40 protein-coding genes and 2 pseudogenes (1 of these 42 running past the window's edge) are annotated in these 57,671 nt (G+C 42.2%); 8 read left to right on the forward strand and 34 right to left on the reverse strand.

The features are described 5' to 3' along the window. Nucleotides 1–136: 136 nt before the first annotated feature. The 8 genes and pseudogenes from B4Z47_RS14840 to hxlB all read right to left on the reverse strand — a co-directional run bounded on the left by B4Z47_RS14840 (nt 137) and on the right by hxlB (nt 9,191). Nucleotides 137–1,288 carry an iron-containing alcohol dehydrogenase gene (locus B4Z47_RS14840; RefSeq protein ID WP_070564616.1) on the reverse strand — a complete coding sequence of 384 codons (1,152 nt, stop codon included), beginning with the start codon at nt 1,286–1,288 and terminating at the stop codon, nt 137–139. Nucleotides 1,289–1,578: 290 nt separating this feature from the next. Continuing rightward, nucleotides 1,579–3,224 (reverse strand): annotated as a pseudogene (gene pgi / locus B4Z47_RS14845) (glucose-6-phosphate isomerase). 63 nt (nt 3,225–3,287) lie between these two features. Continuing rightward, nucleotides 3,288–4,163 (reverse strand): AraC family transcriptional regulator, encoded by an 876-nt coding sequence (locus B4Z47_RS14850; protein ID WP_034722848.1) that lies wholly within the window; start codon nt 4,161–4,163, stop codon nt 3,288–3,290. 14 nt (nt 4,164–4,177) lie between these two features. Then, nucleotides 4,178–4,906 (reverse strand): 6-phosphogluconolactonase, encoded by a 729-nt coding sequence (pgl, locus tag B4Z47_RS14855; RefSeq protein WP_286709538.1) that lies wholly within the window; start codon nt 4,904–4,906, stop codon nt 4,178–4,180. Beyond that, nucleotides 4,899–6,419 carry a glucose-6-phosphate dehydrogenase gene (gene zwf / locus B4Z47_RS14860; protein ID WP_286709537.1) on the reverse strand — a complete coding sequence of 507 codons (1,521 nt, stop codon included), beginning with the start codon at nt 6,417–6,419 and terminating at the stop codon, nt 4,899–4,901. The genes pgl and zwf overlap by 8 nt, the downstream gene beginning before the upstream one ends. A gap of 11 nt (nt 6,420–6,430) precedes the next feature. Beyond that, nucleotides 6,431–7,828 (reverse strand): NADP-dependent phosphogluconate dehydrogenase, encoded by a 1,398-nt coding sequence (gene gndA, locus B4Z47_RS14865; RefSeq protein ID WP_286709536.1) that lies wholly within the window; start codon nt 7,826–7,828, stop codon nt 6,431–6,433. Between the two features lie 131 nt (nt 7,829–7,959). Then, entirely contained in the window at nt 7,960–8,589 is a 630-nt protein-coding gene (gene hxlA, locus B4Z47_RS14870) for a 3-hexulose-6-phosphate synthase (RefSeq protein ID WP_027374807.1), read from the reverse strand. Between the two features lie 38 nt (nt 8,590–8,627). Next, nucleotides 8,628–9,191, reverse strand: a complete 564-nt coding sequence (hxlB, locus tag B4Z47_RS14875) for a 6-phospho-3-hexuloisomerase (RefSeq protein WP_070564632.1) — start codon at nt 9,189–9,191, stop codon at nt 8,628–8,630. 426 nt (nt 9,192–9,617) lie between these two features. Here hxlB and B4Z47_RS14880 point away from each other — a divergent pair. Beyond that, nucleotides 9,618–10,031 (forward strand): annotated as a pseudogene (locus B4Z47_RS14880) (DEAD/DEAH box helicase family protein); the annotation flags it as partial. Nucleotides 10,032–10,237: 206 nt separating this feature from the next. After that, nucleotides 10,238–10,726 carry a tetratricopeptide repeat protein gene (locus tag B4Z47_RS14885; RefSeq protein WP_070564638.1) on the forward strand — a complete coding sequence of 163 codons (489 nt, stop codon included), beginning with the start codon at nt 10,238–10,240 and terminating at the stop codon, nt 10,724–10,726. A gap of 252 nt (nt 10,727–10,978) precedes the next feature. Here B4Z47_RS14885 and B4Z47_RS14890 read toward each other — a convergent pair whose 3' ends face one another. From B4Z47_RS14890 to B4Z47_RS14900, 3 genes are all read right to left on the reverse strand, one after another. Beyond that, complete coding sequence (locus B4Z47_RS14890; protein ID WP_070564641.1) at nt 10,979–11,644, reverse strand: response regulator; 666 nt, start codon at nt 11,642–11,644, stop codon at nt 10,979–10,981. Between the two features lie 14 nt (nt 11,645–11,658). After that, nucleotides 11,659–13,341, reverse strand: coding sequence for a tetratricopeptide repeat-containing sensor histidine kinase (locus B4Z47_RS14895; protein WP_083295881.1), 1,683 nt, complete (start codon nt 13,339–13,341; stop codon nt 11,659–11,661). A gap of 101 nt (nt 13,342–13,442) precedes the next feature. Further along, nucleotides 13,443–13,610 carry a hypothetical protein gene (locus B4Z47_RS14900; protein ID WP_175441972.1) on the reverse strand — a complete coding sequence of 56 codons (168 nt, stop codon included), beginning with the start codon at nt 13,608–13,610 and terminating at the stop codon, nt 13,443–13,445. 28 nt (nt 13,611–13,638) lie between these two features. Here B4Z47_RS14900 and B4Z47_RS14905 point away from each other — a divergent pair, with 28 nt between their 5' ends. Both B4Z47_RS14905 and B4Z47_RS14910 read left to right on the forward strand, forming a co-directional pair. Beyond that, a complete protein-coding gene (locus B4Z47_RS14905) occupies nt 13,639–13,788 on the forward strand; it encodes a hypothetical protein (RefSeq protein ID WP_159332799.1) in 150 nt (49 codons plus the stop codon). 215 nt (nt 13,789–14,003) lie between these two features. Next, nucleotides 14,004–15,068, forward strand: a complete 1,065-nt coding sequence (locus B4Z47_RS14910) for a hypothetical protein (RefSeq protein ID WP_070564644.1) — start codon at nt 14,004–14,006, stop codon at nt 15,066–15,068. Between the two features lie 134 nt (nt 15,069–15,202). Here B4Z47_RS14910 and B4Z47_RS14915 read toward each other — a convergent pair whose 3' ends face one another. Further along, on the reverse strand, nt 15,203–15,649 hold the full coding sequence (locus B4Z47_RS14915) for a nuclear transport factor 2 family protein (RefSeq protein ID WP_201639618.1): 447 nt from the start codon (nt 15,647–15,649) through the stop codon (nt 15,203–15,205). Between the two features lie 217 nt (nt 15,650–15,866). On the opposite strand from B4Z47_RS14915, the gene B4Z47_RS14920 reads away from it, so the two are divergent. Next, nucleotides 15,867–16,202, forward strand: coding sequence for a hypothetical protein (locus tag B4Z47_RS14920; RefSeq protein WP_070564650.1), 336 nt, complete (start codon nt 15,867–15,869; stop codon nt 16,200–16,202). Nucleotides 16,203–16,331: 129 nt separating this feature from the next. Here B4Z47_RS14920 and B4Z47_RS14925 read toward each other — a convergent pair whose 3' ends face one another. Next, nucleotides 16,332–16,778 (reverse strand): nuclear transport factor 2 family protein, encoded by a 447-nt coding sequence (locus tag B4Z47_RS14925; protein WP_201639619.1) that lies wholly within the window; start codon nt 16,776–16,778, stop codon nt 16,332–16,334. 359 nt (nt 16,779–17,137) lie between these two features. On the opposite strand from B4Z47_RS14925, the gene B4Z47_RS14930 reads away from it, so the two are divergent. Continuing rightward, nucleotides 17,138–17,596, forward strand: a complete 459-nt coding sequence (locus B4Z47_RS14930; protein WP_070566342.1) for a hypothetical protein — start codon at nt 17,138–17,140, stop codon at nt 17,594–17,596. Nucleotides 17,597–18,610: 1,014 nt separating this feature from the next. On the opposite strand, the gene B4Z47_RS14935 is transcribed toward B4Z47_RS14930, so the two are convergent. Continuing rightward, nucleotides 18,611–19,057, reverse strand: a complete 447-nt coding sequence (locus tag B4Z47_RS14935) for a nuclear transport factor 2 family protein (protein ID WP_286709360.1) — start codon at nt 19,055–19,057, stop codon at nt 18,611–18,613. 218 nt (nt 19,058–19,275) lie between these two features. On the opposite strand from B4Z47_RS14935, the gene B4Z47_RS14940 reads away from it, so the two are divergent. Then, nucleotides 19,276–20,034 carry a type 1 glutamine amidotransferase domain-containing protein gene (locus B4Z47_RS14940; RefSeq protein ID WP_286709359.1) on the forward strand — a complete coding sequence of 253 codons (759 nt, stop codon included), beginning with the start codon at nt 19,276–19,278 and terminating at the stop codon, nt 20,032–20,034. Between the two features lie 232 nt (nt 20,035–20,266). On the opposite strand, the gene B4Z47_RS14945 is transcribed toward B4Z47_RS14940, so the two are convergent. The 9 genes from B4Z47_RS14945 to B4Z47_RS14985 form a co-directional block, all read right to left on the reverse strand. Further along, nucleotides 20,267–21,346: an SGNH/GDSL hydrolase family protein gene (locus tag B4Z47_RS14945; RefSeq protein WP_070566347.1), complete on the reverse strand. Its 1,080-nt coding sequence runs from the start codon at nt 21,344–21,346 to the stop codon at nt 20,267–20,269. Nucleotides 21,347–21,442: 96 nt separating this feature from the next. Then, nucleotides 21,443–22,315, reverse strand: a complete 873-nt coding sequence (locus B4Z47_RS14950; protein ID WP_070566350.1) for a phosphodiester glycosidase family protein — start codon at nt 22,313–22,315, stop codon at nt 21,443–21,445. 5 nt (nt 22,316–22,320) lie between these two features. Further along, complete coding sequence (locus B4Z47_RS14955) at nt 22,321–23,469, reverse strand: YdcF family protein (RefSeq protein WP_070566352.1); 1,149 nt, start codon at nt 23,467–23,469, stop codon at nt 22,321–22,323. A 1-nt stretch (nt 23,470) separates the two neighbouring features. Beyond that, nucleotides 23,471–25,168: a right-handed parallel beta-helix repeat-containing protein gene (locus tag B4Z47_RS14960; RefSeq protein WP_070566355.1), complete on the reverse strand. Its 1,698-nt coding sequence runs from the start codon at nt 25,166–25,168 to the stop codon at nt 23,471–23,473. Nucleotides 25,169–25,193: 25 nt separating this feature from the next. Beyond that, complete coding sequence (locus B4Z47_RS14965; RefSeq protein ID WP_070566357.1) at nt 25,194–26,120, reverse strand: sugar phosphate isomerase/epimerase family protein; 927 nt, start codon at nt 26,118–26,120, stop codon at nt 25,194–25,196. Nucleotide 26,121: 1 nt separating this feature from the next. Continuing rightward, entirely contained in the window at nt 26,122–27,903 is a 1,782-nt protein-coding gene (locus B4Z47_RS14970) for a RagB/SusD family nutrient uptake outer membrane protein (protein WP_070566359.1), read from the reverse strand. A 20-nt stretch (nt 27,904–27,923) separates the two neighbouring features. After that, nucleotides 27,924–31,466, reverse strand: a complete 3,543-nt coding sequence (locus B4Z47_RS14975) for a TonB-dependent receptor (protein WP_139144995.1) — start codon at nt 31,464–31,466, stop codon at nt 27,924–27,926. A 190-nt stretch (nt 31,467–31,656) separates the two neighbouring features. Next, complete coding sequence (locus tag B4Z47_RS14980; protein WP_070566361.1) at nt 31,657–32,868, reverse strand: FecR family protein; 1,212 nt, start codon at nt 32,866–32,868, stop codon at nt 31,657–31,659. Nucleotides 32,869–33,021: 153 nt separating this feature from the next. Continuing rightward, on the reverse strand, nt 33,022–33,564 hold the full coding sequence (locus B4Z47_RS14985; RefSeq protein ID WP_159332797.1) for an RNA polymerase sigma factor: 543 nt from the start codon (nt 33,562–33,564) through the stop codon (nt 33,022–33,024). Between the two features lie 382 nt (nt 33,565–33,946). Between B4Z47_RS14985 and B4Z47_RS14990 the strand changes: the two genes are divergently transcribed. Continuing rightward, nucleotides 33,947–34,288 (forward strand): hypothetical protein, encoded by a 342-nt coding sequence (locus tag B4Z47_RS14990; protein ID WP_070566365.1) that lies wholly within the window; start codon nt 33,947–33,949, stop codon nt 34,286–34,288. A gap of 227 nt (nt 34,289–34,515) precedes the next feature. Here B4Z47_RS14990 and B4Z47_RS14995 read toward each other — a convergent pair whose 3' ends face one another. The 11 genes from B4Z47_RS14995 to B4Z47_RS15045 form a co-directional block, all read right to left on the reverse strand. Continuing rightward, complete coding sequence (locus tag B4Z47_RS14995) at nt 34,516–36,078, reverse strand: DUF4832 domain-containing protein (RefSeq protein WP_254667712.1); 1,563 nt, start codon at nt 36,076–36,078, stop codon at nt 34,516–34,518. A 44-nt stretch (nt 36,079–36,122) separates the two neighbouring features. Beyond that, the gene (locus tag B4Z47_RS15000) at nt 36,123–37,337 is read right to left on the reverse strand and encodes a SusE domain-containing protein (protein ID WP_070566367.1); all 1,215 of its coding nucleotides are present in this window, start codon (nt 37,335–37,337) and stop codon (nt 36,123–36,125) included. A gap of 122 nt (nt 37,338–37,459) precedes the next feature. Next, nucleotides 37,460–39,100, reverse strand: a complete 1,641-nt coding sequence (locus B4Z47_RS15005) for a RagB/SusD family nutrient uptake outer membrane protein (protein ID WP_070566410.1) — start codon at nt 39,098–39,100, stop codon at nt 37,460–37,462. 17 nt (nt 39,101–39,117) lie between these two features. Beyond that, nucleotides 39,118–42,114 (reverse strand): SusC/RagA family TonB-linked outer membrane protein, encoded by a 2,997-nt coding sequence (locus B4Z47_RS15010; RefSeq protein WP_070566370.1) that lies wholly within the window; start codon nt 42,112–42,114, stop codon nt 39,118–39,120. A 283-nt stretch (nt 42,115–42,397) separates the two neighbouring features. Then, nucleotides 42,398–43,564 carry a glycosyl hydrolase family 28 protein gene (locus B4Z47_RS15015; protein ID WP_070566372.1) on the reverse strand — a complete coding sequence of 389 codons (1,167 nt, stop codon included), beginning with the start codon at nt 43,562–43,564 and terminating at the stop codon, nt 42,398–42,400. A gap of 141 nt (nt 43,565–43,705) precedes the next feature. Next, a complete protein-coding gene (locus tag B4Z47_RS15020) occupies nt 43,706–47,770 on the reverse strand; it encodes a hybrid sensor histidine kinase/response regulator transcription factor (RefSeq protein ID WP_286709357.1) in 4,065 nt (1,354 codons plus the stop codon). Nucleotides 47,771–47,969: 199 nt separating this feature from the next. Then, entirely contained in the window at nt 47,970–48,740 is a 771-nt protein-coding gene (locus tag B4Z47_RS15025) for a hypothetical protein (RefSeq protein ID WP_115049816.1), read from the reverse strand. Between the two features lie 13 nt (nt 48,741–48,753). Continuing rightward, nucleotides 48,754–51,489: a sugar-binding domain-containing protein gene (locus tag B4Z47_RS15030; protein WP_159332794.1), complete on the reverse strand. Its 2,736-nt coding sequence runs from the start codon at nt 51,487–51,489 to the stop codon at nt 48,754–48,756. A gap of 128 nt (nt 51,490–51,617) precedes the next feature. Beyond that, nucleotides 51,618–53,405, reverse strand: a complete 1,788-nt coding sequence (locus B4Z47_RS15035; RefSeq protein WP_286727466.1) for a glycoside hydrolase family 2 protein — start codon at nt 53,403–53,405, stop codon at nt 51,618–51,620. A 28-nt stretch (nt 53,406–53,433) separates the two neighbouring features. Then, complete coding sequence (locus B4Z47_RS15040; protein WP_201639625.1) at nt 53,434–54,822, reverse strand: DUF4832 domain-containing protein; 1,389 nt, start codon at nt 54,820–54,822, stop codon at nt 53,434–53,436. 644 nt (nt 54,823–55,466) lie between these two features. Then, a protein-coding gene (locus B4Z47_RS15045) for a tetratricopeptide repeat protein (RefSeq protein WP_115049812.1) crosses the window boundary here: on the reverse strand, nt 55,467–57,671 show its 3' portion. Its footprint extends 348 nt past the window's final position; the window shows 2,205 of its 2,553 coding nt (coding positions 349–2,553); its start codon lies beyond the right edge, outside the window — the gene reads right to left on this strand; it ends in the stop codon at nt 55,467–55,469.

Below are 57,671 nucleotides of genomic sequence, written 5' to 3' on the forward strand. Positions count from 1 at the left end.
AATTTATTTAGGACACATATGAATTCAAAATAAGAATTTCCGATTCCAATTTAATAAATATAGTTCCAAAATACCAAACGGAGGAAAGTGATCCACCCTAAATTAAAGGGTAAACCACTTTCTTCATCAAACTGGTCTAATTCTGATAGATATTGCCTTCAAAAGAAGCATTGTAAAGATCTTTTAGGTCCTGTAAAGTCGGTTTACGCGGATTGAAACCTGTACATGGATCTTCTAAAGCATTTTTGCTGATGAAATCCAGATTTTTCTCCCAGTCTTCACGGGAAATACCGAATGCTTTAAGTGAACCTATGTTGTTGACGGACGCTCTAAGTTTCTCAATTTCCTGAGCCAGCTCCTCTGCTGATGTCCTGCCAACAATTTTGGCCAGATCAGGGTATCTGTTTGTTGCTGTCTGATTGTAACGGATCACATTTGGAAGGAATATCGCGTTGGCTGCACCATGGGGAATACCATAAAGGGCACCAACTTGATGCGATAATGAGTGTACAATACCCAACCATGCATTATTAAAAGCTAAACCTCCCATAAATGAAGCATCGTGCATGTTTTGACGAGCCTTGATATTGCCCGGATTATTCACCGCTTCTTCCAGATTCTGAAAAACAATTTCCAGACCTCCTTTTGCCAGTACATCTGCATAGTTGTCTTCAATATTCGACACATAGGCTTCCACACAATGTGTCAAAGCATCCAGCCCCGTATTTGATGTGATGTGAGCCGGCATTGAAGCACATATTTCTCCATCTACAATTGCAATATCCGGAGTTAGCTCGTAAGAAACGATCGGATACTTCACCCCTTTTTCTCTATCAGTGATAACCGCCAGACCTGTTGTTTCTGTTCCGGTACCACTTGTAGAAGGGATCGCTACAAATTTAGCCTTCTGGCGTAATGTCGGAACAGTGAAAGGTTTTGTCATTGCCTCAAAATCGGCATCGGGATATTCATAGAAGACCCACATCATTTTTGCCGCATCGATTGCAGAACAGCCCCCAAGACCAACAATCCAGTCCGGTTCAAAATCACGCATCACTGCAGCTCCCTTAAGACTTGTTTCCGAAGACGGATCTTCTTCAACACCGTCAAAAACAGCAGTTTCAAGTCCTGCTTCGTTTAAATAGGAAAGTGCTCTATCTAAGGTCCCACTTCTTTTCATTGATTGTCCACCAGTTACAATGATCGCTTTCTTTCCTGAAAGGTTCTTTAATTCTGATAAACTTCCAGCTCCGTGAAATACTTCGCTGGCAACAAATAATTTGCTCATATTTTATTTTAAATTTCTTATACAAAAGTACTGCAATGACAGACGCTGATGTTATACATTGAATATTATATGATATACATTTGCTCCCTTATGAATAAACAACTGAAATTAAAACAAAAAGGCAGAAAACAACCGTTATTCTATTCAAAATCAAATACTTTACACTGAGCACAACATTCATTTTTATACATTTAATCACTGACATACAGCATATAGCGTACTGTATCAAGTATAAAAAGCAGAAGTTTATTACTTCTGCTTTTTATACTCGGAGTAAAACCTATCCTGAATCAGCGCCAGGACTTATATTGATTGATCAACCCATTGGTAGATGAGTCGTGGCCCTGAACCTGGTGATCCTCCTGAAGTTCAGGTAAGATAGCATTAGCTAATTGTTTACCAAGTTCAACACCCCATTGATCAAAGCTGAAAATGTTCCAGATGACCCCTTGCACAAAAATTTTATGTTCATAAAGAGCGATCAGTTTACCCAATGATTTTGGCGTTATCTTTTTCAGCAAAAATGAATTTGTCGGACGGTTTCCCTGAAATACTTGTATTTACGCTGCTGCTCGATTTCATCAGCCGATTTTCCTGATCCCTGCAATTCGGTTATCACTTCCTCCGCTGACTTTCCGTTCATCAGTGCTTCGGTCTGCGCAAAAAAATTGGACAATAGTATTTTATGATGTTCTCCCAGCGGATTTAAACTCTGAGCAGGCGCGATGAAATCCGAAGGTATCAGCTTAGTCCCCTGATGAAGTAACTGATAAAACGCATGTTGTCCATTGGTACCAGGTTCGCCCCAGACTATAGGTCCTGTCTGATAATCAACTACATGACCGTTACGGTCGATATATTTACCATTGCTCTCCATATCCCCCTGTTGAAAATAGGCCGCAAAACGGTGCAGGTATTGATCATACGCAAAAATACCCAAGGTCTCAGCACCATAAAAATTGATATACCAGATCCCCAAAAGAGCCATGATTACCGGAATGTTCTTTTCAAAGGGAACATGCTGAAAATGCTCGTCGGCCTCATGGGCACCCTCCAATAACGCCTGGAAATTATCATATCCTATTCCAAGACTGATGGATAGTCCTATTGAGGACCATAATGAATATCTGCCCCCTACCCAGTCCCAGAACACAAACATATTACGCGTATTGATTCCGAACTTTTCCACCTCAGCTTCATTCGTACTCAGCGCAACAAAATGTTTTTCGATATCTTTTATTTCAGCCCCCGCCTCAAGCAGCCAAGAACGCGCACTATGGGCATTGGCCATCGTTTCCTGGGTGGTAAATGTTTTGGAAGCAATAAGAAAAAGTGTAGTTTCAGGATTAACATGCTTAAAGACCTCAGAAATGTGCGTACCATCGACATTCGATACAAAATGCAGATTCAGAGGCGTTTTATATGCTTTTAAAGCCTCCGTTACCATGACGGGGCCGAGATCTGACCCACCGATCCCGATATTGACAACATCAGTTATCGCCTTTCCCGTATATCCGGTCCAGCTTCCCGAAAGTACATCCTGTGTGAAATTTTTCATCTGGTCCAGTACTTCATGAACCTGGGGTATGATATTCACTCCATCAACAGTAATTACCGCATTTTTTGGCTGGCGCAGTGCTGTATGCAGAACAGGCCTGCCCTCCGTTGCATTGATCTTGTCTCCAGCGAACATTTTATCAATCGCCTGGTCTAGTTTCACCTCTTTTGCCAGCTCCAGCAAAAGGTTCAGCGTCTCTCCAGTAATTCTGTTTTTTGAATAATCAAACAGTACATCGCCCCATTGCACTGAAAACGTGGAGAAGCGATGGGGATCTTCTATAAACAAATTGCGGATCTGCACATCTTTTATCATCTGGAAATGTGCCGTAAGCTTCTGAAAAGCCGCTGTATCTTTTAAATTAACCGTTGGTAACATATGTTTAAGATTTATGTTACAAACCTCGTTCAATTCTCCGGCGGTCACGCAACCAACTTATACCTATGTCTTATACATTTGCGCCAATTGCTGCTGCAGGTCCGTGGGTGTTTCATCAAGCTTAGCCTTAACAAACTTATTAAGTGCAGCGGGTGAGTTGAAGCCAAGTTCGAAAGCAATTTCTTTATGGGAATAGCTGGAGAGCAGCAACAGCTGCTTGATCTCATTCATGATCCTTGCGTGGATGGTTTCGATCGAGGTCAGCCCCGCGGTTTTCTTGGTGATCTCATTTAATTTTTTGGGTGAAATCAGCAATTTTTCCGCATACCAGCTTACTGTACGTTCTGTCTTGTAATACCGCTCCAGTAATTCTAAAAATTTCCCATAGAGTTTTGTATTTTCATTGGTCAGTTTATTCTTGTCCCACTTCGTGTGGACAAACTCGACCAGCTTAAGTAACGTTATCTTGATGTAAAACCGTGCCTGTTCTTTCTTTACCGATGTTAGGTCATGGTATAGTTTTTCTATCTGATCCAACAGCAACTCTACTTCCTTGGTCTCCGCTACGGGCAGTTCAATATGATTGAGTTTGACAGAAATGTTGTGATTGTAAATACTCAGCTCATTTTTAAGGATATCCGAACAGAACAGCACTTCATCAAACAGGATCATCTTGCCCTCAAAGTTGCTGCTGATCTGTTCTTTTGATGATAGCTGTCCAGGAAATATAACACAGATGTTATTTTCCGTCACATCGTACCGACGGTCCTCTACCTGCATTTTCATTTTGCCTTTTTTAACAAATAATAGACAAAAATGGTCTTTTGTATGCGGTTCCCTATATTCCTCCAGCGCATTCCTGTCCAATTCAAAAATATGAAAGGGCGTGATTGCCCTTTCAGAATTATGCTGAATATCTTTCAGATGATGTGTGATCATATTTATTTTTTATATTAAATAGTGCCGTGCAAATATTTTGCTGCTTTTTTGTCTACCAAAAATAATAATTCTCCCTGAGATGGCGCAAGCAATTGTGCCGGGTATATTCTGGGGTTATAAGGTCCCTCGATAACCTCTTTGAGAGCTTCCGCCTTCGTTTCTCCAAAAGAGATCACGAGTAGTTTTCGTGCCCTGTTAAGAAAAGGGGCCGTCAGTGTAATCCTGTACATCTGCTGCTGTTCCAGATAATACGCAGTGACCCAATTTTCTGTTTCATCCAACGCCTCGGTTCCCGGAAACAACGAGGCAGTATGCCCATCTTGTCCCATTCCAAGAAGGATGAGATCCATTCTGCCATCACTTCCCAGCATTTCTTTTAATAATACATTATATACAGCAGCAAAATCCTCTGCTGTTATACCGTCCCGGTACATGGGAAAGACATTGACCGGCCGAACAGGCACTCTGTCCAAGAGCTGCTCATAGGACATCCTGGCATTGCTCAGGTCATTGTCAAGTGGCACCCACCTTTCATCTCCCCAGAAGATCAGTACTTTGGTCCAGTCGATCTGGTTTTTATACTGATCTTCCGATAATAACCTATACAGGCCTTCCGGTGAAGATCCGCCCGTCAGTGCAACAGCAAAATATCCTTTCTGCCTAATCGCTTCATTTGCAGAACTGATAAAAACCGCTGCAGCTTCTTTGAAAATTTCTTCTGTGGTCGCAAATATATTAAGCATCTTGTTCCTTTTTAAATTTTTCGGCAGAAGTAGATAACCAGTGATGCCCCTGTCTCTTCAATAAATCATCTGCAGCTGCAGGCCCCGCACTTCCAGCAGCATACGTGTCCATCTTTGGCGAATTTCCGCTTTCCCAGGCGGCCTGAATATTAGAGATAACATCCCAGGCCTCCTCCACCTGATCCGAACGCATAAAAAGAGTAGAATCCCCGTCAAGAGCATCCAAGAGTAAGGTTTCATAAGCTTCAGGAGTTTCCGATGAACATTCAAAATAGTCGAATACCATTTCAGCCGGTTTCAGCTTCATGTCCAGACCTGGTTTTTTGGTCATGAACGACAGCCTGACGTCCATTTCTGGCTGGATATTGATCACCAGTTTATTGGGGAACAGAATATTCAGATCATCTCGAAATGTCGTGCACGGGACGTCTTTGAAACTGATCACGATGGAAGATTTTTTTTCCTGCATGCGCTTGCCCGTCCGCATATAGAACGGTACCCCGCGCCAGCGTTCATTGTCAATGTAAAACTTCATCGCAACATATGTTTCGGTATTTGAGTTTGGATTCACTCCGGGTTCTTCCAAATAGCCAGGTTTCTTTTTACCGTCAATCTCTCCCTCGATATACTGTGCTCTTACCGTATAATGTCCGATATCCTCAAGATTCATCCTTCTGACACTTTTGAGCACATCTACTTTACGGTCCCTGATCTCTGACGATTCAAATGCAGCGGGAGCTTCCATGGCAATCATGCAGAGAATCTGCATCAAATGGTTCTGGATCATATCACGGAGAGCACCCGACCCATCATAGTATCCGCCCCGGTCTTCAATGCCGACAGTCTCCGCAACGGTAATCTGTACAGAATCGATATAATTATTATTCCACAATGGTTCAAAAATGGTATTTCCAAAACGGAAAGCCAGGATATTCTGTACATTCTCCTTTCCAAGGTAATGATCGATTCGGTAGATCTGCACTTCCTTAAAAGTCTGCGAAAGGAGCTTATTGAGTGCTACGGCCGAAGCCTTATCATAGCCAAAAGGTTTTTCAATGATCATCCTGTCCTGATCAACATTCTCGGTAAGACCTGCATTTTTTAAGCTATTCGATACCGTTTCAATAAAACTGGGTGCTACCGAAAGGTAAAACAGACGGTTGGATCTGATCCCCAAGTTTACATCAATGGTATCAAGTTCATTTTTCAACCGGATAAAAGATTCCTCCTGTGTTATATCAAATCTGATAAATTTAATTTTCTCACTGAAATTATTCCATTGTTCCTGGGAGAATTTTTGGATTCTTGAAAATGTCCTGATATTTTCAAGGATATAATTCCTGAATTCTTCCTGTGTCTGTTCCGTTCTTCCCAGTGAAAGAACTTCAAATTCCTCGGGAAACCAACCCTCCAGGAACAGATTGAAAAATGCAGGAAATAATTTTCTTTTCGCCAAATCTCCTGTTGCCCCAAAAACTACGATAGAGGTTGGCTTTTTATCATTATTTTTCATTTTATTTAATTTTAAGATTCCCAACGGGTATGGTATACGCCTTCCTTATCAGTTCTTTCATAAGTATGCGCTCCAAAAAAATCCCGTTGTGCCTGAATAAGGTTCGTAGGCAAATTTTCTGCACGGTAAGCATCGAAATATGACAGTGCATTCATCCATGCCGAAACAGGTGTACCATTCTGAATGGCATCCCGAATGATGGACCGGATACCTGCCTGTGATGCATTTAACTTGGCAGCAATCTCCCTGTCAAGCAGAATATTTGCAAGATCCGGCTGTAAAGCGAACGCCTTTCGGAAGTCTTCCAGAAGTGTCGCACGGATGATACATCCCCCGCGCCAGATTTTACACACGGTCTCCAGATTCAGTCCATAACCATAGGTATCAGATGCCATCCTAAGCTGGGCAAGCCCCTGTGCGTATGTGCTAATAATGGCGAAATAAAGACCGGCCTTCAGATGTTCTAGATCAACAGGATCAACTTTTGACGCATTTTGCCAGGTCAGCAGTTTCGATGCCTTAATCCTTTCCAATTTATATTTGGACATGTCCCGCATATTGACAGCAGCGTCGATCACAGGCACGGGTACCTGAAGATCCATTGCATTTTGAGATGTCCATTTACCTGTCCCTTTGGATTTAGCCCAGTCTGAAATCAGATCCACCAGGAAAGTATTCTCTTCTTTTCGCTTTAGAATAGCTCCGGTAATTTCAATGAGAAAGGAATTCAGTTCTTCCCTATTCCACTGTTCAAATGATTCCTGTATCACTTCATGCTCCAGATGATAGACATTCTTCATTATATCATAGGTCTCTGCAATAAGCTGCATAATTCCATATTCTATACCGTTATGAACCATCTTCACATAGTTGCCCGCTGAGCCGTTACCCAAAAATTCAACGCATGGTGCATCATCAACTTTTGCAGCAATTGCTTCAAAAATGGGGCGTAATCGCTCATAAGCTACCTTATCACCTCCGGGCATCATACTCGGCCCCCTTCTGGCCCCGCTCTCACCACCTGAGATTCCCATACCAAAAAAGTGGATTCCCTTTGACGAAAGCTCCTGATACCTCCTGTCGGTATCAGAAAAATAGGTATTGCCCCCATCGATTATTATATCGCCCTCATCCAGCAAGGGAAGTAAAGTTCCTATTGCCCCGTCAACAGCAGAACCCGCAGGAACAAGGAGCATTATTGCTCTCGGGCTTTCCAGAGATTTAACAAAGGATTCCGGATCAACGGTTGCAAAAATCTGATGGTCTTTCTGTGCTTCATTCTGCAATGAACCGGCCTTCTCCTGATCCATATCCAGCCCGGCCACAGCAAATCCATGATCCGCCATATTGAGCAATAAATTTCGGCCCATCACACCCAGGCCTACTATACCAAAATTATATGTCTTCATTTTCTAAATCTTTAAATATTCTATTTATATCATTCTTCACTACAGTTAAAAATTGAGCAGATTAGATTTGCAGTATAAAGTCTTCCCTGTTAGTACAGAGAAGACTTCGAAGGATAGTCCGACTTTCTGATTTATGCTGTGATGGCTTCTTTCAGGGCTTTAGCTGCTGCAGCTGGATCCTGGGCACCATAGATGGCTCCTCCGGCAACAGCTACTGCTGCACCAGCAGCCACGACATCTTTAATCGTGTCAAGATTTACACCACCGGCAATCGAAAAAGGAACCTGTGCCTCACGGCCCTCACCGATAAGTTTTTGCACGTTATAACCCGGCTGAGCCTGTTCATCAAGGCCGGCATGCAACTCAACAAATGCCACACCAAAGGCTGTAACTTCTTTGGCACGTTGTACACGGTCTTTTACGCCGATCGTATCAACTACTACTTGTTTACCGGCTTTTTTTGCAGCTTCTACTGCACCTTTGATCGTGGAATCATCAACAGCACCCATTACGGTTACCAGATCCGCACCTGCATTGAATGCCATTTCTGCTTCTAATGCACCTGTATCAGCTGTTTTCAGATCCGCAAAGACCAATTTATCAGGATGCGCGGATTTCATTGCGGTGATCACTTTTAGACCTTCAGCTTTGATTAAAGGTGTTCCCAGCTCGATGATATCCACATAAGGTGATACTTTTGCAGCCAAATCAAGGGCTGCTTCTGTAGTCAATAAGTCAATCGCTACTTGTAACTTAGTCATAATATAAAATTTTAATATTTATTTAATTGTATTTCTCGTTATTCAAGATTGGCATGTTTCGGCCAGAGCTCCTCTTTTGTCAGGCCTGAATCTCTCCACAGTGTCATAAATACAGCATCAAGGACCCAAAGGACAGACTGTTCAAAGAGACTTCCAGCATACTGACGGGACGCTGATTCTCCAAAGTCCGTCTTCACCGCCGCATTAACAAGCACCACATGGTCTGAAAGGCTAGCAATTTTGCTATTCGAATCCGCTGTAATGCCTATTACAGTTGCATGTTGTTTTTTTGCCTTTTCAGCGGCGATTACAAGTGTCGGCGTGCTTCCAGAACCGGAGCCTACCAGCAGAAGATCGTTCTCTAAGATTGCGGGCGTAGTTGTTTCACCCACAACATATACATTTAAGCCTAGATGCATAAATCTCATGGCAGCCATCTTCAGTGCTAAGCCTGTACGTCCGGCACCTGCAAAAAATATACGGTCCGCTTTCTTTAAATTGTCCTCCAGTGTCTGTAGCGATACCGGATTCAGCACTGATGAAATCGCTTTAATTTCATCCAGGATTATATTTAAATTATTTATTGAACTATTCTCTTCCATTTTCTGTAGTAAGGATATTTTATCATCAGATCTTCTGATTTGATAATACAAAGGTATGTTGCCTGAGACGCATGATATTATACATATAACATTATATAATATACATTTGCGACCTTCTTGACCACTGTAAAAGAGCGGGTTATATTTTAATAATACTGTATTGTATAGGGAGTGGTGTCGCTGAACTCAGAAAAAAGATAACTGTGCCTGATCAATAACAGTCCGACGCACATTATGGTCTTACCAAACTATTTTATGTCTAGTAGTCAAACATTAAATTCCAGAGCTTTAGTTTACGGATCAATGAAACATTGATTTTCCCGGAACACCGGCAAACCGTGAATCAGTTTTTTAATTATATTTGTGTTACAACCAACTAACAGGAAACTTATGTCAAAAGGCCTTTTTATATTACACTCATAGTATATTCCCGCAGGAGACCAGCCGGATGCTATCGCAAGACTTGTTTCGGGAATTGAATCTGGAGCTACCCACCAGACACTCAAAGGTATCACAGGTTCAGGAAAGACCTTTACAATGGCAAACATTATCCACCAGCTAAAGCGTCCGACCTTGATTCTTGCACTTAACAAGACCTTGACTGCTCAGCTATATGATGAAATGAAGCAATTTTTTCCAGAGAATGCTGTTGAGTTTTTCGTCTCATATTATGATTATTTTCAGCCTGAGATGTATCTGCCCGGCAGTGACCGTTTCGTTGAAAAAGATTCTTCCATTAACGAACATTTGGAAATACTCCGCCTTTCCACCACAAAATCCCTTATTGAACGCAGGGATACTATTGTTGTCGCATCGGTTTCGTCCATTTATGGATTTGGAGCATCATAATCAAGTCCCTTCCCCAGTTCATTGACAAAGGTAATTTCGCCGCCGAGACTTTCAATACGGGAAACCGTATTTGCCAGACCTTTTCGATACGATAAATACCGCTTTAAAACTTAACGTCATCGACATACTGAAAGAGGATTTTTTAAGAAATTTTGATACCTTTTAGAAAAATTACAACCAGCAATTTATTAATCTATATGAGTGCAAATGTTCCTATTGTAAGGTCAGTGTCCTGGCCAGCTGTTTTAATCCTTATTGTGTTCTGGATGGTCCTGATGGTAGCTTCCTTATTCTTATTCCAACTTGAGGGCATGATCGTCGCCTCAGTTCTTTTTTTCATTTTAATAACAGCATTGCAACAGCTCATTCCAAAGAGCCACAAAAAGGGAATGAAAGCAGTCAAACAAAATGAGTTTAACGGTGCGATTGAATATTTTAAACAGAGTGTCGATTTCTTTACAAAAAAGAAATGGTTAGATAAATATCGGGCAGTTACCATGTTTAGCGCTTCAAAAATGAGCTATCGGGAAATGGCGCTCTGTAATATTGCATTCTGTTATTCGCAGACCGGGCAAGCCGAAAAAGCAAAAGCGCTATACGAAGAAATTTTGGAAGAATATCCGGATAATGGAATCGCTTACTATTCGTTAAACACAATCAATACGTTTTCCAATCAGGCTGATTAAATGATCGAGCATTTAGCTGGATCTCTTATAAGTCGGCTGTTATATATGATCATAAAAACAAATAAGGGCTATCGGTGGATAGCCCTTTCTCATCATCTTATTGGTTAAAATATGGCACTAAATATCTTGAATTCATCAGATATCGTATTTTCGGCAAGTAACCCAACCTCGTTATTTACCTTGCTTTCACAAAAGTAGCACGATACCCCCAAGATTCTTTACGGAAAACCGTAATCCGATATCAAAGATAATTTATATAAAACCTAATTCCTTGCAGTGTGCAACAAGCTGTTCATTTTTGATAAAACCTAGTACATCTTTCATGAGGTTGAGCCTTTTCTCGATACTACTCAGACTCGACGGGCGGATATCACGCTGCTGGAGATATTCGGGCATTTCTTTTTGGGACACGCCTTCATACAGGAGTTTAATGATATGCAGGTCAAACTGCGTAAACTCGTGCGAGTTCTGCTCCTGAATAAATTTTTTACTGTCGGGTGATTGGTACGTGCGGTTCTGATCAACAGCTTGCAATGCCTCGCGCAGATGTTGGCCATCGCGGCGCGCTTTGCGAACAAGGCCATCAATCTCGTTATTCTTGAACATATCATTGATCAGGGACGAACGGTCCTTGGCCGTCAGGACAATAACCTTAATGTCTGGTTGTACAATCTTGACAGCTTTGATCAGTGAAAGGCCATCCTTTATCTCCTGCGGACTATCATCATCTTCGAATTCGATATCCGTAATGAGTAGGTCATATGGTTCGCCATCGCGGATCGCATTTTTAATCCAGGTCAACGCATGGTCACAGTAATAAACGTATTTGGTATTGTGAATACCGAGGTCGTGCAGGGTTTTCTGCACAGAAATGTTGGCTATCTCGTGGTCTTCGGCAATCAGTACTTTCTTAAACATACATTATTGTCTTTTTATAATGGGATAGTGGTCGTGATATTGAGCCCTTTTCCCGGTTCATTCACAAAGGTAATTTCACCACCGAAGCTTTCAATACGGGAAACCGTATTCGATAACCCTTTTCCTTTCGGTTTTTCTTGTGGGATTCCTATACCATTATCCTTATAGAATATGTTAAGCTGTTGGTCTGTTATGTCAAAACGTATGACGACCTGTTCGGCCTGACTATGTTTCTTCATATTGACCATCAGCTCCTGAAGCACATGCTTCACTTCATCTTTAATACGTTTGCTAATATCGTCCCACTGTTCGGCATCATTACCGGCGATTAATATCTTCCGATGGTCAGCAGCAAAGGATTTGAGTAAGCTGGCCAGTTGCTCGTTATAAGGTATCTCTGTGATCGTTTCCTGTTCGACATCGTGCGAGATATCGCGCGACTGGTGGTACATATTTTCCAGTTTATCGAGTACGTCATCGCGATTCACTTCATCGCCATGTTCGATTTCCGACATCACCCGGTAGATGCCATTGGCCACGACATCGTGGATCTTTTTAGAAAGATGCAACTGCGTCTCTTTGACGCGGTTCTGTGCTTCGAGTTCTAGACGTTGCTTGCGTCGTTTGTACCAAAGCGTTCCTCCACCAACAGCTAATAGGAGTAAAAAAATACTTGCACCTGTAATCGCGCGTTGTCGTATAAGACGGTTCTGCTTTTCGGCATTTTCTTTTTCCAGCCGCAGGTTATCGGCTTTATTTTTTTCAACTTCGTAGCGGATTAGGGCGAACTGGTTTTTGGCGGCGGCGCGGGCTTGCTGGATGCTGTCGCTTATTGTCTCAAATTGATTAAAATAAAAGGTAATTGAGTCTGACGAGCCTACCTTTATCATTCGTGAGAGGCCTTTCATCTGATCATCTCCACTCTTAAGTCGTCTCGCCATGGCTAGCTGTTTTCGAGCATAGAATAAGGAAGAGTCTGGATTAATCCTTTCATAATAGTCTGCTAAATGAGCTAGACTTGCATTCAGGCCCCATAAATCTTTTTTTTCCTCTCTAATCTTCAGGGCTGTTAAAAGACCTGAAACTGCTGAATAATTTGAATTTCTACGCCATCGGACGTAGCTTATATTCGACAAAGATCTTGCATACTCAGTTGGCAAAGCATGCACTTCATTTAATACACTATCTAAAATATCAATTGCTTTATCATATTCTTTAACATTCATATAGCTCATTGCTAAATTATTTTTATAAACTGATGTTGTCAATGAGTCGTCTGAAAAGTGAATAGCTTTTTTATAGAATAGAATTGCTTTCCTATAGTCACCAAGTTTATTAGTGCTGGCTCCCAAATTATTATAATCGGAACTTAAATATATACGATGTTTGGGGTTTTCGAAATTCAAAAAATTCAAGGCCTGTAAGGCGGTCTCCTGTGCTCCAAAATAATCTCCTAGATCCTTTTGCAAAATTGCCATGATAATTAAACAATTGCCTGTATTTATACTGTCTTTAGATTCAAGGAAAATATCTTTAGCCCGACTAAAATTTAAAAACGCACTATCGGAAACACCTTGTTCGAGATAATTGTATGCAATATCATAAAATGGATTTTCCGCTGAAGGTTGTTTATCTATTTCTTTCTTGTAACAAGAGGAAAAAAATAACAGGGAGAGGAATATATAAAGAGGCTTCAAGATGGTTCATTTTTCTCGAAAATAATTAAAATTAGCCATCAAAGCAATATATAAATTTAAAACGGGAGGTAACTAGATGCTACCTCCCGTTTGTGTATTTGTTATGGTTTTGGTGGCCGAGGTGGAATTGGCGTGCTCGTTTCCCCCCCGTTATCCCCCGGATCCACAGGAGGTGCATCTGCCGTTTGTACTGTTGACGTTCCTGCGCCAGGTTGTGAATTAGACGGTTGACCGATTCCAAATAGAAAATATAATATTAAACTCCACATGATTCAAAAAATTTAAAAAGTTGAAAAAATGAGTAGTCCCCGTGCACCATGCACGGGATTGCTACAAATGTTTTCAGAAGGCCTTCTGAATTTTTTGGGAAGTAAGAGTGTCAATCGCGGGAGGCAGAAGCTGCTTCCCAAACCGGCTAAAGACTACCGCGAGATCTTCTCATTGTGAAATCAGATTAGTATCTTTGTTTATATTTTAATCGATCCATCATCTGACTTCGAGAACAAAGTTATAGCCGTTAAAACCCTTTTTATCAAATGATTCCGATAGGTCCGAAAGGTCCGATAAAATGCTAAAGATTCTATGAATTCCGATGTATAAAGAATGTATTGACTTACGGGATTCCGTAAATTCCGGTGTAGAATTAGCTTAATTTTGATGCCATGCCAACGACATTTGCCAAATTTAAAGAAGAGGTTCTTGCCCTATATGAGGCAAAGAAAAACAACCATGAGCTGGATGATTTATTAGTTAATCCTTCGCCCGCCAAGCTAAGAGATTATTGCTTAGTTAGATTATCCGAAGGTTTGCCTCCCGAGGATATCGAAATTTTACAAAAGTTCTTTGATCCATATAAAAAAGAAAAGAGCTTGGAAGAAGCAATAGCGAAATACAATACTGGGTCATTAAAGGCATTGCAGAAATTTGCACTTAACATTACGCAAGATCCTGAAGACCGAGTAGTGAAGCTACTCGCAATACTCGTGGACTATCAACCGAGGCCATTTCGATACAGCTATGATACCTCAACATCAGATGGGGTGAAGGATCCATCACCAATAGATGAAAGAAAAAGCTCATCACTGACTGATAAACTAGATACCCCTTTAATCCCTACCGACGATAAAGAGCCAACATCGGAGGGTTCACCAATGATTTCCACATTGACGGGTGAAAACAAAGAACTTAAGGATAAACCGGAAGAAGAAAAAGCTGAAGAATTAATTGACGATCTGAACATTCAAAATGACTCAAATGAGCGGAGGCAAAACAAGGATGATATTGACAGATTTAAATATCCGCAACCATTTTTCAAAAAAAACAAACTTGTATTGAGGTTTTCAGGTGTAGCACTTTTGGTATTGGCAATATTGACTACCGTACATTTTCTGACGCCTGAAGAGTGCATGTGCTGGAATGGAGAAAAATATATTGAGGTAGATTGTCAGAGTAAGACACAGCCTTATCAAGTGATAGGCTTAGATAAAAACAAACTCGAGGGATTTGTGAAAATAACGAGACCAGATACCCTGGGTCCCAAGGATGTAGGAAGAGTATGGTATTCAAAAATCAATCATGAGGTGGAATTTTTTACTGGACCAGGTTATCATCCCACGGAATTCGGACGTTCCCTAAAAGCGGCCACCATGCGGATTTTAGATAGCTACGCAGGAACAAACGCCAAAGATGATCAAAACAAGAAATATGGTATTATGCAAAAACAATAATCTTTTGTTGCTCAAATGCAAATTTCCAAACTAAAAAAGCCACATCTTCCGACGTGGCTTATTAAACTAAACTTAAACATATGATTCACTAGTGGTTTGTCATTTATTTGCCGCAAACCACCAGTTGTAAAATTCTATTTATACGAATTGATTGATTTGGATACTTTCCAATTATTGCCCACACGCTCCAAGGTAACTAGGTCAGTCTTGGTGAAGTTCTCAAATTTCAACCTCACTTTGGCTACCATATAGTCAGCTGATTCTTCTAAGATGTCGGTGCTTACTATACAGTTAAGCTTTTCTCCTTTTTGTTTTTTCAAGGAATTAATCACTTCACTACGGCTATTAGATTGCGCATTGGTAGCTTGGATCTTTTGATTGAAATCTTCTGCGAATAACTGCTCTACGCCTGCTGATTCGCCCTCCGTAGTTATCGCAACATAGTGAGCAAGTGCCAAGTCTGCTGTAGAAAGGTTAACGTTTGCTTTTGTTGCTTTTGCTCCAGGTCCTTCAGCTGCCATAGCGAAAGTTGATACTGCGATTAGGGCTGCTGCTGCGAATGTTTTTACTAATGCTTTCATAATGTCTTTACTTTATATTGTTAGTTTTTTGTTCTTATTTGTTGACTCAAAACTACAACACAATAGGCCCCTAGCCTATGGACTTTAGACCAGCGCTCAGGAAAACTCGGTGAATGGCTGGAATGGGGAGGTGAAAGTTATCATTCGAATTAACGATTCAATGAAGCTATAGATTCGGGGAGAGATAATTTATTTCAAAATTTCATTATCTTAGTGCATGTGGCCACCGATATCAATTGACAAAATAGAACTTCTTATTTCGCAAGCAGAACTGACAATGGATTATAAAGCTTTAAACCTTTGGAATCTCATCAAAGTAACTCCTCATAAGTGGCAAGAAAAATCGTTTGGAGATGAGAGTGGGGGCTTTTGGGTGGTTGCCTTATTTGGAAATCAAATAATTTACTATAATGACATTGAAGAAGGCTTTAATATATCATCGTTTGAAATCTACGGCGTTATTGATCAATACGATTGTAACCAATCTGAATTGACCGCCCCCATTAATTATTTAGTTTCACAGTTGAGTCAAATCCCTGACGAGATTATTTAGGATAATAAACCGAACTAAAAAAATAGATAAATCATAAAAAAGCCACATCTCTCGACGTGGCCATAAATAAACATATGATTCACTAGTGGTTTGTCTTTTATTACTGGCAAACCACTAATTATTTAAATTCTATTTATACGAATTGATCGATCTGGATACTTTCCAGTCATTGCCCACACGTTCCAAGGTAACCAGATCAGTCTTGATGAAGTTTTCAAATTTCAAGGTCACTTTAGCCACCATATAGTCTGCCGATTCCTCAATGATGTCTGTGCTTACTGTGCAGTTCAGCTTTTCCCCTTTTTGCTTTTTCAAGGATTTAACCACTTCGCTACGGCTGTTAGACTGCGCATTGGTAGCTTGAATCTTTTGATTGAAATCAGCTGCAAACAACTGCTCTACTCCTGCTGATTCTCCCTCCGTAGTGACCGCAACATAGTGATCAAGTGCCAAGTCTGCTGTAGAAAGGTTAACGTTTGCTTTTGTTGCTTTTGCTCCAGGTCCCTCAGCTGCCATAGCGAAAGTTGATACTGCGATTAGAGCTGCTGCTGCGAATGTTTTTACTAGCGTGTTCATAATGTCTTTATTTATAGTGTTAGTTTTTAGTTCTTATTTGTTGACTCAAAACTACAACACAATAGACCCCTAGCCTATGGCCTTTAGACCAACGATCAGGAAAACTCGGTGAATGGCGGTAATGGGGAGAGGAAAGGGTTTAGAATAAAGCATTGAATTTTCGATAATCAGACTATAACAGCTATCTTTAATAGCAAAAGCTTCCACAAGTTAACCCCAGTCAAACATATTTCGCACAGATTCAGCAGCACGCCCAGGAATTTCTAAATACAAATGGTCAGAATTTAAAAGAATGGCTGGCCTTAAGATTAAATATTCAACTCGAAAATGGACTGTTTTTATTTCCCACAGGAGGTATAATGATAGAAGATAGTGAGGAATTGCCAGAAGAACCTAAAAGAATCCACCTAGCGGGAGTTGACACTAAAATAATTGAGGATTTTATTATCGAAAATCCTACAACAGCCTTTGTAGAATATCCTTGGGAAGCAATATCAATTGAGAAAAAATTAGCTTTCGAAGATATGCTGTATAAAGAAATCGATTCATCAGGATCTATAGTCGATTATTTACGGAGCCATTCTACGAACACTATTTTAAAAGGAGCCACAGTTTCAGCCTTTTGCATAAATGTTAATTCATCTCAGGTTTTATTTGAAATACAAAGTAAAAAGATCGATCAACGCTTTGCATTAATAGCATTCAAGCAATCCGATCGAGATGGAACTCGTTTGTTAAAAGGTATTAAATTATTTAATGATTTTGACGAATTCAAAGATCTCAAGATGTATCCAGACAGAAACGAATGGGAGAAATAAATTGAAATGAAAAAGGAAGGCAAGATCTTCATACAGTATAAATAAGCCAATACAAGTTATCAAAAAAATTTACTCCGATAAAACTATTTGGAAATGGCAATTGTTCTTATAATACAAAGCGGCTCCAAGCTATCTTTCGAAGGAAAGGTTCAACATAAAATTGGCGTCGTACAGTGAAAATCCAATTGTCTTAAAAAACATTGGATGACGAAACAAAAAAGAGGAAACGATAGGAAACATAAAAATTGCTGTACAAGTAAACGCTAAGAGAAAGGGTCTGATGAGAATCAGACCCTTTTGACGTAAAAAGCCAGATTTCAGGATCTGGCTTCTAAACTAAACTGAAAAAGTACTGCCCCCTAGTTTTCGGGATCCTTTATTTGCTCCAATAAGCATATCATCCGCTAATAATCAGCCTTTGTTATAAGCATCCATCTCATTATATTGAAAATGAAAAATAATGCAAGCCAAGCAAAAGAAAACATATCCGGGTATTGTAGGACAGCATGTAGGCTATAAAGACCTGCTATCCCTATAACTATCGAAAATATCCTATCTAATGTAGTTCCCAGTCTTCTTTTTATGATATATAACGAATGCAGTAAAACTGTTGTACAGATTATAATATAAATAACCGCCAGTAGAGCTTGAACAACTAAGTCCCACATATTGATGAAATCAACATAATTCAGGCAAGTAAAAAATTGAAATAGAGCAAGAAATAACACCATAAAAAAAAGGAGCGTAAACTTTTCACCCGGTAGAGGTAAAAGCAATATTGTAATGATATTAATAAACGCTTTATATCTTACTAGTCTTTCCATTAAGAAACTATGCTTTTTCATAATTGATTTATTTAATATCCCAAAGCTACCCTTCTTTTAAGATCAAAAATTTGATAAAAGGCAAAAAAAAGACATATCTCTTTACCATGGATGTTGTCTATACGCCAAAACAAAAAAGCCACATCTTCCGATATGGCTCTACAACATATATATTTATTTGAGATGGCTTCTACTTATACGAATTGATTGATTTGGAAACTTTCCAGTCATTGCCTACACGCTCCAAGGTAACTAGATCAGTCTTGGTGAAGTTTTCAAATTTTAAGGTTACTTTAGCAACCATGTAGTCTGCAGATTCCTCGATGATATCAGTGCTTACTGTACAGTTCAGCTTTTCGCCTTTTTGTTTTTTCAAGGATTTAATCACTTCGCTACGGCTGTTAGACTGCGCATTGGTAGCTTGAATCTTTTGATTGAAATCAGCTGCAAACAACTGCTCTACTCCTGCTGATTCTCCCTCTGTCGTTACCGCAACGTAGTGATCTAAAGCCAAGTCCGCTGTGGAAAGGTTAACGTTTGCTTTTGCCGATTTTGTTCCCGGTCCTTCAGCTGCCATAGCGAAAGTTGATACTGTGATTAAGGCTGCCGCTGCGAATGTTTTTACTAATGAGTTCATAATGTCTTTATTTTATATTGTTAGTTTATCTGTTCTTATTTGTTGACTCAAAACTACAACACAATAGGCCCCAAGCCTATGATCTTTAGACCAACGCTCAGAAAAACTCGGTGAATGGCAGGAATGGGGAGGTGAATTTTAATTTTGTGATGTAGGTCACGGTAAATTACCATACAAAATCAAGAAATTTGTTCCAACAGGAAGAAAATCAAAGCAATATGAAAGCAAAACAACTCTTTAGGCAAATAGGAATATTTTCGGCTTTATTAATCTTAATAGTAACGCATTGCTATGCAACAAACCGAAAACCAAAAATTCTATTTGTAGTAACTAGTCACGATACAAAAGGTAATACAGGCGAGAAAACAGGTTATTATCTCGGGGAAGTCTCACATCCCTGGGAGGTTTTAACAGCGGCTGGATATGAGATTGATTTCCTTAGTCCACAGGGAGGGAATCCACCTGTGGATGGATTTGACCTGACTGATCCTGTTAACAAAAAATTCTGGGAGGATAAATACTACCACAATAAAATCACCCATTCACTCAAACCTTCTCAGGTAAAACCGGAAGATTACAAAGCCATCTTTTACGCCGGAGGACATGGTGCGATGTGGGATCTGCCTTTCGACCCATCAATCGCAAAGATTGCCACCAAGATATATGAGGCAAATGGGGTCATTGCAGCTGTATGTCATGGACCTGCAGGCTTAACCAACATCAAACTGAGCACCGGCGAATATTTGATAAAAGGGAAAAAAGTTAATGGCTTTAGCAACGAAGAAGAAGAGCTTGTCAAGCTCAGCAATGTTGTTCCCTTTTTACTAGAAGATAGACTAAAAGCAATAGGTGGGATTTATGAAAAATCCGAACCTTGGCAGTCCCATGTCACTATTGACGGCAGATTGATCACTGGGCAAAACCCGCAATCAGCCAAAGCTGTAGGCATAGCCATCGTCAAAGCATTAGCTGAATAAGGTACACCCCAAAAATAAAAACATTGCCTTTTGAAAACCATAGGGTCTGTCCAATATTTACTGTACAATTAAACGCTAACAGAAAGGGTCTGATGAGAATCAGGCCCTTTTTTTGGCTTCTAAGGGGTTTACAAATACGTCCCTGCTTCTGCAAACTGACACGATTAGATGTCTGCGTATTTCTGAAAGTCAGCGATCACTCCCGGAGTAGTAGTGGAAAGCTGGTGAAGATTTACGGACTATTTTCTAGAATCGCCTCTACTTTACGCCCGATTATTTTAAGCATCCTTTCAAATCCCACATCTGTAGGGTGGGTGCCATCCACTGTTCCTTCCGAATCATCACCTATCAAATGGTCTGTAGGTATGTAATACAAATTTTTGTAACCTGCCTGTAGCAGTCTTTCATACTGTAGCTTAAAATTCTTATTCTGCTCGGTCAATTGCGCGCTCCATTTTAAATTATAATTGCCGACCTGACGGGTAATACTCTCTATCAGCAATATGGGTACCTGAGGATGGGATTTACGAATCCGTTTCACAAAATTAAACGTTCGTTCTTTGACTTCTTCGGGACTACTATTTGGCACACAATCCATGATGAGTAGACCCATAGAATCAATATCACATAGCATATCAGCCACGGCAGGCTCCATCCGGGCATTGCCACTCACGCCCATGTTGATCACATTGGCGTTCAACCGCCGCCCTAATTGCGCTGGATAAGCTAATCCCGGGCGGCTTGCGGAAGCTCCATGGACAATGCTGGAACCATAAATCACGACCTTTTTGTTAAAAGACTGTCTGGTACCAACAAAGGTGGCTTTGTCATCAATAATCAGGTCAAAATCCAATAGCTCTTTATACAAGGGAAAGTAAACAAGAAATTCTTTTTCTGTTTTCGCCATATCTTCAACAAGCGTAGCTTTACTTTCCGCCATGTTCAGATCGGGACGAGCTACCCCTGCAAAGCGCCACCCACTGGGCTCTTTTACATATACATCAAAACCCCGTGACATAATCGGCGTGGAATTATTGCCTAGCGCCGCATCCGCCGTCTTCCATCGTAAAGATAATTTGCTCGTATTGCTCTTAAACGTAATAAACATTCCTGCAGCATGGGTATATAATTTCTTTACCGCAGCAGGAAGTTGCCTGTACTTTGCTGTATCTATCCGATGAAATTTTGGTGCGTTTTCAAAAGCTCTTCCCTGCAGCTCAAATTTGGCCGACGAAATAACCTGCTGGGCGTATAAAGATACTGAGCCACAAACAAGAAGGAGGAAAAATAGGATACTTGTCTTTTTTCTCATGATGTTTCAATTAATAGCAATAGAAATGATTCTAATTGAATAGTGGCCATCTCATATTATCCATAAGATGGCCATCTACTTATAAAGGTATCGAATTTATTTCACTGTAAATACCGTAGCTACAGCGCGTTCACCTTCATGGTCAAACTTTCCATTATCTGAAGGATAGTTAACCACGCCTTCGCCCTTCACCCAAGCTGTGGAGGAACCGCCACCATCATAGTTTAACGCGGAAGTGCAGCCCAAGGCAGCCATTAACTCGCCCAGCTGGGGTATCGTCAGTCCCTGTGATTGTGATGAGCGGCCATCAATAACAGCTACAATAAGTTTATTGTCCTTGGTAAGCCCCACTGCTGTACGGGGATGTCTGCTGGTATTGAAATCTACATTCAACTGCTCCAGCACCTGACCATTCTGCATCAATAACGGGCCGCCAGCCAGTGCAGCGGTGGCGCTCAGCGTCCCCCAGCCTCCTGCGGGTTTCGGCACAATCTGATAGCTTTGCCCCGTAAAGGTAAATGCACCATTTTCACGGTAGCTATTAAATCCATTCACAGTCTGATTGATTACCTGGCCATCGTATTTGAAAAATACGGTTGATCCGCCTGTACTGGTATTAAAGTAACTGCCGTTAAATGCCACCAAAGCGCCCTTAGCCGTCGCGGCAGCACTTGTTTTTAGAAATCCGGTCTTCACATAGGGAATTTCCAGCTGCATGCCTTTCTTCAGATCGATCTCAAATACATTGACATATTGTTTGGATTCAAATATCCGTGGAAATTGGTAATATTTCCACAGCACACCGTCAGCAACCGTTTTTGTATTCCAAGCTGCCGTATTGATAATCTCCGCCAAGTTTTCTTCCTGGGGAATACTGTAGTCATAGGGCAGCTGCGTTCCGCCCTCATTTTTCTTGCATGAAATAACAAGAAAAAGCAGCAATAAGCTATATATAAAATTTCTTTTCATCTGTTTTACTTTATTTCGCCGATCCACTTTAATTTTAATGGAACCACTTTTTCAATTGTTTTCTGGTTAATAGTGTATACGGCCGATTCCATATTGCGGTAAAAGACGACCTTGTTTTCTGATGGCAGTAATCTTGCCGCACTTACGTTGCCCGTCCCCCAGCTATAGGGCCAGTTGGCAAAATAGTGTTGCGGCACAGTTTCCCGCTCATACTGAAAGGCCTTTCCTTTTCGCTCAGCCAATAGCACCTTGTCCTTTCCGATCAATACCAATGATTTTCCCTGGATATACCCTGTATTGATTTGGCTCCAGTTCAATGTGTCTGGCAGCGTCAGCCATTTCTGAATCGGTTGTTCATCCAGCACCTTAAAATCTTTTTTTGAAACTTTACGGCAATAGCCATCAAAGAGGATGTACCATACGACCACGTCGTCAATATATATCGGTGGATTAAACTCTGAACTCCCTTTCAGAAAAGGAAACAGCTTCTCCACTGGACTGACACTATAGCTTGTGTTAGCTACATCCGTTGTGTAGACCATATCCTGTGTGAGATAATAGGTGCTGTCTTTTTTTGTCCATACCGCTTCCGGTGTCAGCCAGGTGCCTTTTAACGTAAAAAGATGATTGTCATCGTAAGCGTTAAATATTCCGCCATAATCAAGACGGTCTTCCTTTTTGGGCTGAATAGCACCTTCAATAAAAAATTTCGCTGTCACCCCATCGTATTTTTCCAGGCGTGCAGCAACAGCGATCGCATGCCAGTGGTTGGAAACAACATACACCGTATCTCCAGGCTGGATGATTCGCTCTCCAGCGTTATTTTTGAGGCGTCTGCTGAAAATATAATTCTGCACCGTCGTCTTGGAGTTTTCCTCCTTGAAGATCAATGCCGCAGGTACCCCCTTGCTGACCAATTGCAGCGCCATGGACGAAGCTTCACAAATCTTGGAACCGTGCGCACCACAACCTCCAGACACCACAATAGCATCCATCGGCCGGATATGGTAGAGCTGGGCAGCAACATCTACCCGCTGGGCCAATACCTCAGGATCGGCTGAACCCAATAATAGCAGGATATTCTTGTGCTCAGCAGCTCGGCTGTTGCCTAATAGAAGAAGGGTAAGGATAAATAAACAGCTTAATTGTTTCATCTTATTTCACTTTTGCACCCATCCAAGTAGAAGAGCGCGGGTTATTATTGATATCTTGTTGCATGCGACTATCGTCCAATGCCGGCTTATATTTCTTGGCAAGCTCCAGCAATCCGGATGAGCTTAAACCATAACTCATGGACGGATTTTCGGCACCGATGGGCAGGTAATCCGGATTCAGCATGGTCGCAGGTTCAAAGCTTAGCTTTGGAACAATGCTTCCATCAGCGCCATACACCGCCTTCGTAGCAACAGTGTGCTGGATTAATGGAACAACAGCAATGTTATCAGAATAAGCATCAACATCGCTTGAACTGCCCGCCTGAATATTGCCCGAAACGATTGAATTGATCAAAGTCAAGTTGTTGACATTGCTGCGGCGATAGACACCTCCGCCGGGACCAACAACGGCATTCTTGGTAATGGTTGTACTGATTACGTCTGCCTGACAGTTATCATACAGCATCAGTCCGCCACCGCCGTTGGCTGATGTACTTGAATTTTCAGCCAGCAGGCAATTAACAAATACCCCTTTTGATTTTTCACGCAGATAAACCCCTGCTCCATAGGATGTATTTGAATTGCCAACCACCTCACAATTATAGAGTGTAATAGCTGCATTTGGATAAGCGTGTAAGCCCCCTGCGGTGCCTTTGGCACTATTGTGATTAAACTGGCTATCGTAGGCAATCAGTGACCCATCGGCGATCCATAGTCCGCCACCGTTATTTCCGCTGTTGCTATTATTGTTGATGCGACAATTTTCCAACCTGAGCTGGGCACCTGAAAACGCATAGATGCCGGCAGCAAAACCTGCAGTTCCCTTATCTGCGGTCGCTTTATTATCAATCACCTCCACATTTTTGAGCAGAACCCTGGCCATACCAATTAACATACCGCCACCTTGGCCACGGCTGAATTTTACGTTATCGATCGTTGTACTGGCACTGCGGTCGGTGGCATTTCCCCCTTTGATGCTGATATTTTCCAGCATAACCTGATTTTCAGGATCCGGGGTTGCCGTCACTGTGACTGTGTGAAACACCGATTTTCCACTGGAAAGCTTCCCCTGAAAGATGGTTTTATACAAGGCCGGATTGGGCTGATCTCCAGGTTTGACATTGGCCGCGTATCCGCCTATTAGGCTGACATTTTTTGCGATCTCTATGGTTTTATCGGATTCCTCATTCACATCACCATTGCGAATGGTTCTAGTTGGAATATAGGTTCCCTCGGCCAAGAATAGGGTACTGCCTGTCGTTGCTTTTTCGAGTGCCTGATCGAGATCTGTAGCACTACTCCACGAACTGCCATCTCCCTTACCTGCGGGAGTCACATAAAAAACGGGCACTTTTCCGGATTCCTGCAAAATCAAGATCTCCTGCGATACATTATCGTTCAGCCTGAGCAGCAAAGTCGCCGAACGTTCATCCTCCGAATTTTTCGAAACAGAAAACCGGATCTTATTTTTCCCTTTGGGATACACCGTACTATCCAGTTTGATCCAGTCTTTGTCGCTACTGACGGTAATCGTTGCATTCGCTAAGATGTCCAACTGATAGGTATCGGCCCTACTGCCGACCTCCATATAATCCCGATCGACCAGGAGCCGCTGCTCACTTTCGATTTTATCTTTTTTACAGCTCTGTATGCCTAAGGCAGACAAAAGAACCATAAAAATATATAACGATTTTTTCATTATAATCAATGTTTTTTGAACCTACTTATTGTTTTGTGTTGCTATAAATCTGCTGCAGCTGACGGTAACATTCAATCAGCTGGGCTGTGGTTTCATAATGACACTCAAACATGAATACACCTTTATATTTAATTTTTTCCAGTGCGGCCAATATGGTATTCCAGTCATTCTGCCCTTTACCATTACAAGGCAGGTAGTGACTTTCCTTTGTTCCATCCCCATCCGCGACATGAAGCGTCTTGACGCGCGGTCCAAAAGCCAAAAGCAGCCGCTCGGGATGTGCAATATGGTTCATATCCACTGCAATGCCAACCTGATCAGGAAAGCGGGCAAAAAGTTCCTGACATTCTTCTACGGTCCGCAGTAGGGGTCGTTCCCGCTCCCCTACCGTCAGCGAAGGCCCGAGCATATTTTCGATGACGAGTTGAAGCCCTGCCCCCGATACCGCCGTGTACAACTCCTTGACAGAACGTACCAGCTGCTCCTTGCGGGCCTCGCGTCTGTTGGGTTCGAGATAATAGGATGGGTGAAACAGAATCACCTGCGGATGAAGACGGTAAAGACCTTCCAGTAGCTGCAAATGCATTCGCATCACCTGCTGCCGCTGCTGTTCGTCCAGCGTAGAGATATCTATTTTGGCGGAAAAGGGCATATGGATAGACCATACCTTCACCGCAGCTTTTTTCAGTACAATGGCCAACGAATCGCATTTAAGCAACCATTCAGCCTGCGGGATTTTTAAACTGAGGTCTGCATTGACGAAGCTTCCGAGACCTGCAATCTCTATATAATCCATACCAGCTTCTTTGTCTGCTTTTAGCTTTTCAAATGCTATCTTCCGGATATCAAGAGAGTAGCCAACGGCATAATCAGGCCGATCCTGTTTTTGACAGTACGTATATCCAGGGATCAAAAGATAACAGAGGATCGAAATAAAAATAAGTTGTTTCATGTTATCTGTATAATTTCTCCCATTCAGGATTTTGTTTCAAATTTGGGTTTAACTTGATATCTTCGATTGGGATCGGTGCATAGTAATCACGTTTTTCATCAAACTTACCCCGTTGATAAAATGGATCAAGTGACCCCTTATTGGCATTCTGTGTATTCGAAACTGGGTCCCAAAGTGTCCGCTGATTGATATTGATCAAGGTGGTCACCGTACCCGGTGCACCCGATGTATTACCTGTATGGACATACACATCCGCCTTGCCATCTCCTGTAAAATCATAAGCTCCGATACCGGGAAAATAAACCCCGACAATAGGCTGATTCAGTTTGGATCCGGCTTTCCATCGCATTAAATCATCCCAGCGCTGCCCTTCGTTGAACAATTCAATCCGTCTTTCGCGCCGTATTTCCAATAGTACTCCCCTGAATGCTCCACCATCGACGTTCGGATACATGGCCAGCAGATAAGGGTCAGGGTTGGCATTCGCTTCCGCTAGAGATAGCATCGGCATCCCCGCGCGGCTACGCAGCTTATTGACGGTCAGGTCAAGGTCGCTTTGGCTGATCGTCCCCAGTTCGGCTTTTGCTTCGGCATTGATCAGCAGTGCTTCTGCATACCGGAATAAGATGACATCGAAATAGGAGGCCGATACGCCCCATTGCAATTTGTCAGGCAAGGCCTTGATCAGGCGATAGCCTGTCGTGGTGATCGTCAAGTTGACAGGCTCATTTGCTGTTTCTCCATTAGCACGGAAGTCAGGTCCCGCTGTTGTCTGTGTAAGCCTTGGATCTCTATTCTGCATTTCCTGATAGAATTCCATGGTCTTGTAACCTGATCTATCCGTAAAACGGCTTCCATCCTTCATCAGATAGCTATTGATCATATCTTTGGCGATACCATAGGCCCCCGAAGTTGCTGAGGTGAAGGAATAGCCAAGGCCATGCACACGCATGCCTAGTTCAAAATCAATGGAGAGAATAGTCTCCACCTGATCCTGATTATTTCGGGCGAACAGATTTCGATAGGCTTGATCTGCTCCGCCCTGGCTGTACAAGGTATAGGCCCCACTATTCATCAATTCGGTCGATGCACTAACAGCCTCATTCAGTAACTTTTCATGTCCTGCGATCTGATGGTATTTTCTAAATGTTCCTTCAAAGAGTGCCACCCTTGCTTTCAGCAGCAGCGCCGTGTATTTAGTGATCAAGTTAAGCTGTTTTTCAGCTGGTATATTTTCGATCGCATAGTCCAGATCGGCCATAATGGAATCCATCACCAGCTGCCGGGTGTCCCTAGCCTTGAAAAGGTCTTCATCTTTGGCACTCAGCACCTTTCCGTACCAGGGCACGTCACCGAAAGTTTTCACCTTATCGTAATAAAAATTCGCTCTAAAAAAACGGGCTATGCCGCCGTATTTCTTTTGTGCTACAGCGTCGGGCACTTTATGGTAGTTGGCCAGAAAATAATTGATCTTGCGCAACTGGCTCCAGGACCAACCGCCCGAACCGCTTCCCACGGGGACAGTTCGATTGCCCTTGATCCGGTCGGCAACCGTAAGGGGTATCATATTATCCGAATTACCATCGTTTGTATACCAGGATTCATTGGGTAAAAAGGTGTAAAAATCATTGGTGGCCACCTCCAGATCCTTTGCTGTATTGAAAAAATAAGGCGCTTCCACCTGGTCCTCCGAGGGACGGTCCAAATAATCTTTCTGACAAGCTGCCAGCGATAGCAAGATCAACAGACCAAGTAGTTTATAGGTGTTTGTTGTAAGTTTCATTATCATTGCGTTGTCAAGTATTAAAGCGTAAGCATTAAACCAAAAGAATAAGTTTTACCCATGGGATAGTCCCGTAGCAGTCCCCGCTCCGAGGAATCCGCAGGATCATTGGCACTTGCAGGCGAATTATAATTGATCATTGCACCTGCTTGTTCGGGATCTATATACTTCGTCAGATGGCCAAAGTTCCAGGTCAACAGATTCTCGCCGCTGAAGTAAAACCGTAATTTTTCAACTTTATAGCGCCTTGTCCATTTCTGCGGTAAGGTGTATCCCAACGTAAAATTTTTCATCCGTAGGAACCCAACATTGGTCAGGTAATAGTCGTTCAATTCGTACAGCGACCTTCCACTCTGCAGCGACGAGTATCCCCGATAGATCTGTGGATACCTGTTCCCTTTATTGTCCGGCGTCCATGCATTATCTACCAAGTCTTTGCGTACAAAGGAAAGATATGGGCGCTGGTAGGAACCCCAGTATAAATCTCCTGTCGGGTACCAATCCTGTTTGGCAACACCAGCAAAGGCTGCCGAGAGATCAAAATTATTCCAGGAAGCACTCATATTGATTCCAAATGGAAATTTCGGCATGGCATTACCAATGGGTTTAATATCACCGTGGTTGGCAAGCGTATTATCGCCTTTGTCGATGCGTCCATCACCATTGAGATCCACGTATTTCACATCGCCGCCGCGCAACATATTCCATTCACTATTTTGCGACACACTCAGAATATCATTATATACTTTGGAGAGGGACAATTGTGGATCCTGGAAACTATTCTGGTAGCTCAATGCCTCCGCATCGGACTGAAACTGTCCGTCGATATGGTATCCCCAGATCTGCCCTAGCACCTGTCCTTCGTAATAGGAGCTCAACAAGCCTTGTGGATTATTATATTTCGTAATGATCCCTTTAAAATTAGTGGTATTTGCGGCGATGTTGAAACGAAAGGGTGAGCCGGCAAGGTCAAATTTATCCTGGTAGCTTACCCCCACTTCAAAACCTTTATTGCGCAAAGCAGCATAGTTTTCACGCGGTTCATTAGCTCCAAATACCGCTGGAAGTGGCTGCCCCGGAAGATACATGCCTTCAACATCCTTCTGATACCAGTCAAAGTTGATATTTAGCTTGTTCTGGATCAGCCCAAGATCAACGCCAAAGTCAATGCTTTTGGTCCGTTCCCAGGTGACGACATTCGGCAACGGTGCCGGTGTACTCGCCCCGATAAGACGGGAGCCTCCATTTAGCCAAGCCAACTGCTGCACCGTCATCAATTCTTTAAAGGTATTGACACCTACAGTCTGGTTGCCGAGCTTGCCATAAGAAGCTCTGAGTTTTAAGGTAGGTATACTGCCTTTGATCGATTCCCAGAAGTGCTCACGATCTAGCTGCCAGCCTAATGAGACGGAGGGAAAAAATCCCCATCGGCTCCCGCTTGGAAAGCGTGACGAACCATCATACCGTGAATTTATTTCCAGCAGGTATTTATTATCGTAGGCATAATTAAAACGGCCAAATACACCCTGAATAGCCCAATTTTCAGCTGTTCCACTCAGGCTATACATGGAAGTCCCCAGCGCCAGGTTGGATAGATCTTCGATCAGCAGGTCGTCCATGGCCCCGGCGATACGGTCCCGGTCAAAGGATTCCTGATTGTAGCCTACCAATAATTTGAACTGATGTTTTTGCGCCACACTTTTTTCGTAGGTCGCAAACAGGTTCATCGCGTTATATTTGTCTTTCCAGCGGTATTCTGTCAGACGGTTGAGCCCTGCTGTCGTATAATTGAGCTTGTTGCCCGAATAGTAACTAAAGGGGTTGAGGCGTGTGCTCCGTGAAAAGTTTTCGATACGGTTGCTATAATCAAAATTTACCTGTAGGCCTTTCATTGGCTTGAGCAGGACACGGAAGGTATTGGTAAACTCTTCACTATTGCGTACCTCCCAGCTTTTTCCGGATTCCAGCCCTGCATTGGCTCCCTGACCGCCAGTACCCACACCGATATCCGTTGGAATACCATCGACAAAATTGGGGTAAAAAGGCATTAGATTATACCAGGTCGTCGTGCTCCAAAGTCCCCCCAGACCATTACTGTACCCCCCATATTCTTTATCCTTTTCGTTGATGAACTGCGTATTGTTTGAAATTTCCAACCAGCTGTTGGGCGTGAATACCAAATTGGATTTTATATTCTGGCGATCCATATTCGCATCGTCATTGATATTGTTGATCGTTTCCCGTTTGAATACACGTCCAGAGAGATAGGCTTTCAACTTTTCACTGCCACCTGAAATGGCGATATTATGGAAGTTGGAGGGCTGATATTTTTTAAATAGGTAATCCCACCAGTTGGTCTTATAGAAAAATTTATAGGTTCCGTCTGTCTGTTTCTCATGAAAGGGCGCAATCTCACCTGCAGCCACCATTTTAATTGCGTCCCAGTCCATTGCATTGTAACGTGTATAGGAACTGCCGTTATAACCATACAGTGCGGCATCTACTGTTTTACCATAGACATAGGGATCGGAGATATAGTCGGTACGGGAGGCGGGTGTAGTCCAGGCAAAATTATTGACATAATCGACCTTAACTGTTCCTGCCTTTCCTTTTTTGGTGGTGACCAAGATGACTCCAAAAGCACCACGGGCTCCATAAATGGCCGCCGAAGCAGCATCTTTCAGGACAGAAACACTTTCAATATCGTTGGGATTAACCCGTGTGATATTCCCTTCGATCCCGTCGATCAATACCAGCGGGCCGCCCTCATTGATGGAATTGAATCCCCGCACATTGATATCGGGTGTTTTGGATGGATCACCGCTGTTGAGCTGTATATTCAAGCCCGGCATAAGTCCCTGGAGTGTACCTGCAATATTTGCACTTGGACGCAGCGCGATATCATCCGCATTGACCTGCGACACAGCTCCCGTCAGATTGGCTCTTTTCTGTACACCGTAGCCCACGACGACAACTTCTTCCATTGCATTGATAGCCGGCTTCATGGTCACATGCAATGTCGACTGCTTTGCCAGCGCTATTTCCAGCGGCTGATAGCCAACCATCGTAAATACAAGTATGGCATCCGGGCTGCTGACCTGGATCTGAAAGCTGCCATCCTCCCGACTGAGTGTTTTCTCCTTTTTGCCTTTTTCACTGATAGTAACATTGTCCAACGGTCGGCCCTGATCGTCTTTGACAAATCCTTTGACCGGGTACAGCTGCGGAGCCTCCGTAACCGATACCTGGCGAACGGGCTGATCCACTTGTTTATTCAAGACAATATTTTTATCCGCTTTGACATAAGATAACTGCAACTGGGCCAATAGATCTTTCAAGGCTTCTTCAAAAGAAATATTGTGGTAGCTCACGCTGATACGGTCGTCTTTTGCGATCAGCGATTCGTTGTAAAAAATATTGTATCCGCTTTGCTTCTGCAGTTCTTTCAAGACAGCACTCACTTTCACATTATTCCGCTTCAGATTGACGGTCTGGCCAAAAGAAAATGCATGCAGCTGCAAATTGGCTGCGAATAAGAGAGGAATTGCTAATGACAATTTCATAGAAATTGGTATTTTCTGGGATCTTACCTGACATAATTGGGTCGGTCCGATCAATTTTTTTTTATTAAATTGCATTCGGTTGAGATAAAATTTAACGGTTTTACTATTCATCCATGTCGAGAAAAAGACAAAACTTTCAGGGGCGTTGGCGCGCTCCTGATTGTTATATATGCTTCCCTTCTCATCAGCGTTAGTTTAGCACATATATCCTCCTTCCTTTACGTTCGAAATGTACGCCACCGGCGAGAGAAATTGTTTTCAACAATTTATCGATATTTTCATAGCGGGAGATTGTCCCGGAGAAGTGCTGTCCCTGCAGCTGATCTTGGTAACTGATCTCGACATCATACCAGCGTGCTACCTCGTCCATGACCGTTTGAATGGATGCATTATCAAAAGCAAAATTTCCATTTTTCCAGGCAAGACTATAGAACGGATCCACTTGTTCCTTTTTCACGCTCTTGCGGCTTTTATCAAAAACGACCTGGTCATTGGGCGCTAGGACCTGTTCTTTCAAGGCAGCATCGCCAAAAGATAGCTTGACTTTTCCTTCTACCAACGTGGTAACGATTTGATCCCCAAAACTCCTGATGTTAAAATGTGTTCCAAGAACCTCGAGTGTCTGTGCTCCACTTTGCACGATAAAAGGTACCCGTTTGCCTTTATTGTCCATTTTAGCCACTTCAAAATAGGCTTCACCTTCGAGCTGCACCGACCGCAACTTCGCATCAAATTTTACAGGATATTTGATCTTACTGCCTGCATTGAGCTGCACAAGACTTCCGTCGGCCATCTTTAATGTATACTCTCCACCTCTAGGGGTTACGACCGTATTGTAGACGATGTTATTTGTTGGTGACAACATGTCTTTGAGCTTATAACTGATTTGACCTTTATTATCTTTGGTGATCAAATATTCGCCTTGGTCAAGGACTGTATCCGCATGGAGCAAACTGAGGTCGATCTGTTTTCCATCTTCAAGAATGATTATGGCTTTATCAGAACCCGGTACGATCGACACCGTAGACAGCTGCTCTTTTGGCTGCATATCCACGGTATAAAAGTTGTAGTAGCCCCATAGCACGGCTACGCAGAACGCAAGAAAGATTGCCGCCACCTGCCACCATCTACTCCTGAAATTAAAATGTCCATCTGTAGTTCTTTGGTACGTAGATGCAGGTGTTGCTAATCTCGGATCGGCTAATATATTTTCCATCATCCGATGTGGATCGGGGTATGTTGCGGGCTTTGCAGGGTACGAGTTCTCTCGCCAGACTTTCTCCCAAGCCTGCAGAAATGCAGGATCATCCATTAATCCTACAAGCAGTTCCTGTTCTTCTTTGCTGGCTTGATCAGCAAGATATTTACGTATTAATTGGCTGTATTGTTCAATTTGGTTCATTCCTTTGGATCGATTTCAACTACATAATCGCACGAAGCCGGAAAAAGTACCAATAGAAAAAATTTTTTTTTACGGATTTTAGGCGACCTAACTTTTTAGCCCCCTGAGATGGCTAATTACAACTACAGGAAAAGAGGTGGCAACCCGAGTTGCTTAGAAAAAAAAGATGGACAGGATTTTATCCAGCTTGAACCGGACAAATTTTGAGGCGAGACTGAGGTGATTACGCACGGTATTTTTGGAGAGCCCTTCTTCATCGGCAATTTCCTGATAAGATTGATCTTCAAACTTGCTCCGCCGGTAAACTGCCTGCTGCTGTGGAGGCAATTGTGCAATAATAGATTCTAAGATGACCTGTAGCTCTTTGCCATCCAATTCTTCCTGGAGCGAAAAAGAACTTTCAGGCCAACTGTGCTGAAGCGACTGCAGATAGTTGGATCGGACCAGCGATTTACGGAAATTGGATATGGCCATTCTCTTTGAAATAGCAAATAGAAAGGGAAAAATGGCTTCCGGACCGGAGAGCTGCATTCTTTTTAAATAAAATTCAATAAAAACTTCCTGTGTGACCTCCTCCGCATCACTGTCACTTTTGCAGAGTTGTCTGACTTTAAAATAAATAATCGGCTGATAATAATTGAACACAATACCAAAAATAGACTGATCTCCAGCTTGTAATAAGAGAAAATCGTCCATTGATATGGAAATATGTTTCAGTCCAACGATCATGAATTCGGTATATTTAATTGATGCAAATTAACCTAACAGATGTTAATTTCATATAAAATTAACATTAATATCCATAATTACGAGCTCAGTCGCCTTATAAAAAAACAGAGCTGTCCAAGTAGATTGGATCGCTATTATTACATGAAGTAAGGCTATTGAAGTTACTTGACCAACTAGCTCTCGATTTTACCGGATAAACTAATATCGAATAAGTCAGCGCGAATAATAGATAAACCCTCGCGAATACCAATCGTTTACGTCAGTCAATTTCCATGTCCTTATTTTTATTAATAGATAATTACAACATGCTCAAAAGGCATATATGGTTTAACAAAAAAACTTAAAAACAATGAAAAAGTTATTGATGAGTCTGATAGCCGTAGCTGCGCTATCGACAGCGGCTTTTGCAGGCACGGAGACAAAAGCACCAAAAGAAAATGCAGAAGTAAAAACAAGTACTTCCGCAGCAACTGAAAACACAAACAAAGTTGAAGTTGCCGAATTAACAAAGGAAAACAATGCAAAGTTTTTAACAAAGTGTGTTTATACGCTAACTGTCTACAATAGTAGTGGCCAAGTGATTGACACTTTCACTTCGCAAACCTATGTCGAAAATTCCTGTTCAGGATTCTTCGACAACTGCAGAACAATTTACAGACATATGCTTGCCCATGGTGAATTAGGAATATAGTCTGCAAATTATATTTCATTCGAATTATAATTGCTAAAACATAGCGGGGCTTAGGCCTCGCTATGTAGTCATGCGTTGATGTCGGCCTATTCCAAAAGATTTATCAATGCTTACCTTCTTTGACATGTGTGCAATTTCAGCTGCTTACATGCAATTCAAAAATCCTTAATGGAAAACAGCTACCAATCAATCATTTGATAGCTGTTTCTAACAATCTCTGCTTAATTTTATTGTACCTGCACCTTCAATAGTTTTAACCATCCGGTATTGGTCACATCACCATTTACGGCAAGTTTTATGCCCGGCTGGTTTTCATTTGAGGTATCGATAATAGCAATGGCCCAAGTATAGTTTCCAGCGGGAAGGCCAACCTTGGCTTTTAATTCGTACGCTATTGGATTATTCTTAAGCCAGGTTGAAGGTTCTCCTTTATCATCTACAAAAACTTCTTTCACCTTATTTTCTTCATCCAGCAGTGCAAAAGCTACCTTATATTTATAGTTCCATTGGGGAATATTGTTCGGAAAATACCCCCAGCCCATATTCCGCCAGCGATGGTTAATCGTCGTTTCGGTACCGGTATTGACTTTCTCCGGTAAATAGACCCGATCGGGATATAAACGATAACCACCTTCAGAAATAAAACGTTGGCATAATGTAAAGGACTTGGTGAACCAGCTTTCAATTTCACCGATACGGAAATCCATCATGTTTACAGCGGCTTCCAAAGAGCTGTCAAATTCGCCCTGCCGAACATCTTCGGGATGGTTTTCCCTATATTTACCACTTGAGTCAGTCCAGTAGCGATGGGTACCTGTGGTAATCCAACCGCCTTCCATAATAATCGGACGTTTAAAATTCCAAACCTTAGCAAAATTTTTCTCCCAGCTTTGATAATAATCGGTCATTCCAAAGGCATCCTGACGCAGGCTGTATCCTTTGCTGATCATCTTATTCAACAACTTCTCCGAATTCGGATTTGGAGCTCCATTGCCCGCTGGGTCGCCAACTACGCGATGATAATTGATTAGCAAGGGGACCTTTGTAAAATTCTTTGAATAAACATCCGAAATCCAATCGACGACTTCTTCTTTGATGGCCTCAATATTTTGACCAGAGGGGTTATTGGGATCTTCATATATTACACTGTGCCCCTCGCCCCACAATCCGAGTCCATAGGCATCTACAAAGGATGTTTTATTTAAATCATTAAAATCCTTAGCTAATTCTTCGATCAGCTTGCTATAATATTTCCTAAAAACAGGGTCTTGCAGCACCGGCGTTTTTCTGTCCGGAAAAGATGCATTGGCCACATAATACTTGGCGCCTGCATCAAAAACAAACTGCGGCGTATTTGCTCCTTGATCGCGACCGTCGACCACGATACGAAAGGCGATTGGCAATCCTTTATCTTGTGCCCCTTTGATCATTTTATAGATTGCGGTGCTGGGATCCCTCCAGGCATATACGCCATCTACAGGATTAAAAGTTCGCCAGCTGGTACGGATATAACAGGCAGATGCATAGTCAATTGCTTTGACCGTTTTACCTAAGTCAGGTACATAGAATTGGGTGTCCCAATAAGAGGGATTGCCCGAAGCTGAGGCATACATGACCCAACCATTTAAAGGGTTACGAAACATGGCACTCCTGTTGTAACTGGGCTTCACCAAGGTGCCCGACAGTGCTCTTTCAGTATCGGCGCCTTCTTTCTTACATGACACTGCTAGAAAGCAAAGCATAACAGTAAATGCTTTGAAACAGGCTTTTTTGTAATTTATATTTTTCACTTTCAAAAATGTTAAAGTTAATTTATGCGTTTGGATACGGTTGCTTACCGTTTTAACGCCAGAATCGTCATATTTCTTAAATCAAAAATCAGCACATTGGTCGTCGCCGGGATAGTGAAATAAGAATTGCGATTTGCACTCGAATTGCCCCCGCCCAGTTCAGTTACTTTTCCCAGAGTGAGCGTCAAGGTCTGGGCCACCCCCGCAGACGTGAGCGGAGCACTAAATGCGTAAGCCAGGTTTTTGTTATTACTGTTATCTCCAGTCACGATAAACTTCGTAGTCCCTACTTTACCACCGGTATAAACCAAAACTTGCGGATCGGCCAAACTTACTTGGCAATCCATTTTAACCGGAGTTCCCCAGCCATTGATACTTCCGTGCATCCATAAATCTGTCACCGTTGTCGTATAAGGTTGATCACCTGTCCAGGTCACGGTCTTTGCTGCAAGCATTTTTGTCGGTGAATAGATTGTTGCTGTGGCCTTTTGCATGTTGACCACGACACGGTATTCTCCAGCAGTTTCTATTTTCCAGGAGAACACACGTTCCCTCATCTTAATACCAACAGCATTCCCATCGCTTAATGAGGTGCTTCCATCGGAAGTAACGACGTAATTGGTCTCACCGTTAAATTCTACCGGAATTTCGAGTTCGCCCGGCTGCAAATTCAAGACATAGGCATACTGATCCAAATTTTCCAGTGTTTTTGGCATCTCCACCTTGTTTCCGCCAACGGCACTTCCGCTCAAGAACACTTTATCGGCATCAAAAACAACCGCCTTGATCGGATTTACTGTAATTCTTACGGTACGTACTTCGGGTGCCTCAAAAGTAGCACCGCCCTCCCATTGGGCGACCACTCTAAACTCCAGCGTAAAGCTCTTATTTGCGGGTATGCCCCACTTTTCGTTTGCCCAATTTTGCAATTGCTCGGAAGTAAAGCTTCTGCTGAATACATTATCGTCTTCATAATTGAATATGGCTGTACCAGTCCCAAAATTATTTCCCACCACATCCAACATGGTACTGTAACTGACCAAATGATCATCTAACTGCGCCCTGGCGGGCTTCCAGTTAAATGTGACAATATCTTTGGTCAAATTGACCTCGTCCAACGTAATGTTTTCCGACGAAGGCTGAAGGGCCATCGTTTCATTGACTTTGGGTATATCCTGAATTTCCTGTTTGCAGGATAACTGGCAAAGTACCATGCTTAAGAAAAATAAGGTTTTGTATAAATAATTGATGATTTTCATTGATTTATATTTTTGCTAACGTTTGGATAGAATCATGCGCCTGACTGGCGTCGCTGCTGTTTGTTATCGGGTTGGGAAGCTGCCGAAAATTCAAATGCTATTCGTACAGCTTCCCGCTACCATTAATTATAACCTGGGTTCTGCGGGAACGGCGCCCCTGTATTGGCATCCCTGATCACCTGTGGAATAGGCCATAAGATATTGTTGTCCGTAATTTTATCCCTTATCGCGTTATTATACTTTTTAACACGCTCTACCAAGGTATTAGTGCGCACCAAGGTAAACCTTCTGCTTTCTTCGCCAACTAATTCGCGGATACGCTCATCGAGCAGGAAATCCATATTCATCTGTGCGCCCGTGATTTCGGATGCTCCGGCTCTTTTCCGCACCTCGTTGACGGCTTGCGCGGCTTTATCTGGCATATTTTGTCCCAAATAGGCTTCAGCAAGCAACAGATAGGTTTCAGCCAAACGGAATTTCATACGATCTTTATAACTACCGGTCAAACTTAAATTTTCAGTACGTCCGTAAAAGAATTTTGTAATCGCTGGAAATAAGCTTTTTGTCGTAAACCAGGTCTGCTCGGTAATATTGGCTTTTTTACCGTATAGCGAGGTCTCATTCGCGTTGTTGTAGTACCAGTTGCGTTTAATGTTATAACCTGAATTACGGATATCATTTGCTTCGAAAATACCAGCGACATTGCCTGTAGCATTGGTACCTGTAGTACCTACCCACCACTTCATAGGCACTAATTGTGCGATACCACGACCGCCCAAGGTGTCAGCCAAAACAAATCCCGTAATGGTCGAGTAATTGGGTATCCAAGCCCGGCGGGTCCAGTCATCTGAATTGGTACCACCGCCGATCGTGTTAAACTGGAACTGCAATACCCAGATACTTTCTTTATTGCCGCTTTTTCTATTTTGATTATTTTCCAGAAATAAATCGCTGAATACATCGCCTGGTTTGCTGCTATTCACGCCGTATCTGTTTTTCATCAGGTTATAATAACCGCTATTGATGACCGCCAATGCGGCTTTTTCGGCTTCGGCATGATTGCCCTGCAGCAGATAGATCTCGCTCAGTAAGTGGCTCGCTGCCCATTTGGTCAGCTTTCCTTCTTTGACGCCGTCTGGATTGGTAGGCAGGTTATCCACGGCAAACTTCAGGTCGTCTACCATATGTCCAATAACTTCAGCTTTTGGTGTGCGTGTAAAATTAAGCTGAAAATCATACAAAATGGTTTCTACATAAGGTACATCGCCGTAGAGATAAACCAAGGTGCGGTAAGCATAAGCCCGAAAGAAGCGGGCTTCAGCCTGGAAGCGTGCTTTATCTTCCGGCGTATCCCAATTGGTATTTTTTTCGGAATAAACCAGCATCAGGTTTGCCGATGAAATGAGGTTGTAAGCCCAGTTCCAGTAAGTACCCACAAAACGCTCGGAAGCAGTAAGTGTAAGGTTTGCAAAAGCCGTCAAAGAGCCATCGCTATTAATGGCATCGGCGATATCTGTAGAGACCTGTAAGGCTTCGTATGGACAGGCACCATTGTGAATAAAAGCACCACCTTCGCCATAGGTATTGTATTCTGAACGGGTGAGCGTATATAGACCAGCGCTCCCCACCTCGAAACCGTAGGTGCTGGTATAGGTATTGGAGGGGGCCAGTTCAGTTTTCAGTTCTTCCTCCAGAAACTTCTTACAGCCTCCTAAGGTGAACAATACGATAAGTCCCAAACTTGTTGTGATAATATTTTTCATTTTCATGTCCTATTCGATTAGAAGTTTACATTTAAGCCAAACATGTACGATCGTGCTGTTGGATAAGAGGCCATCCAGCTGTTGTCGTAATTGAGTACCTCCCTGATATTAGAAATCGTATGGAGATTGTTGACGCTGACATTTACATCAATACCATTTACACCTACCTTTTTAGCAATTTTGTGTGGCAACTTATAGCCAAAGGTGATGTTCTTCACCTGTACGTAGCTCACCTTTTTATAATAGCCGTGTCCCAATGGATTGAGATAGCCCGGCGAAACGATCGTCGCATTAGGATTCTCCGGCGTCCAATAATTGGCATCGTGTACATAGTTGGTAATTCCAAAAGTCCAAGCACCTAGATTGGCCATGTGATCATCGCGCCATACATCAAAAACACCGGTCACTAAAGCTGATGCATAAAAATTTTTGTAAGCAAACCGGTTGGCTAAAGAAGCAGTGTAGCGTGGGTTTTTAGACCCGATGACTACCCGATCACTGGCTTCTATTTTTCCATTGCCATCGCGATCGTACAATTTAGCGGCTCCGGGAGCTGCCCCATCAACAGTAATGGCTTCACCATTCTGCCATACACCGATCATTTTATAATCGTAGAACACTCTCAATGGCTGACCAATAAACCAGTTATTGGCAATATCATCGATACCATCCCCTCTTAACTCGACAATTTTATCGCGGTTTAAGGAAAACACGGCGGTCGTATTCCATTGAAAATTTTCTCCTTTAACGTTCGTCGAGTTTAAGGTGACCTCAATACCTTTATTTTGGGTAGCGCCGATATTGTCCCAAATTCGGTTATAGCCATTCATGATAGGTACAGTACGGGTCATCAGTAAATCTTTCGTTTTAGAGAGATAAGCATCAATAGTACCGCCCAATCTATTATTAAACAACTGAAAGTCAAGCCCCAGGTTGGTCGAATAGGTGGTTTCCCATTTCAGATTAGGGTTCCCCACACCATCACCGGCCAAATAGGCTGTCGTAACGGCAGTACCATCATCGCCCCAGATATATTTTACATTGGAATATAGGCGGTCTAAGGTGCGGTAGGGTGTAATCGCCTGGTTACCGTTGGCACCGTAAGAAAGACGGATTTTCAGCATGTCCAGCCATTTGACGTTATCTTTCAGAAAACGCTCTTCTCCAATTTGCCATGCTGCCGCTGCCACAGGGAAGAATGCGTATTTATTGTTGATACCAAATACCGAGGCTCCGTCTGTACGTCCTGTCAAGGTTAATAGATATTTACCTTTGTAGGCATAATTTATCCTGCCCATATACGACAGCATAGCTGATTCTGACAACGAAGCACTATTGGAAACTAGACGGCTGGCCGAACCGATCATAAAGTATTCGGTGTCATCGGTTACAAAACCAGCTCCGCTCTGGGCTGTTGACCAGCTTTTCGTTTTTTGCATACTGAATAAACCCGTCACATCAAAACGATGATCGCCAATCTGCCGCTCGTATTTGAGCAGATTTTCCCAGGTATAATCGTTATAGTTGGAATTGTTAATGGAAGCACTACCTCCGGCTTGCGTACCTTGATCCCGGCCTTCAAAGGTGTTGCGCCCGTAATAGGTTCCTGTAAATCCGTTCCGATAATTATAACCAAAATTTGATCGTAAGGAAAGCCCCTCCACCGGCAGCAAAATATTAGCATAGCCCGAAAGAAAGAAGTTGTTATTATACCTATCCTGAATCGCATTGACGTTGCGCATCGGATTGACGATCAATGAATACTCCATGGGCTCGGGCACATACTTCCCCGATTCGTCTTTATAGCTTCCATAAGGACTTTGTTTTATGGCATGTTCCAAATTTGGCGTAATACCACCGTCGCTTTTTCGGGTATATTGCAGGCCAACGCCAGTGGTTAACCATTTATTAAAAGTCTGGTCCACATTGGTGGTTATATTTAAACGGGACAACTTAGAATTGTATACCACACCCTCTTGATCCAAAGCTGCAAGGGCAGCCATATATTTTGTATTCTCTGTACCACCTGAAATGCTCAGCTGATGATCCATGGTCATGGCTTTTCGAAAGACGTAATCCTGCCAATTGTTCGTAATGCCTTTCGCATAATTACCGCGTTCTGTTACGCTAATAATATCCCCGGCGATAGGATCCAATAGCGCTCCAGTATAGCCTTGCCTAATTCGGGCAATATCTTGTTGAAAGCGGATATATTCATTTGGCCCCATGACATTGATGCGTTGCATAGGCTCGGCCATGCCGATCAAACCTTTATAGTTTACCTGAGCTCTACCCAACGCCCCCCGTTTTGTTTGTATCAGAATAACCCCATTGGCCGCACGCGAACCGTAGATAGCCGAAGCGGAGGCATCTTTTAAGATCGAAAGGTTTTCGACGTTGTTAGGATCGATATCTGCCAGGGATCCGCTGTAGGGAATACCATCTAAAATAATCAATGGACTATTGTTGGCCGATATCGAATTTTCACCCCGTATCAACAGGGTCTGTGACGCTCCGGGTGCAGCTTCTCCGGTCGTAATGGAGAAACCGGCCACCTGCCCCACCAAGCGATCCATCAGATTTGAGGTAGATACCATGCTTAACTGCTCTTTTCCGACCACGGCCAAACCTCCCGTTAAATCTTTCTTCTTGGCTGTACCGTACCCTACGACCACAACCTGATCCAGGACATTATTTCCTGACATCTTCACATTGATGATTCCTGATGGATTGACCTCTAATTCCTGGCTATTGAAACCGATGTAGGTAAAAAGTAGCGTAGCCCTGCGTGGCGCCAGAATGGTATAACGGCCATTTGCATCTGTCTGAACACCGGTTTTCGCCCCTTTAATCATGACCGAAACACCTTTAAGGCCTTCTCCTGCATCATTGGTGACCTGACCTTTGACATTTATTTGATCTGTTGCTTGCGAATAAGCATAATTAGTCGCCACCACCGATAGGGTAGCACTCATTATCCAGCTCCTGAGCCAGATATGTATCTTTTGTATCATTGATTTATAATGGTTAGTTTAAAATTTACTTGCGTTCTTTACTTTCCCTTTCTCGTAAAGAATATGAGTTTAAAATAGGTCAGTTCGGATTACCCTGCGTGAGCCTAATCACGTGGTCGGGAGGAATTTTCATACACATATTTTGCTTTTTTAAAATTGGTTAAGACAAAACTATTATCATCACCAATTCGTAGGGTTCGTTTTTGTACGAAAATGGTTTGATTTTGTACAAAAGGCAAAAACATGTGTTTTTCGCTGTAAAATGGAGGTTAGAAGCGCTTTATTATTCGTTTTTTATACACATTAGATGATCTAGGATAACGGTATCGCTTGGTTGCACATCGATAGCTTCACCCTGACCTTTATATATGATATCGCGGAAACTGGCCTGCGAGATACCTTTGGCTTTTATCGGTTGATGACTGATTAAATTTCGTACAAATAAGCCCTGCACATGCTCGCCATACTCGACCACCAAACCTTGTTGTGCTAGCGGACTGATGACCATATTCTCGATAAAAACATGACTTATACGGAGCTTACCCACAGGCATAATCCGTATGGATCGGTGTGAAATTGAATAGAAGTCCTGCCAGTTCTGGAGATAAATAGTTGAAATGTTGTCGATTTCGCCCCGATATATCGAACCACTGACTACATTGACATTTTCTTCGCCTGCTCCCACCCCGGTGTCTGTTAATCCTATATTAATAAAGTCGTCACCACTTTTACCTTTGCAATTTGCAATAAGAATATTTTTACAGCCAAAACGTACGCCCATGCCGTCTTGATTCAAAATCTGTTTGTCTACTCCATCAACAGTGACGGCCTGCCTTACGTTAAAAGTAATATCGCTTACCTTACCGTTTGTACAGCGTTCCAATACCAGTCCATGCCCATGATAATCCTTTAATGTAATGCCGCTAACCTCAAATACATCAGTGTGAGCCAATATAATGGCGTGGTTCCGCCATCCACCTTTTTGGTTCTCTTCGGGCTTACCTGCATCTGTACCATAAGATTGTCCAAATCCGCTGGGATTTAAGGACAAGATTTTATTATGGTCACCGGTAGCTCTGGGATGATCAGCTCCTTCTAAAAGAACATTTCCTTTTCCGATAATCTTGATATTCTTTGTGGGTGCTATATCTTTAATTGCCAACCCTGCATTTGCCGAACGAATAAAATTATCCCGGCATTTATCCGATAGCTTCATGGTACAGTTATTCAATTCAAGTTCAAAATCGCCCGGAAGCAAAATGGCCTGATCGATGAGCCAGACACTTTTTTTCGTTACCGCATCGTATTTAGGGATCACTACTTTCCTAGTCGACTTTTTTGCTTCATTTATGGCTTTTTGTATACGTTCTGACTGGGAACCACTTTTGTATTTATTGGGGCTGATCGAAGTCTCATCTACCTTTTGGGCGACAGCCGCTGTCAGATACATTACGTTAAACAAGCAAAAGCAATATGTAAGCAGAAGCGTTTTTCTAAAAATTGTCATTTTCATGATCGTTAGGATTTCAAAAATATAGAATTGCCTTCCTCCTATCTGAAAGGGTAAATCGGTAAACTATTGGCTGTATTTTTATTTCTTTCCACTGGAAACCTTTTTCTTAAACTCTGAAGGGCTCAGTTCAAACTGTTTTTTGAAACAGACGCTAAAGTATTTGGCATTGTTAAACCCGGTTTGGTAAGCAACTTCAGCTATCGTCAAATCCGATTTTTCTAACAGATAAGCACTTCTTTTCAGTCGCATATTCAAAATAAATTCTTTGATAGACATTCCCACAATATCATGTATTTTTTGATAGAGAATGGTTCTGCCTACGTTCATATCAGCCACAAAATCTTCTACGGAATAACTGGCATTGTCAATATTTTCTTCAATGACCTGAATGGCCTTAATCAGCAGTTCCTCGTCCATGGAGGTAACGGTTACATTGGAGGGATCTACCTGAACGTGTTTGCTGTATTTTTCTTTTAGTTCCCGCTGATTTCTTAGAATGGTTTCCGTCTGTTGCAACAGATAGTCGACATGAAACGGTTTATCAATAAACACATTGGCGCCATATTCCAATGCTTTTATTTTATGCTGGTTGTCATCTCCCGTACCCGAAATCATAATAATAGGAATATGGCTAGTCTTAAAATTTTGTCTAAGGCTACGGCATACTTCCAAGCCATTGCGATTTGGCATGATCAAATCGGTAATAATAAGTTGCGGATAAATTTTTTCGGCTTTAATTAAGCCTTCTTCCCCATCACTCGCCGTGTACACATTATATTTTTCGGCCAGACGCTGCTCCAGGTAAACACGCAGCTGTTGGTCATCTTCAATGAGCAGGATATTATCTGTCTTTTTTATAGGGATCGATCTTGTTTCTGGGGCTGCAGTATCCTGCATGATAATATCGTCGATTTCAGAAACGGTATAATCATAAACGTTAGGCTGCATATCGCCTGCCCCGGCCTGTTTTCTTAACGGTAGTGAAATGGTAAATGAAATTTTATCGGTCTTATTGACCATCCATATTTTACCCTCCAGCACATCTACCAGTTCTTTCACAATGGCAAGTCCAAGTCCTGAACTTTCTTCAAAAGTTGGCCGATGAGAAGATAAGCGGTTGAAAGAAGTGTAAAGCATCGCGATCTGTTCTTCAGAAAAACAATCACCGGTATTTATAACTTCAATGGAGATGTATTCGATTTCCGTCGGATTTAACGAAGGAAACCGTTCTTTTTCTTCTGCTGTTGCGCTATAGATACGTACGCCCACATACCCATTATCTGGTGTATATTTTAGGGCATTGGAAAACAGATTAGTCAATATTTTTTCGATAACATCGTAATCAAAGGCAACATATAAATTGTCCTTGTACGCGGAAATATTGGTTTCAACACCTTTTTTATTGGCATAGAGCTCAAATAAGCTAAATAGATCCCTTACAAAATTGATAAAATCACCAACCTGCGGATTGAGTGTAATTTTTTGGCTTTCTATTTCGCGAAAGCGCAGCAATTGGCTAATCATCCGCTGTATTCTGGATACATTTTTCTCTATTAAATCCATGTATACCAAAGCGGTATCATTGGCCACAATAGTGTCTTTGAGTTGTTTAAGCGGCTGTAAAACCAAGGTTAGCGGTGTTTTTAAATCGTGTGAGATATTGGTAAAGAAGTCGGTACGCGCCTGGTTCAGCTCTTGCATATTCTGTTCTTTTAAACGCTCGAGTGCTAATCGCTCTTTAAACACTCTTTTATTGCTGTAATATCTCATTATGAAAAAGAGCAGAGCAGAAACAAGTGCTGCATAGCAGCAATAAGCCCACCACGACAAGAAAAATGGTGGATCGACATGAATATATAATCGTGAAATTTGATCGCCCCATAGCCCATCATTGTTGGAAGCCTTGATTTCAAAGGTATAATCTCCGCCTGGAAGATTGAGAAACTGTACAGATTTCTGATTGGCATGACTGATTTGCCAGTCTTCACCAAGCCCCAACATCCGGTAAGCGAACTGGTTTTTCTCTGCGGATAGATAACTATTTGCCGAAAACTTAATTTCTACATTAGACTGGCTACTGGAGAGTCTTATCTTGTCTTCTTTTCGATTGGAAAGACTACCAATGTCTTTCGTTAAAACTGATGAGCCATCCGCTGGTTTCACGAGTTTATTGTTGACCAGAAATCCTGTAAAAAACACTTTCGGTTTTTGAAGATTTTTATTGAGGTACGCCGGATCGAAAAGTAGAAATCCATTGGTACCACCAAACAGCATTTCACCCCTGGAAGTTTTGTAAGCGGCATGAATATAAAATGAACCAATGTTATTTTCCTGATAAAATCTCGCTTTCTCAAATTTACTGGACTTCCAGTTGAAACAAAAAAGACCATCACTGGTACTTAACCAGATATTTTTCGTGGCAACATCTTCTAGTATGCCAAATACCATTTTCGCCGGAAATCCGTTATTTACACTATAGTTGACATATGTCCCATCTCTTCTGAGTACATTTACGCCTTTACCCAATGTTCCCAACCACACTTCGCCATTTGAAGTCGCTGTATAACTACACAGGTAATTTGCTGAATAGGAAGCATCTTTGAGCACGTAGTGCTTCAATACCTTTAAGGTATGGGGATTTACAACAAAAAATCCTTGATGGCTAATTAAACAGAGCTGATCTTGGTTATTCACATATAATGCTTCGACTTCGAGTTCCATTTTTTTGCCCTGCGCATTAAGGACGCTCACCATCTCTATAGAACCCTGAGGCTTTCTTCGATATAAAAATGATTTATCGGGATCTGTCATCCACCAGGTGCCTTCCTTATCGTTTACAAAATCATAAACGGTGAGTGGTTGCTGGCTCTCCGGAGAGCGGAAATTGAAACTGCTGAAATGCTGATTGTCTACATCATAACTGCCAATACCGCCGTTATAGGCTGAAATCAACAGTTTTTTGCTCATTCGGTCAAATTTCAGGCGTTTAATCATATGGGGACTTAACGAACTACCCTGCGATTTTTCTAGGGGGGTAAACTGATCCTTTTTTCTATTCCAGTAATTCAAGCTTCCCCCCTCGGTACCGATCCATATGTTTCCCAGATGATCTTCCTGAAAACTACTGACTATGGGGTGATTGAGTCCCCCTGGGCTGGGCTTGAAGTAACGAACTCGGGAATCGTAAAGCGAGCAATAAGCTATTTTACCACCGTAAGTACCTATCCAGGCCCCTTGGTCCGGGTCTGGATAAATCGTCCATATCGAGTTATTAGGTAATGAATAGGCATCGTTCAGGTTCATCCGTAAGGCACTGCTACTTTCAGTCGCGGGATCATAAAAAAATAATCCGGCCTGTGTAGCCACCCAGATTATGCCGGTTTGGTCCAGATAAAGTTTTTTGGTTAAAACAGATGAATTTCCCGCTACGCTTACCGGGATCTTCTGTTTTAAGGTACCTGTCAAATCCGTTACATGGATTCCCCCTCGCTGTGTTAAAAAGTAATATAAGCCCCGATACGCAACCGCATCGTTCACCTGATTTGTCGTACTACCAAAATCCGCAAACTGGATTAAGCGTTTTTTCGTCATTTCAACTTGATACACAACAGCGCCTTGGCTTAGAAACACGTGATCTTTAGCACTCAATATATTTTGGAAAGACTTGTTTTTGGGCAATAAAAAGCTTTCTGTCAGTTTATTTTGCGGATTATAGCGTAGTATGCTATTGTCTGACAGCATGTAAACCTGACCATCGCTATGTACACAAAGCGAACGGATCATTCCGGGAACCACGACATGAAAAGAAAACCGTTCGTAATCGAATTTTAATAAGCCTTGCCCAGAAGCTAGAAACAGATTTCCCTTTTTATCCCGAATTAAAGAACCATAACCCCATTTTTGTGCTGGTTTGATCGCAGAGGCGATATCATTTAACTGATAAAAACTGTTGCCATCGTACATGAAGAGCGCATCGGGTCCCGTGTACCAAATACGCCCTAAACTATCTTTTGCGATGCTCTGTATACCGCCATAATAAGAAGTTTCGGGCATCAAATGAAATCTATACCTCGAAAGATCGATACCGAGAACACATTGCCCCCAAAAAATGAGGAAACAAATTATCAGACTGTATTTATTCATTTACCGATGCTATTAAAGCTGTTTAAATTTCAATCCAAGATTTACGCGTGCCAGTTACAAACAAAATACCTGAAGCTAATTGTTGATCAGTGGTTCTATAAACTTCGATTATCATACTATTAGGCAAAGAGCTTCGTCGAAATTCTGGCCTTAGCTCTTTTTCAGCTGTTCAGCTCCATGCGAAGCCAACAGTACCAATTTACTTAAAAACAGGCGTTGGGGACAAACTTATCTTCTTTTGCTGATTATTTTTGAGTTCGAAGATTACAAGTTCATTTTTTCCGGGTATTAAATCCGCCGAAGGAATTAATATCGACTGCTGTTTTTCCTCCTCCCAGTAAGATCCCAAATATTTTTTATTTAACCAGACCTCGCCCATTCCCCATCCTGTCATATTAAGATACTTGTTTCCGGACAGATTGTGTTCGAACTGACCTTTGTAAAAACCGGGGCTGTCATTAGCTGGTCTTTGTTCAAAAACCAAATCCTTGAGTGGATAATTACGCACCGTTAAGGGAATCATTTTCCAGTCTTGAAGGTCGTTTCCATCTAAAGTAATGGTGCCAAATAGCCCTTTTGAATTATCTGTAATTTCTGGTCCGTAAGTGATCCGACCAATATTCTCGACATAAAGTTGAAGCAAGTGTTTGCCTGGATTTGCTTTGATGGCTAGTTTTTTACTCTTATCTGTCAGGCTACCCTGCACCTTACCGTCGACATAGACCACGGCATAATCGCGTACGTTTTCCAATTCCAGCTCTTCGCTTTCGGCATCAGTGTTTATCTCGGTCTGATAAAGTACATAGCCCGATTCGATGTCCAAATCATTAAAAGATAATGCATTTCCTGCCTCGACAGTCTTATTATAGACCTGGTTTACGGATGCTTTCTCTTCTAACATAATTTCCTGTGCTATGAGGATCTGACCCCAAAGAAAAGTCATCATAGACAATATCATTGTTCTTATCATCGTTTAATCCTTTTTATTTCTCTAAAAATGACTGAATAAAGGTCTCTTCTACGGCCACTTGCGGCGAGAATTTCTCACTTTTTACATAATTATCGATACTGTACAACAATTGTTGGGTAGCGGGACGGTTATCCATATCATTTTTGGTATCCAATGCCAATACTAGCAGTTTCCCGCCGTTCATTTTGGCTTCGAAACCAATACCCAATTTCTGGTTGTTGTCGTAACTGTCGATGACCTGTATAAAGGGACGCAGTTGTTGTGGTGCATGTTGCATTTCGATTACTTTTGCATGGTTTAGGATATCCCACCATTGCCAATCGGTATGGTATGAAGTAAGAAAATCCTTAAACATGGCCTGTTTATGATGGACCAGGTTGCCGATGGTCATCGGTGCCCATGCAAACATAATGGGATTCCAAAAATGATTGTGAAACATTGATTTTCGACCCTTTACCTGGTCTGGCGAAGGATAAAAAACCACGGTTTTGCCCTGGGCCAACTGCCTTTTTGCAACATCATCGTAGACATCGGTGTACAACACATTTGCTGTAGATTGCATCAGATGTTGATGCTTTGGATATACCCAAATGTCCCAGCTATTCTTAATGCTATCGTTCACCGCAAGATGAACCGTAAATTTTTGGGTGCCGATGTTTTTCAGGGAAATCTCAAATTCGCCTACCGGCGATACATTTTCGTTGGCAATGGTTTGCTTTTTCAGCGTTCCCTTTTTCAATACGTTACCAGCGGTATCAGTCAACCACCATTTAATTTTCGCATTTTCAAGTGCAGAATTGCTAAAGTTATATACCTCGGCTTTACCCTTAAATGTTTCTGTGTTGAAAAAACTGCTTTTGTTATAGCGTAGTAGAGCGACTGTTGGCGCGCAAAACTCCCTGAATTTTTCTGCCGTAACCAATCCTTTCGAATCCCAAAAAGGATCGAATATCCCCACGGGTGCGTAACCTTGTCCCGGAAAGTCGTTCATCGACAAAAGCTGAAATCCGGCAGATTTACCCGATCGTAACAGGGCTTCAATCACGGCTTTGTACTCCAGCACGGTCAGCGCACCAGATGCTCTGAAGAAATCCTTTGCCTGGTCCAGCATGCCATTTTTTTGCAATAAATCGCTAAATACTTCAAAATTACGGGCCTCTACGGGGCTGTTGGCATATTTCTTTATTTCATCAAAATTTGGATAGATACAACGTTGTCCCGACTCATGTGAAATGACGGGCACATCTACATCAGACTCCGCATTCTTGTCCCAATCAGCACCCGGTTGACCTTCGTAAACCTTTACAGCCCCTTTGTTGGTTTGCTGGGACACGTAATATTGATCTGATTTAACTCTTGTCCGTGCAGTAGAACCGCTATAAAGATGACGAGGATCAGCTTTTCTGCCTTCGGCGGTAAGTTCCTCAATAAAGTCGAAGTTCCCTGTAATTTCATTGCCGTTGCAGTACAGAACAAACGAAGGATGGTTGCCGTATTCTTTCAAAATAGCTTTAATTTCACGGCGGAAGAAGTTATATCTGGCCTCATCGGGTTCGGCGTCTTTCCCCCACATAGGCATTTCCACTTCAAAATATATCCCATGTTTGTCTGCCATGCGAAAGGCCGCCGCCGGGGGGCACCAAGAATGGAAACGTAAATGGTTCATGCCGTAGTCCTTCATCAGTATCATAATGCGTTCCCAAGAGGCATCATCGAGCGGAGCATGCCCTGTTTTTGGGAACACTGCATTTTCAACATTGCCTCTTAAATGGATCGGATGATTATTGAGCAGGACATGGTTTTTTCCTTGTTTTACTTCACGCATACCAAAGGTGGTCGCTTTTTCATGCTGGTAACTATTTTTACCGTCGGAAGTATTCAGCTGGCAGTTAATCCGATAAATATTTGGGTTAAACTCATCCCACAGTTTAATCTGTTTACCTAAGGGAATTTTTGTCTCTATATACGTGACCGAATCGGTACTTAACAAAGCAATTTCATTTTTAAGACTGTAGTTTGTTCCGTCGATAGCAAAGGAAACCTTTCCCTTTACCTTTTTTTTTGTTACATTATTGATCCGTAATTTTACTTTTATGGACTGATCGTTGATATTTGGGTATACCTGAAGGTCTTCCACATAAACCGGATCTATGGCCAGCAGTTTCATTTCTCCCAAGATACCGTTCCAGTTAATCTGCGTAAATTCAGTATGTGCATGGTTCCATTTATGTGTATTGTACTGAAATCGGTTATCGATACAAATGGTAATACGATGCTTTTTTCCGGGTTTTAAGGAAGTACTCAGATCGTGATTGTGAGGCACACTCACATAATCGATGCTGCTAACTTCCTTGGTATCTACGAAAATTGAACTTAACCAGTGGGTGCGCTCAAAATATAGGAATATTTTTTTTCCCTTCCAGTCAGCAGGAATATCGATATCGCGTTGGTACCATGCCGGCCCCATGTATTCGTATTTTCGGGTCAGACGGTCAATATATTTATAAGGATTTTGATATCCTATCTGATAATCGTCGGTAATACCCGGAAGTTTAATTGTTCCTTGTAAACCGTGATTATAGCGGGGAGACAGGGAGCCCCTTCGAAAATCCATCACGTCAGTTTGGAAGCCCCAAGTACCCGATAAATCGATGACATCTTGCGCCTTTAAAAAGGTTGCTTGCACTAGAAACCCCAGTAGGCATATTATTTTAACGTATTTGTATATACTTATCTTGTATTCGTCCATTTTATATTTCGATTATTTATGTACTTTCATTCTCTTCACCAACCTATTCTGTGCGCGCCAGGCCGAATAGCCTTTGTCAGTGTGAAATTGTCTTTAAGGGCTGTTTTCGAAGCGCTAAGATTGAAGTTCTATTTATTCTCATAATAATTCTTCATTAGATACCAGGCTTTTTTGCGATAGCCTTGATCCGACACCAGTCCTTTTCGGTTCCAGCCATCTTGATTGGTCGGATGAAAACGGAAAGGCGAACGGAAATCAAATAGCACCCAGGGTGAAGTTCCGCGCAGGTTTGGGATATGCTTAAACATTTCGAGGTTGTTTTTGTATAAAGTCTCTTGGTAATCTTCACTCCATGAACTGACGACATCCTTTTCGCCCGTTTTGCCATACAACGCCTCGCCTCCAAATTCAGAAATAATTAAAGGCTGGCCTTTTGCCACATCCCATACTGCTTTATTAGGAGAAACTGGCCAGGAATGGTACCAGCCTAAATATTTGTTGACAGCTACGACGTCCAATTCTTTCGTAAAAGGATCATCCATAACAAAGGTTTCCTTCTCCTTATTGAAACGAACAAGATCAAAAGCAGCGGTTATAAGCCTGGTCGTGTCAACGGCTCTGCATGTAGCAATCAAATGCCTGATAAAAGCATTTCTAGGCTCGGACGGTTGGGTTTCATTGGCTACCCCCCAAAAAGCGAGTGCGCAACGATTTTTGTCTCGAGCAACCATTTCCCGCATCATTTTACCGGCTTTATCTTTGGTCGATTCATTTTCAAAATCGATGCCCTGCCATATGGGAATTTCTTCCCACAACAAGAAACCCATTTTTTCGGCCGTTCTCACGATGTATTCATTTTGTGGATAATGCGCCAAACGAATCATATTACAGCCCAAAGCTTTCGCTTCTGAAAGCAGCATCACTGCATCTGCCTGTGAAAAAGCACGACCTTTGCGCTGAGGTATTTCCTCATGAAATGAAATGGACTTGAGAAAAATAGCTTCGTCATTCAGGAAGATATCTTCCCCTTTTACCCAAATATTGCGAAAACCTATTTCCTCTTCTATTTGATCGTCGCGCGTTGAAATCTTCACGTTATACAGTTTGGGTGCAGTAGGCGACCAACGTTTGATTTTTCTCGATAGGAATGAAGTTTTTACTTCCCCCTGAGCATCTGTTTTAAGCGTTTGTTTTAGTTGTAGTTCCGGTATTTCAATAGTTACCGAGGAATTGGCCATCGTTTCCGAAAGTTTGACCTTCGCATTGATTTTATCGGCTTTGGTTTTGTCCAATTGCACAAAATAATCATCGATAAAAACTTTTGGCGTGCTGACCAAAAAGACATCTCGGGTAATACCGCCATAGTTCCACCAATCAAAGGCCATTGCCGGAATGGCATCAACCTGCCGGCTATTATTTACCTCAACTGCCAAAAAATTATCGTTTTCTTTAGCTGCATCCGTTATTTCAATCTGAAAGGGAGTAAAACCACCTTCATGTTGTGCAATCTCTTGTCCATTGAGATAGATGCGACAACGGTAATTTACAGCAGCAAAATATAAGAACAGCCTTTCGTTACTTTCTTTCAATACATCGAACTTGCGGCCATACCAGATGGTACCTTCGTAATATTTAAGTTCAGGCATTTGACTGTTCCAATCCGAAGGTACATTTAAACGGAGACCATTCTCGAAAGCGTATTCATAAAAATCAGTCTTATTTTCGGCCTTTTTATTCAGATAGATTTGGTTTTTTCTTCCCTGGTCGTATAAGTCTACAATAGCGTCCCACTTTCCATTTAATGATTGAGTTCGCCTACCATACACATTGGCCATATTCTGCTGAGCAACAAGGTTGGAGGTTATCAGGCTAAAAAAAAGGGACAATATCAAAGATAGATTGATCAGCTTTATCATAATAGGTGTTAATTGTTTATAAAATTTTCTATTTTACCTGCAATGCCGAAAGCTTTGTCCAACCCTGAGCCGTCAAATCTCCATCAAGGGCAAGTTGAATTGCCGGCTTATTTTCCTTGGTTGTATCAACAATGGCGACTGCCCAGCTATATATTCCTGCAGGTAGATCTACTTTTGCATTTATTTTATAACTTGCAGCAGCACCTTTCAACCAAGCAGACGGTTCACTCTGAAGATCTACAAAAATCTTTCTAACATTCCCTTTGGCATCTAACAGTGCAAAAGCAACTTTATATTTGTAGTTCCATTGTGGAATATTATTAGGAAAATAGCCCCAGCCCATATTCTGCCAACGATGGGAGATTTGCGCTATCTTTCCCGACTTGATATCTTGAGGGAGATTGATTTGGTCTGGATATACACGGTACCCCCCTTCTGTAATAAACCGTTGAACCAGATCAAAGGACTTAAACCAGGATTCAGTTTCTCCCCCCGCTCTAAAGTCCATCATATTGACATGGGCTTCGGCCGACAGGTCGAACTCTCCTTTTCTAACATCCTCATCATGACCTTCTCTATATTTTCCACTCGGGTCTATCCAATAACGGTGCTTACCTGGAGCAATAATCCAGCCCCCTTCCATAATGATAGGACGCTTAAAATTCCATTTCCTGGCAAAATCCTTTTCCCAATTCTGGTAATAGCCAGTCATGCCAAAAGCATCTTGGCGCAAGCTATAACCTTTATCAATAGCTTTATCCAACAAGCGTTCACTGTTCGGGTTGACTGCTCCCCAACTTTCGGGATGACCTACAAGACGATGGTAGTTGATAACCAAAGGAACTTTTGTGAATGTGTTGGCATATAAACTGGTCACCCAGTCCAAGGTTTCTTCCTTTATTTTTTCAGTACTTTCGGGCGTTGCCATTTTGGGATCTTCATAGACAACATAATGTGCTTCACCCCATTTTCCTAAGCCATAGGCATCAATAAAAGAGGTCTTTTCAGGATCATTAAATTCCTTGGCCAAAGCTGTGATAAATTTGGTGTAGTATTTTCTAAATACCGTATCCTGAGGATAAGGGGTTTGTCTATCGGGATGATTTTTATTTTCCAAATAATATTTGGCTCCAAGGTCGAACACAAATTTGGGTGTATTTTGCCCCTGGTCGCGGCCATCTACCACTATACGGAGCGCTATGGGCAACCCTCTCTTTTGCGCGCCTTTTAAGAGCTTTCCTATTCTGGAATTTGGATCATCCCAGGCATAAACGCCTTCACTGGGATTCAGAGAAGACCAGCTCGTGCGTACATAGCATGCCGAAGCATAATCGATGACCTTTACCTTTTTACCCAATGCTGGCACAAAATATTCGATATCCCAATACGAATCGTCGGCATTACGGGGAGCATACATTACCCAACCATTTAAAGGGTTGCGCAAGACTGAATGACCATCGTATTTTGGCTTTAATAAAATATACCCGGTGTTGCCCGAACCGCTTTTCCCTTTATTTTTTTGAGAAAAACCAAGCAATCCAGAAGTGCACAATAAAAGCGTTAAAAAAAAATTTATTATCCAATTTGAGAATAGCTGTTTGTTTATCATTTCGTTTTTGAACATATTTTCAAGTCTATTGGTTATTTTATTCCTGTTGTGCCAGCGACTTCTATAGTTTATCATTTAGTGTGCTGATTCAACAAAACTGATTTATTGGGATACGGTACAAAATTAGCCACGACAGGCTACCGCTATGGTATTGATTTGTTCAGAAATGGTTCGTTTTTGTACAAAAATTAGGATTTAATCCGCTATGAAGGACGATGTGAATAAAATCATTCACTTATGGAGACTAAGTGATAAAGAAACAGCTCTTCTTCTTGGATTTTATACCGTTTATAATTATTAGGGAGGTTTCTTATCAGATTTATAGCAGTCTACTTAATGTAAAAAGCCCGATTGTTCTCGGGCTTTTTAGGTTCATGTTCCATACGATCCTCTTCATTCGAAAGACATGAAAAATTCTATCACATCTGGCGTATGCCAAATTTTCAGAAGTATTACTTCAACTTCTGTAAGCGTTCTTTCGCTGCAGGCACGATATCATCGTTTTTGTCATAATTGTCAATCACACTTTTCAAGGTACTCTTCGCCTGGAAAGCATTGCCTTTGCGCGCATAGGCATCAGCAAGTACCAGGAAGCTCTTGGCAACCCAGTATTCTTGCGCTTCCCTATTGTTAATCACATCAAAGGCTGTTTCCAGCGCCTTATCATATTCCTTGTTATCGTACTGCAAAAGCGCTACGCGATACCGTGCTTCTGCGCCGATAGCCGATTGACTCTTCAGCGCAGCCAGGTTGAATTCTTTCATGGCAGACGCTACATTTTTCTCTTTCAACAAAGCTTTTCCACTGTACAAATGCGCTTTCGCTATTTCCTCCTCGGTTGCCCCGTTGTAATTTTTGACCAGACTCACATACTTAGCCATTTGCTCCATATCGCCGAGTTCGAAGTAACACACCATCAGGTTCGTTACCGCATAGCCATAGTTCTTTTTATATTCTTCGTTGAGCTCCAATTTTTTGAGGTGTACAATGGCCTCGTTGTATTCTTTAAGATCCAGATATAGCGCAGCAACCGTCAGCAAGGTATTCTCTGAATATTTACTCGTCCAGTCGTTCAGGATGATATTCAGATCATGCAGTGCTTCCTGTGGATGCCCGGTGCGGTACGAACTCACTCCACGGATATAACGGGCGAATTTTTCTTGTCTGGGTTTTGGAAATTTATCAAAATAGGCATTGATCGCTTCTACAGCCGCCCCATATTCTCCCCTGGCGAATAGCGACTGCGCCGCCTGGAAAGCCATGTTATCTAGCTCTGCGGGACTCAGATTACTGACATTGGTACCGACAGCATAACGGATATAGCTTGAAGCATCCCCTTGATCGAGGTAGATGTTTTCAATGAAACGCATGGCCTGCTCGGCTTCAGCAGTTCGGGTGTATTTCTCCACCACCTTCTGGAAAGTCGCTTTCGCCGCTTCGGGCTCATCATTGTTGTACTGCACGAGTCCTATGGTCATTAAGGCGCGGGGAATATAACTACTGCGAGGGTACTTTTCGACCATTGCCTGTAACCCTTCGATCGCACGGCTATAATCACCCATCGTGAAATAAGTATAGGGAATTTCAAAGGCCGCATCATCTGCATAGTTCGAAGATGGAAATTGTTTCAACACCGACCGCAGCGTACTGAGCTTGGTTTCATTGTCGCCTTGCAGACCAAATAAAACACCGCGCTGGAATAAGGCATAATCCTGATTGGGCGCTTTGCTGTTGATCAGCTGATCGTAGTATTTGTTGGCCCGGCCGTAATCGCGCAGACACAGATACGAATCGCCCAGACGTGCAATGACATCATAGCGTATATTTTGATCCACCGCATTTCCTCCAGCAGTCAGAAAGCGTTCAAAATAATTGGCTGCCAACTCAAAACGGTTGTTTCGGTAGGCCGCATAGGCCAGCCCATAATTTGCATAATTATACAGGTCGCTATTCCGAGCGACGGGCAGGCTTAGAAATTGGGAGAAGTTTTCTACGGCTTCACCAAATTTGCGCACTTCATACATGGCCTCTGCTTTCCAATAGGTCGCAAGAGCGGCCATTTCAGCATTGACCGGAAACTTTTCAGATCGCATAAACATGGATATGCTATTTTCGAAAGCACGCTCGTTATAAAACTCAAGTCCGCGGTAATAGGTGACCTTTTGATAGATCGCATTGACTTCCCGACCGCGCTCTTTTAACGATTCCAGCATACTAACACCAGCATGGAAGTTGGTGGTCCCACGTAGGATTTCAGCGGATAGTGTTTCGGCACTTTCCTTTCTTTTTGAACCCGGATCGACAGGTTGCACTTCCTGCTCGATATATTTCTCGAGGACTTTTTGTGCCGCTTGGGTGGAGTCCATTGCAAACAAGATTTTAGCATAGTTAAATAGCGCATCGGCTTTCACTTGCTGGTCTAAATCCAGTTTTGTCACTTTGACAAAAGCATTTCGTGCAGCTTGCTTATCGCCAGTCTCCAGAGCGATATGGCCCAATGTCATGATCGCCCCCTGATAAAAGGCATCCGAAGGTTTTATGGCCTCCAGCATACCGCTCGCTCTTTTGTATTCGCCAGCGCCATAAGCCAGATAGCTGATGCGATAATTATCGATATTACTTTGCGAAGCGTCTGGGTGCCGTTTCATCAATTCGTG

Origin of the sequence: Sphingobacterium sp. UBA2610, assembly GCF_002339225.1 — a bacterium.
Taxonomy (GTDB): Bacteria; Bacteroidota; Bacteroidia; order Sphingobacteriales; family Sphingobacteriaceae; genus Sphingobacterium; species Sphingobacterium multivorum.

Excerpts from the sequence above, each read along its gene's own strand:
- B4Z47_RS14985 (WP_159332797.1), bottom strand. The coding sequence starts at position 33,564 with ATGGACGATTTTCTCTTATTACAAGCTGGAGATCAGTCTATTTTTGGT.
- B4Z47_RS14940 (WP_286709359.1), top strand. The coding sequence starts at position 19,276 with ATGAAAGCAAAACAACTCTTTAGGCAAATAGGAATATTTTCGGCTTTA.
- B4Z47_RS14920 (WP_070564650.1), top strand. The coding sequence starts at position 15,867 with ATGTGGCCACCGATATCAATTGACAAAATAGAACTTCTTATTTCGCAA.
- B4Z47_RS14975 (WP_139144995.1), bottom strand. The coding sequence starts at position 31,466 with ATGAAATTGTCATTAGCAATTCCTCTCTTATTCGCAGCCAATTTGCAG.
- B4Z47_RS15020 (WP_286709357.1), bottom strand. The coding sequence starts at position 47,770 with ATGAATAAATACAGTCTGATAATTTGTTTCCTCATTTTTTGGGGGCAA.
- B4Z47_RS14910 (WP_070564644.1), top strand. The coding sequence starts at position 14,004 with ATGCCAACGACATTTGCCAAATTTAAAGAAGAGGTTCTTGCCCTATAT.
- pgl (WP_286709538.1), bottom strand. The coding sequence starts at position 4,906 with ATGCTTAATATATTTGCGACCACAGAAGAAATTTTCAAAGAAGCTGCA.
- B4Z47_RS15025 (WP_115049816.1), bottom strand. The coding sequence starts at position 48,740 with ATGATAAGAACAATGATATTGTCTATGATGACTTTTCTTTGGGGTCAG.
- B4Z47_RS14990 (WP_070566365.1), top strand. The coding sequence starts at position 33,947 with ATGAAAAAGTTATTGATGAGTCTGATAGCCGTAGCTGCGCTATCGACA.
- B4Z47_RS14970 (WP_070566359.1), bottom strand. The coding sequence starts at position 27,903 with ATGAAACTTACAACAAACACCTATAAACTACTTGGTCTGTTGATCTTG.
- gndA (WP_286709536.1), bottom strand. The coding sequence starts at position 7,828 with ATGAAGACATATAATTTTGGTATAGTAGGCCTGGGTGTGATGGGCCGA.
- hxlB (WP_070564632.1), bottom strand. The coding sequence starts at position 9,191 with ATGGAAGAGAATAGTTCAATAAATAATTTAAATATAATCCTGGATGAA.
- B4Z47_RS14960 (WP_070566355.1), bottom strand. The coding sequence starts at position 25,168 with ATGAAAAAATCGTTATATATTTTTATGGTTCTTTTGTCTGCCTTAGGC.
- B4Z47_RS14915 (WP_201639618.1), bottom strand. The coding sequence starts at position 15,649 with ATGAAAGCATTAGTAAAAACATTCGCAGCAGCAGCCCTAATCGCAGTA.
- B4Z47_RS14925 (WP_201639619.1), bottom strand. The coding sequence starts at position 16,778 with ATGAACACGCTAGTAAAAACATTCGCAGCAGCAGCTCTAATCGCAGTA.
- B4Z47_RS14905 (WP_159332799.1), top strand. The coding sequence starts at position 13,639 with ATGAGTAGTCCCCGTGCACCATGCACGGGATTGCTACAAATGTTTTCA.
- B4Z47_RS14850 (WP_034722848.1), bottom strand. The coding sequence starts at position 4,163 with ATGATCACACATCATCTGAAAGATATTCAGCATAATTCTGAAAGGGCA.
- B4Z47_RS14945 (WP_070566347.1), bottom strand. The coding sequence starts at position 21,346 with ATGAGAAAAAAGACAAGTATCCTATTTTTCCTCCTTCTTGTTTGTGGC.
- B4Z47_RS15010 (WP_070566370.1), bottom strand. The coding sequence starts at position 42,114 with ATGATACAAAAGATACATATCTGGCTCAGGAGCTGGATAATGAGTGCT.
- B4Z47_RS14930 (WP_070566342.1), top strand. The coding sequence starts at position 17,138 with ATGATAGAAGATAGTGAGGAATTGCCAGAAGAACCTAAAAGAATCCAC.
- B4Z47_RS15030 (WP_159332794.1), bottom strand. The coding sequence starts at position 51,489 with ATGGACGAATACAAGATAAGTATATACAAATACGTTAAAATAATATGC.
- B4Z47_RS14840 (WP_070564616.1), bottom strand. The coding sequence starts at position 1,288 with ATGAGCAAATTATTTGTTGCCAGCGAAGTATTTCACGGAGCTGGAAGT.
- B4Z47_RS14900 (WP_175441972.1), bottom strand. The coding sequence starts at position 13,610 with ATGTGGAGTTTAATATTATATTTTCTATTTGGAATCGGTCAACCGTCT.
- B4Z47_RS14965 (WP_070566357.1), bottom strand. The coding sequence starts at position 26,120 with ATGAAACAACTTATTTTTATTTCGATCCTCTGTTATCTTTTGATCCCT.
- B4Z47_RS14885 (WP_070564638.1), top strand. The coding sequence starts at position 10,238 with ATGAGTGCAAATGTTCCTATTGTAAGGTCAGTGTCCTGGCCAGCTGTT.
- B4Z47_RS14955 (WP_070566352.1), bottom strand. The coding sequence starts at position 23,469 with ATGAAACAATTAAGCTGTTTATTTATCCTTACCCTTCTTCTATTAGGC.
- B4Z47_RS14980 (WP_070566361.1), bottom strand. The coding sequence starts at position 32,868 with ATGAACCAAATTGAACAATACAGCCAATTAATACGTAAATATCTTGCT.
- zwf (WP_286709537.1), bottom strand. The coding sequence starts at position 6,419 with ATGAAAAATAATGATAAAAAGCCAACCTCTATCGTAGTTTTTGGGGCA.
- B4Z47_RS15000 (WP_070566367.1), bottom strand. The coding sequence starts at position 37,337 with ATGAAAATCATCAATTATTTATACAAAACCTTATTTTTCTTAAGCATG.
- B4Z47_RS15005 (WP_070566410.1), bottom strand. The coding sequence starts at position 39,100 with ATGAAAAATATTATCACAACAAGTTTGGGACTTATCGTATTGTTCACC.
- B4Z47_RS14890 (WP_070564641.1), bottom strand. The coding sequence starts at position 11,644 with ATGTTTAAGAAAGTACTGATTGCCGAAGACCACGAGATAGCCAACATT.
- B4Z47_RS14935 (WP_286709360.1), bottom strand. The coding sequence starts at position 19,057 with ATGAACTCATTAGTAAAAACATTCGCAGCGGCAGCCTTAATCACAGTA.
- B4Z47_RS15015 (WP_070566372.1), bottom strand. The coding sequence starts at position 43,564 with ATGTATCTGACAGCGGCTGTCGCCCAAAAGGTAGATGAGACTTCGATC.
- hxlA (WP_027374807.1), bottom strand. The coding sequence starts at position 8,589 with ATGACTAAGTTACAAGTAGCGATTGACTTATTGACTACAGAAGCAGCC.
- B4Z47_RS15035 (WP_286727466.1), bottom strand. The coding sequence starts at position 53,405 with ATGATAAAGCTGATCAATCTATCTTTGATATTGTCCCTTTTTTTTAGC.
- B4Z47_RS14950 (WP_070566350.1), bottom strand. The coding sequence starts at position 22,315 with ATGAAAAGAAATTTTATATATAGCTTATTGCTGCTTTTTCTTGTTATT.
- B4Z47_RS15040 (WP_201639625.1), bottom strand. The coding sequence starts at position 54,822 with ATGTATGCTCCCCGTAATGCCGACGATTCGTATTGGGATATCGAATAT.